The sequence below is a fragment of the Pseudobutyrivibrio sp. AR14 genome, from assembly GCF_900101325.1.
GTDB lineage: Bacteria > Bacillota > Clostridia > Lachnospirales > Lachnospiraceae > Pseudobutyrivibrio.
Map to the genome: position 1 here is coordinate 1 of NZ_FMUY01000006.1, position 57,671 is coordinate 57,671.

The window sequence follows — 57,671 nt, forward strand, 5'->3', positions numbered from 1 at the left end:
GAGGTTTGTTTCCTCAAATTATATTCAGCTTTATTCTCTTATCAATAGCTCATCAAACTTGAAGTTGTTTAACTCCCCGATTCTATCTTTTTCATAGTGTCTTCTAAAATTACCTCTCTCAATTCTGTAAGCCAAGAGGAAAACGCTACTGTATCGAATGCGTAGGTCTTGTTGAGTTCAAACTCATTTTCAGACCAAGTATCAAGTGGCGATTCATTATGCTGAATCAAGGCTTCTAGTTTATCTAGTGATTTATAAAGCTTAGCTTCCTTAGTTTCTTGTGCATCCATTTCTTTATAAAGTGCCGCTATGTCTTCAGATAATTCTGCAGGAAGCGTTTTTACCCACTGATTTAATAATGAATCTTCAACTTCTCTATCAGAGTCAGTCTTAACAAAAGTTGGAATATCGCCTGTAAAGCACTCGCCAAGATCATGTATAAGGCACATATCAACTACCTTATCTATATCTATATCTTTAAATTCGTGTCTTAACAAAAAAGCCATAAGCGAAATACGCCAACTATGTTCAGCTACGCTTTCTGTCCTGCGTTTTGTTGTTGTGCAATGTCTTGGGGTATCTTTTAGCCTTTCCGCAACATGCAATATTTCCAAATACTCTCTAGCATCCATAGTTATCCTCCCATTCGTTGCGCCTGTCCTACAAACGTCGCTTTTTCTTTCTGCTCTAGCAATAATTTTACTTCATGCCTCTTATATCCTGCAATTAATTTCCAAAACAAACCTATTTTTTTATCTTTTCATCTTTACATCCAAGATGCTGTTTGATATATTTTTCATTGCGTCAGTTCCTGGCGCAGTTATTACGCTCGTAATGACTACTTCTTCCAACTAACAACTGTAAATCAAAACACATCTACGAAAGGAATCATAATGTTTACTTTTGATGACTTAAAATCAATGGAGCTTACTGGCTTTGCCCCATTTAGTCCAACCAACAAATTCCGTGGAAAGATAGTCTATTTCCCTGAAAAAGAATACTTTACAATCCTAAACCGTACCGGAAAAAACATAGAAGTTATGTCAAATAATACAGGCCATTGCTGGAATCTTATATATGAAAAAGACTGCTATACTATCATGCACAAACATGAGCTAAGCGACCCTTATCACTATCAGACTTGCATCGGCTCTCTTTATGATGTTGTTCTTTATATTGTGGGACATGATGAATACCAGATGAGAAACCGCCATAATGTCAGTGTGGAAGAAGAAAAAAGAAGCGGCTCCTATTTCTGGAAGCTCATTGATATTTACGGTCTTACAGCATAAAAGCTCCGGGATTTCTCCCGAAGCCTTGTCTTTAATATGCTCCTCTATCTATTGAGGTATGAAAGAGTGTAAGCAGAGTCCTTTGACTTGTCAGCTTTTTCTTTGTCCTGTTCCCTGCAAAATCCTCTGTGATCAGAATATAATAATCCACCATATCATCCGTAAGATTGATGTCATAGTACACATCAAAATATGAATGTGTGTCAGGGTAGTCAAATCTATGATAAGTCGTGTCGGAATAGATTACTTCTTCATCCGTGCCCGTGACCTTATACAGGATGACGCTCTTTATACCGCTGCTCATGTTTGCGCCATGTTCACTTCTTACAATCTCATCATCTATGTGCTGATCAATGATATTATCCTGGCAGTAACCGGAAATAACTTTTCCTTCCTTTGTCACAAAGGTAATCTCCGTTCCGTCAATCCCCGGAGGCGTGATGTCATATCTTGTCGTAACATAAACATCTGTCACATGCCCCACATTATCAACAGCCTCTATCTTCCAGATATGCTCGCCTTCACACTTTTCTTCAAGTGTATAAGCTGTAGAACTTCCACCACTTCTGACTGCATGCCCGGTATCATCATAAATCGTAAGACTCCTTACTCCTGATCCTACTGTACTGGTTCCATACAAATAGTCGGTTGACCTTACAGATATCACAGGCGCAATGTTCGTCCAATCTGTTTCCGTATTCTCAGTACCTATAATCACAGGATTAGAGTGATCAAGATGAACTCTGCCTGTGCTTGACTGAATGGAATGCCCCTGTGTATCCGTAGATATAGCATAGAAGTAGTAAATTCCTTCATCTGTCTGTGTGAAACTATCATTCGTCCATCCATGAGCACCGCCATGACCGTAACTACCCACGGTAGTTGTTGCTCCGGTAATGCAATTTACCCTGTACAGCGTGATACTTGAATTTCCTTCTCCTTCATCATAGCCGCTTACATTTACAGTTACATTTCCTGCAGTCCAGTCGGTTGTAGATACTGACAAGAACAATCCCTTCGACTGTGAATAACCACAAATCGGGCAGTTCCTGCTATAATTTCCATCCCCATGAGAATGCCAGCTCGACATCGAGTGATTCTCATACTGGGTAAGACCACATCTTCTACATGTTCTCATATGCTGCCTTGAATTAACACATGTCCAAGGTCCCCAGTCATGTCCAAGTGGCGGCGTTGTAAAGATTCTCTCTCCCGGGCAGATAGAGCATTTATAAACTACTCTTCCACCTGACGTACACGTAGCCGATGTTGATTCATACAGATACCAACTGTGACCGGAACATCCATCTCCATCGTTATACCAGCAGGTCATGCCGACATAGCAGCTATTGATACCATAATCCCTGCATCCACAATCAGCGTTATGACAGCTTCCTGCATATACAGGAATGGCTGGAATTCCTATAAACATCAGGCATACACTTAAGGCAGCTATCACTTTCCTTATAATCTTCATAAGCTCCTCCCTTACTTACAGCAATCTCCCGTGCAGTCCTCTGTGCATCCACCTACTCCACCGCAGGAAGGACATGTTCCATCACTTTCACTGCAACATCCGGCGTTATCACTACAATCTTCACAAGAAGTTTCACATTCTGAGCCGGAACAACATCCGCACCCTCCAGACTCACCTTCTTTGTAGTATGAGAATCCAAGATAAGCGGTCTTTGTGTAAGTAATGTCCCCTTTTATATACTGCACAATAGCAGTAAACATCGTAGGGTACTTGGTGCCATCCTCCAGCTCAGATAGGCTGTAATAGCATGTGGATTGAATCAATCTGTCATAATCCATATCACCAAGCATGGAATAGAGAATGCTGCAATCTCCATTAAATTCATAACTTTCCTCTTTCATGAGCTCATACTTTTCTTCGTCATAGGAAGCATCTGTCATGTCATAGTCAAAGCCCGATGATTTCCTTGCAAGTTCAAAAAACTCTGCCATATCAGTACATCCTTGATAGCTAAAACCAAAGGCATCTGCAAAACTAACCTTTTCTATCTTAGAATCATCAAACCCGTCTTCTGTAATGCACTGCGTATAATCTGCCGTTGAGTCGGAAAGAGCCGAGAGATTTACATCTGACATATAGTAGGTGGTATATTTAAGCTCCTGGTTTCCTTTCCCATCGTCTGCAACCTCCGTTAAGATTTTTTCAACCTGAACACAAGTGTTTTCACCGACTGCCTTATCTGCTGAAATCTTCTCATAGCCATTACCTGCGCTTACTACCTTGCTTTCATTATCAGCTTCCTTGGTTTCCTCATCATCCACCATTTTCCCAGAAGTTTCTTCTACTGCTGTTTCTACCTTTGGGGAAGAATCATAAAGTCCCTTCTTTTCCATCACATGTCTTAAGATCAGTGCTGCTATAATCGTGATTGCAAACACTACAATAAGCATTTTTATAATTCCGGAATCTATCTTCATATCGCATATCCTCCAATTCGTATCATTGTTTGATTTAGTTTCTGTTCTATTGCTTCAAAATAAGTTCTTTCTTCCTCTATCCAGGCATTCCTTACATCGCTTGTAATAGCCGAAATTGACATGGCTCCTGTCTTTCCTGTAAAGAAATAGGTTCTTACCCCTTCCTTTTCAATGCCAATTCTCTTAAGTGGCACATCTTTTCCGAGGTAATCAGTGACTGCAATTTCAAGATTGTCCGATGAAAACAAGGCTTCATCGGAAAGTCTTCCAGCTTCATCCAAGACTTCAACCACTATCTTTGCTCCCTTAAAATCAACGGGATTCTCTGGAATAGAAGTCTCTACTTCAACTGTCTCAACCATGCCATGAAAGTATCGAATGCTTTCTGAAAGCTCCAAAAGCTTCTCTCTTGCCTCATCACATACAACATGATTTTCAAGAATCAACTTCAAATCTCCGACATAGTTAAGGCTTTTCCCTGCTATTATGTTTCTTATAATGTCTTCCTTTTCATCTGATACAGTAAGGTCATAGCCTTTCATGTAACCGACATAGCTGTCAGCAATGGCAAGAGCTCTGTAGTAATCGCTTCTTTCCTTCTCTTCAAGGTCAAACATCATAAGCACCAGCCGGTTATAGTAATCTTTGAAATGCAGATACTCCTGTACAGAAAGATTCTTACCTATATGCTTTTCAAAGCACACGCAGATATAGTTGAAATAGAGCTGCATCGCCTTTTTCTCACTGTCTTCAAATGGCTTTAGGATATATTCCCCGGAAAGAAGGTCTGTTGTTAGAAACTGGATAAAGTCCTTACTTACATTCATAAGTTCTAAAAGGCTCTGATCCCTGTTGTCATACACCCCTGCTGTAGCATTCCTCGTATATCCGAAATAAACATTTCCCTTACGAAGAAATATTGAAAACTCCGGGATATCCTTACATACATGGCTCTCTGTATACTTAAGAGCTCCATCATAAAAAGGGATCTCTTCACATCTTGAATCTGACATTTTTCCCTCTTCCTCTTTTAAGAAGGATTTGACTTCCCTTTTATGCCGGATATTTTCAAAAAATCCTGCAAACTTCTCGACTATTTCTGAAAAAACATGTCTCTTTGGCTTAAGAGGTTTTGCCTCTTCTTCCACAGAAGGAATAACCTCTTCTTTTGCCTTTATCAGACTCTCAGGCTCTTTTTCGATCTTCTTTTCTGCCCGTTTTATCTCATCCTCAAAAGCTTTCAGATACTTCTCTGACTTATCAAGCGTCTTTTGGATCACCTCTTTCTGATAATCCTCTGCTGTAAGGGCATTTACTTTTGACAAATGGATGATGTTTACAACCTTGGTCTTCTGAGCATGAAATTCCTTTATAAGCTCTCTTATTGATACCTGATCAAAATCAGTCTTTCCTGCTTCACATAGGGTCTTGATCTTTACAAAAGAAACTGCTGCGTTTGAAAGTTCAGTTACGCCCGGCGAACCCTCCTTTGAAAATAAGTGCGTATACACGGACAGCTCCCTTTGAAGCTCTGTATCTTCCATACGCCTCTGAACAATAAGAAGTGTCTGGGCTCCTTTAATCTCAAATCTTTCGCCGGGGATAGCATTTAGAATCCCAGCCATATCAGGAAGCTGCTTTTTTATGATTTCTATCTCATCATTCATAAAATGCTCACCTCCCTACTGATTCCATAAAGAATGACCATAATAAGAACCATTGCGAACCCTGGAGCAACCGCTATATCAGAGTGCCTGTCAAGCTTTCTCTTTTTGATAGCTGCCTCTATAAGCCCCGCTATAAGAGCAATCCCCTGAACACCCACAAGTAATATGCAGACAACAAAGCCAAACTGCAGCATGTTCTTAAGTTCAAAGGTGCTTAAAATGACGCCCGTAAAAAGGAGCCACATATCACTGTCTCCATCTCCCCACATGCCACTGATTTTGTAGGCCGTAAATAGCGCAATAGTCGCACTCCACGCCGTTATCACAAATATGGGGTTATCCTTATAGAGAATTACTGAATGAGCTGCCCATGCTCCTGCTAAAAAAAGCACCGGAAAACTGTAAATCATCCGTTCCTTCAAATCCTGGGCTGCCAGGAATACGAGAACGGGAATAGTTGCAAGTGCAAGTGAAAAGTATGTCATGCGTCCTCCTTCCTGAAGATCTCGTTAAACTGTAGTCTCTTTGTTTTTTCATCAAAGCCGCTTACTTCAAGGATTTCATCTATCGAAAAGTGGCTCATATGGATAAGCACAAAGGGCGTGCAGGTAAGCATCTCACAAAGCGTCTCCATAGGATAATCCGAAATATACCTTGCACACTGAGCCAGCCTTATCACACTACTTGCCGCATCATTGGCATGAATCGTTCCAAAAAATCTTGCGCCTGTGCTCATGGCTGTGGTGAATACATATAATGCCTCACCGCCTTTGATCTCTCCGATGATGAAATTATCAATGTCCTGTAATAGACCAAGCCGAAGCTCGTCTTCCAATGAAAAATCTGTTACTGTGTCTTTTTTCCGAACCGTCATCGTATGCTCAAACTGAATCTGAGGATGTACATTGGAATACAGCTCATCCGACTCCTGCGATACAAGCACTGACTCCCCAAATGGGATGCAGTCAATCATGTTGTTAAGGAGTGTGGATTTACCGGATCCGCCTCTGCCTGATATCAAAAATCCGTAGCCTGCACATATTCTGTCCTTCAAATACGCAATCATTTCTTCATCAAGCATTCCGTTCTCAATCAGGTACTCCCAGGAAAGCTTTGTCTTTGGCATCTTTCGGATATGAATATTGTTCTTCTCTGTGGAAGTGATACAGGATAGCTGTACATCAATACGAAGATAGAAATCCTTTACCCCTTTTCTGTCCGTGCAGTGTGAAAGAGCATATTCCTCACTCTTTCCAAGTCTGTGAATACGAAGGATCCTTGAAAACCAATCTTTATAATCTGTCTGGTCAAAGAACTGGCACTTTGCCACATATCTTCTTCCATTTGCCTTTACTACGATATGGTCATAATCAAGTACCTTGATATCAGATACTTCCTTTGCTTCTACAAGCGGAGTTAGGACATAATACCCAAACACACACTGCCGGAACATTTCTAAGAGCTTCCTTTCCTCTTCCTCGGAAATCCCCCTGAGGCGCTCCCTAATAAAGTCCTTTGCTCTGTCCATGAGCATTATGAAATCCTGCTCCGTTCCCGTAATGCACTTTGTTACAAGCGCAGGGTTAAGATCACAGATATTTGCCTTTAGCTGCATAAACTTCGCATTCAATTCCCTATCAGAAAAGAGCGAAAAAACAGGGTAGAAATCAGATTCAAGTTTGAGCGGAGCCTTCGATTTAGGTTCATACCTAAGCTCGCTCATAAAATCCTCCTTTCTACCCTTTATGTGGGACACACCTTGGTCTAATCCGAAACCTGGCGTCTTACTTTTTTCGCTTTTTCTTCCTGCTGCTTTTCTACAAAACTCTCTGCATCCTCCCTCTTATCAAATGAATGGCATTTATATAATCCGTACTCTGCCTTTAGTTCTGATATGCTCCGGTTAAAGTCTTTTATAGACATGTCCTTTGAAGAAATCTCAGATAACTGTTTCCCTGATTTATCAAATACGGTAACAATAGCCTTTTCAGTACGTTTCCCTTCAATAATGTCTGGTGTGATAACAACTCTTATGTATGCCCCATCAGCTCCATCCGCAGCTATGAACCTTATACTGCTTTCAAATACACCCATCTGCATGGCTCTTGTTCTTGCTTTGGAAAAGCCTATTGCATCATAAAGAGATGTATACTCTGAAATACCCTGTTTGAGCTCATTTTCCTTGAATCTCAAAATAGTTTTATATTCATCAGAAAGCTCCTTTGACTGTGCCGTGGCATACAGTATCTGATTCTCCTGATCTTCAATATAGGCAGATACTTCAAGAATGCTCTTTCCATATCCGTTCTCTAATCTTTCACAGAGCTTTTTATATTCCATGTAGGAAGATAAATACTCATCGCAGGCAGCAAACTCATATAGGTACGCTTTTCTTGCATACTTTTTTATCTCCTTGTAGAGTCTTATGATTGGCTGATAGGTCTTTAGGTTCTCCCTGACAGCCTTCTTTTCTGCTGCTATTTCCTTCTGACGGGCTACAATATTATCCAAGGCATCCTGAGCATTACCGGTATTTGGCGCATATACCCTTATAAGCTCATATACACCCGCCGTGCGCCTAAACTCATCAGAAAGCCTTTGAAGCTGCCAGTTTGACTCCTGCCTTTCTCTCCAAGGATTCCTGCCAAGTTTTAAAGCCCTAATGCATTCCTTTTTTTCATCCTCTGACATATCCTTAAACTTCTTTAGCGGAGATGTCTTTACAAAGACTGATGCAGGATCCTTCTTTCTTCCTACATGCTCTCCGACTTCGCTTCGTATCAATTCCTCTCGCTTATTAAGGATTCTGTCTCTGATTGCCTCAACCGTATACAAGGAGCCAAGCCGATAGCTTCTAATACCTCTTGTCATCCCCTCTGCCTTAAGACTTAGATATTTTCCACAATTAACCACGATTCCCTGTTTTTTTAAGTCTTTTAAAAACTCCTCGAAATCCTCAGACCGCTCTATCGCTTCATCAACAGATTGCCTAAGCTTAACTATCCTCTCTCCAAAAGAAACCTTATCCTCCTGCTTTTCCTTTACCCAAGCTTCATTTGGCGTAAAACCATACTTCGCAGCAAGCCTGTTAAGAGCCGGATCAAACACCTTACTCATAAAAGACTTATCCATATGAATCTTCTTACCACCAAGCCCAACAGTATTTAAAATGAAATGGATATGAAGGTTTTCTGTATTGGTATGCACTGCATATACCGCCTGATTATTTGGAAATATCTCCTCTAAAAGGTCATTTAGAAGCATCATAAGTTTCCCAGCATTCTTCTTATCCGACTCTGCTGCGTCAAGAGATATAATGCCGTGTAGTGCTACCCGGCCTCCAAGCTTTCCATGAAACTCCTTTACCTGCATCATTTCATTCGTAGCATTCTTGATGTCTGAGATATTGCGGCATCCGACATAAAGCCCCTCCAATGTCTTTACATCATTTGTGACATAGGTAAGCTCCCTTCCTATCTGAGCCTGGCTTCCTCCCAAAGTTTCATCACATTTTTCGCTATTTGTTATGTAGTCAATGGAATCTGAAATCTGTGCTCCGGCGCCTCTTCCCTTTGAGCCATCCTTTATATTCCAGATTTTTGCAACAATACCTTTTGCCATAAATACCTCCAAAAAAACAGGGCTACCTATTATGGCAGCCCCGCTTACATCTTAAAGTTCCTCGTACTTGGAAAGCACCTGCATGTTGATATCCTCTCGAAGAGCCTTTGTCATAGGAAAACATACATCCTTGTACTCCCCATCTGAGTTCTTCCATGAAGGATATGCCACAAAAAGGTCTCCGCTTTTTGCTCTCATAACCTTGATACCGGATACAACAAACATCCCTTCAAAGGTGATGGAACCACTGGCAAGGAACTTATCATCACCATCCCTCTTTTTAAGCCTCACTTCGGAAATCTGCATAACAAGGATCCTCCTTATCGTCCACGTCCCTTATGGGGCTTAGCTGCATCTTCCGCCTGAGTCTGCTCCTGACCTTTGGACTCATCCTGATTGTGGCTTTTGTCCTGAGCCTCCTGGGCAACTTCCTCCTGCTTACGATGAAACTCTTTCATAATGGCATCGGTGATCTCATGATAGAACTCTTTGCTAAGAGGGAAAGCAATGTCTTCATACTCACCGTTTGCACGTTCTCTGGAGGGAAAGGCAACAAAATTTCTGCCCTTCTTATCCTCCATGACTCTCATACCACGGACAGCAAATGCATTATCAAGCGAAAAGCTTCCGATGGCTTTTACACCGCCTGCATTATCAAGCAGGTTCATTCTGATATCTGTAATCTCCATACCCTTACTCCTTATCTGTGGTGGCGAGGTCTCGAAACCTCTGTGTTTACTGCATCATAGGTCTGCTTGTCTTCAGAAACCTTTGAGATATCCTGGCTTAAGCCCTCTACGTCTGCTAAAGACAGGGTCTTTGTCTTAGCATCGTACTTATAAACGTGATCAGAAAGCTGCTCTTCCTGAGAAACCTGAGTCGCGTTTACTTCTCTTACCATCTGTGCAAGTTCCTCGGGTGTACCGAAGTTTGCAGAAATGGCGATTGTCTCATGGATCGATGAAGGTAAGATGTACAAATCTGTACCAAGCTTTTCAGAAAGCTTTTCAAGTGCATCTGAGTAGATAATACTTGCAGCACCGTTTACCTTCTGCTCGTTACTGATGACATACATCATCTTATCTTCCGCAACCATAGGCATCATGTCTTCCGGCATACCACCCATCATCTCGGCAAGCACACTTCCCATGTCCTGAACCTTTGCAGGCATGATAGTTTTACTGTTCTCCATTGCACATGCATGGAGTTCATCCAGCGAAATATCCCACTGCTTCATATGTTCATCCTTGATGGTAATAGTTCCGATACCATCTGAGCCGCCACCAAGATATACCTTATAAATGATGGCCAGATCCTCTGTCAGCTTATGAGGTGTGTTCTGGAGCATCTCGGCGTTTTTCTCGGCATTTACGATTGCAACTACAACATGAGACTTAATAAACTCTACATCCTTAAACTTCTCAGCAATGCTGCTAAAGTCTTCGGAAGGATTCATGTGCTCAAGCTCAAGCTGCGCTACCCTTTCCATGACTACATCAATATCCATGCCCTGTTCCTTATAGTTCTCATAGAACTGATCCAGATAGATATTAGGGCATACAGGGTTTTCGCCTGTGCGGATCGTGATGCCGTGGAGCTGCTTTCCGTTATTCTTGTTTACGGTCTGCAAGTTTACCTCTGCATCCGCAAACTCGGAAGGCAGAAAATCTTTGATGTTGTCCTTCACATACTGCTGAAATGACTCGAAATCAAGCATTGTCCTTTTCCTCCTTCTCCTTGATTTTTTCTGCAACTGCCTTTACAGTCGCCTTTACCTGCTCGTTTTTTGTGAAGTTCTTTTCTACCTCCACATGAGCATTTCCAAAAGAATAATCCATATCGCTACCTCCTTATCTTTGTGTGCTGGATTTTTTCCTTTCATCCTATTTGTGGGACATGTATCTTCCTAATCCGAAATGCAAAACAAATATTTTTATCTTTTTTTGTGTGGTGTCGGTATATACGGCTCTTTTTCCTCTGATACCATAGGAAGAGATTCCCTTTCTTTTCTCATCTCCTTAATCTTTTCCTCTATGGAAGAAGAGAGCTTATCCGCTGTCTGTTTGATCACATCCAGGCTTTCCTTAAGTTCGGAGACTTCCTTATCCTTACTCCAACCGGATATATACCCAAAGGAATAGTCAGATGTATCGAGCCCTATCATCTGCGTTACCCAATACGCTACCGATTCCGCCTGAACCTCTTTGGTCTGCCTGTCCCACTTATCCTCTTTACTACCGTGTCCAAGGGTTGCATGCGCAATCTCATGAACCATCGTCTTTAGCATCTGAAGCTGCGGCAGACGTTCATCAATCACAATCTTTCCTGCAGTCGGAGAATAATATCCGTTGGCACCGCCGTTTATTGTTTCAAATGACACCGGAACCGGGCTGATACTTATAAGAACACTTTTCATTTCCTCAAAAGAATCAACTGTTTCATTTAGTTCCGATGCAAGAGTAGGCAACGGATCTCCGCTTGTCTGTGAAACGTCGAAAACATACACCGGCCTGAAGGTCTGATACTCTCTTGTTACCTTCTCTGTCTTTTGGTTCCCGTTCTCATCGACAACAGCCTTGTTATTCTCATCGAAGACCTCTTCTACAACCTCAGTCTTACCTTTGATGGGAGCCAAGATCATAATCCCGTGCTCCCCTTTATTGACTGTCCTGTTAAATTCGGTCTGCCATTTTCTGAAACCGCAAACGAGACTTGCCTCCGGTAGCTGACTTGCAATAAGTATGCAGTTGTTGATGGAATACCTCGGAAACTTTGACATTGCCGAGATATATTCCTGATACTTTTCAGAAGTAAAGATTGCCCTGACACCATCCTCTAACTTCTTTTGGATGGTGCTCATCTTCTCTTCACGAGTTTGTCTTTCTGCCATATGATCACTTCCTTACCGGATAAATCTTGTTTTGCTCAATCATTTGGTCAACAAGCTCGCATAGGTTTTCATCAAAGTATTCAGAGACAGATAGGATCACGCTGATAACCGCAAGATACTCACTGCTCTTTTCATCATGTGGGTGACTTAAGTAATCTCTTGAATACCTGTCATAAAGATGATCAAGCAAATCTATCCCGTTGATGCGAGCACATCTTATGTATGTTTTTTGCCCTTCTGAGAACCTGATTCCATTTTCTTCTGCCGCTTTGATCTTCTTTTCAAACTTGTACATTAAATACCTCCCTTCTTAAGCGCCTTTGATTGTTCTCATAAGGTTAGTGGGACATGCATAGCCCTAATCCGAAACATAAATAAAAAAATCCCTGACATCTCTGCCAGGGAAAATATCACCTATGCCGTCTTGGCCTCATGGTCACATGCTCTTCTGCAACACTCGGTGTGTTCATATCCAGTTTGTTATAATCACTTTCAAGTTTTATCGCTTTCATGGGAAGGATACCCTTCTCTCTAAAGCTGAAATATTCACTATTATCGCCTCCAACAATAATATGATCTACAAGTGGAATCCCTAAGATCTCACAAACTGTGACCATCCTGTCTGTGAGCATTGTATCTTCCTTACTTGGATTAAGATTAGAACTTGGATGGTTATGCATCATTACAATATTTACCGCGTTTGAGAGAATCGCTGTTTTCATGATCTCCCTTGGGTGAGCTATTGCCTGATCTATTGCACCCATGCTACAAACACTACAGTTAATAGGAATCCCGTCCGTTCTAAGGTTAATTACGCAGATAACCTCTCTATCCATCTGACACAGATACTCTCCCAATGCTTTAACCGCATCCTCCGGGGAACGAATCGGTGTTTTACTCATAAGAGGTTTATCTTTAACCAGCCTTACTGATGCCATATCAAGCTGGTTCTTATACACTTCCTTCACTGTCGCCATCATCCACCTCCAGCTTGATATTAATAATGAAGTCTTTCTCCTGAGCATTTACAAGCTCAACGACATCATCCATCGTATATTCTTTATCCTCTATTTCCATCCGAAACCTCCTTATGAAATCTCCCTGAAAACATCTCTTTTAAATCCGAAAGTTTTTGCATGATAAGAAGCCTGTCTGTATCAGAAAGATCATCTTTCATTGCAATAACCTTTAGATCTCTTTCTATGCTTTCAAGTGCATGTATCATTTCTCTGTACTGTAATACTGGTGGTCTGATATCACGCCTGCCATTAAGCAGGCACTTAAGATACTGGGATCTTGTCATGCCTGCTTTGTCACATGCTTTATCAAACTGTTTTACTTCCTCTTCCGTCAAACTCATAAAAAGCCTCATCATATCCCTCCCTTAAAAAGGTAATTCCTCATTGTCCATTGGCGGCATCTCAAATCCATCATCGGGAATATCAATATCGCCATAAGAACCGGGAGCAATATCTTCAACAAAATCCGGCTTCTTAGGTACTTCCTCTTCTACATCGTCAGGGAAAGGATCATCTTCCTCTTCTTCCTTATAAGAATACTTACTTATAGGAAGACCTACTGCTTTACGGAGTTCATTGATCTCATCAATGGGTACAAGCTGAAACTTTGTCTTTCGTCCGTTATAGTCTGCTGTAATATACCACTTTCCCTCGATAAGTTCACGAGCCAGATTGAGCTTCATCCTATACTCACTTGCATCTGCGAACTGGCTTAAGAATGCCACTGTATTTTCATATGTTGAGCAGGTATCCGGATCTTCCAATATATAAATGAGGAAATCTGCATTGATACAATGAGCCCCGGCATATGTCAAAAGCCTCTCAATATGCGTGTTATGATACTCAGAGTTCATGGCATACATCATGAGCTTTTCCTGATTGGTAAGCCTGTCTGACTTGATAATGTTATTTAAGGAAATGAATCTGTTACGAAGAATCTTATCCCTCTCTTTCTGACGCTCACTCTTACCATCCCCATGCGCCGGGAATAACTGCCCTACTCTTGATTCCACCTTCTTGATCTCAGCATTATCCCTGACTCTCTTTGAAAAGAACCTCTTTGTTCCCACAGTCTTCATTGTTCGAAGTGCATGATTTTTCTCTGTCAGCTCATGTCCCGGCTCAAATCCTGCATCTTCGGTATCTGTCGGTATCTCTTCATAGAAAGAATCGAGCTCTCCGCCATACCTTGCAACACAAGCATCTACATCCAATAACTCGTCAGGATCCACAAGGAAACATTCGTCTGATGGATGCACCTTTGGACCCACAGATATGCTGCTTGCCACAAGTACTTTTCTTTCCAGTTCTGTCTTTAAGGATCCCCCAGCCCTCTTTGAGAGCTCTGCCTTAAGCTTGCTAATATAATCTTCCTGCTGCGTTATCTTTTGTGAGTACTCCTGTAGCTCAGATGTCAAATCAGCAATCTGCCTTTTCAGCATCTCAATCTCTTCTTCCAGTTCCTGTTCAGAATCCTGCCCATAGCCCTTTGGAATAAGATTTTCTGTCAATGTTTGAAGATCCTCTGCCAAAGTCTGGTAGTCATATGACAGCTCATCTCCGTTTATTGAGATATATGCAGGCTGTCCTGTCAGGTACTCCGTTCTTCTCTGAAATGTTCCACCAGTAGCCCCTTTCTTTTTTAAGGCTGCTTTCATTTCTTCTACAGAGCTAATCCCAAGAGCCGCCACTTCATAAACATCTGAGTACTCTGCTATTTTTTTAAGCACTGCGTAATCCATCCAAAAACCTCCTTTCGTGCTTTCTACCTATATGTGGGACATACTGAAAGCAAATCCGAAACAATCCTTATAAAAATCTGTACGCTCCCGTACTACGCACCCGTATAATCTCCCTGCTTTAAAACGGCATAAAATACGCACTCGTAACAGGCTCAAAGCCGCACAAATACTGGGTTGTACGCATCCGTACAGTCTTAAAAAACAGGCCTTATAAAATTGTAAAAATGAATTTTGGGAAATTACGGTGCCGTACCACCTTGAAGCCCTGAAAAATAGGGCATGTACGACCCCGGACAGAAATAATGAAAAACAAGAAAAAAAGAATAACAGGATACGCCTAAAGTTGCAGGTTAACTTTACGCAAACCGTCTGCCTATGGCATCCAGAATAGGGAGCACCCTATAACCCCAGCGACCTAAAAATCAGTCAAAAAGAAAGAGCGACGTCATTTCGGCGTCACCCTTTATCTTTCATGACGTCGTTTTGACGTCATTTTAAATCTTCTTCTGTTTTTATAATTGTTTCAAATTCATTTTCAAGATTACACCTGAAGTTGCCTTGTCCTTTCAATAATGTTCCATCTTGCAAATGCTTGAAAAACGCCGAATAGCCATCTGGTGATAAGAAATGGAAAATGTATCTTTGTTCTTTAACTTTTTTGTTTAATTCTTCAAAATGCTTTAATGCATATTTGTATTTGGCGACATTTTCCTCACATACATCTCCATCTTCCTTAATCTCGACCACTAATACGAACACAGTATTATCCTTGATTACTTTTATAAAAAAGTCTGGGTTAAATTTGCCTTGCTTATATTTACGTGTTTTAGAATCCGGCATACCATATCTAAAACTATAATCAATCTCATAAAATCCCATATCCCTAGATTTGATCCATGATTCCATCAGGGCTGCATTTTCTTCACGACATAATTGTTCGACAAACTTTCTTTCAGGTTCTGATGAAGTAATTACTATATCTGATGGCGTTTTAAACAGATAAGGATTGATTTCTTTTACTGCAGATCTTGGTAAAGTTTCATCCTCAATAATCTCTTTTAAAATATCTTTTTCGTCACCAGACTTTTCATTTTCCCAATTTTGTGAATAGAAAACTGTAGAGTTATGTCTTAGAGCGGCGATACTAATCGTAATATTTCCCATATCTTTTGTATATAAAGTATATGAATCAACATAGTCGCCTTTTGTGATAACTGTCTTGTTACTCTTTCTAAGTATTGGAGTGAACGCTGTTAATATACGTCTTACATTTGCTTCTGTAACATCGTCTGTATTATTACCTCTCTGTTCCATTGATTTTTTTATAAGACTGTAGATTTCTTTCCTTGGCGGCAACTTCTCCTTAGTGTATTCTTCCTCGCCAAGTTTAAGAACTCTGCCTTCCCAATCCCTTTGTTCAAATTCATCAAACAGTTTATCTAGCACTTCATCTATAGATAAAGTTTTTATTCTAAGAGCATATTCCTTAATTCTCGGCCGTTCTCCAGCTTTAACTGATTCATATTCTGTGCTCTTAACGACGTCTAACGATTGAGATTCTAAGGCTATTCCTTCCTTTTTCAACCTACTAAAATCAAATGTTTTTCCATCAGCAGAAACTTCTATTTCCTCTGTCTTAGCCTGATATTGAATGTTCTCCAAATCAAAATGATACTTATTTCTATCACCTTCATTTAGTACTCTACTTGTAACACGAGTCTCAATCTCAAGAACTTCCTCGATAAGCTTCTTAATCTTGTTGCTCCATGATTTGTGATTGAATACAACTACTTTGGGCTGTGGTGTTTTATACTGTTCAGGAATTCTTAATCCTCTACCTAAAACCTGTGCCACTAAAAGTTTAGAGTCGAAAGCTCGTTCTTCCATAGGCACTATTTGGAATACATTCTTAACATCCCAGCCTTCGGTCAGCATAGAAACAGATACTATCCACTCAACAGGATTTTCCCTTTGATCTACTGTTTTAAGCAAAGGTAAATAGACACGATGTTTCGGTGAGGATGTAACGATTAAAACCTTACCTTCTGCACTTTTCGTGTCAATTTTCTCTTTTTCTACAATAAACTCTATAAACTGTTTTCTTAGGGTTTCAGCCGCCTTAATATCTCTGGTAACAAGAATTGTTAGTGGTTTAATTTCCGGATAAGTTATCTCATTATCCTTATGATTTGCGTATATTTTCTCAAATTTTTCTTCAATATTCGAACTATCATCTTCTTTTACATAATCTATGTTCTTAACTATTCCATCATCAATTGCTGCGCGAAGCGAATATCTATATATTACATCTGAAAAATACTCGTCCTCGACATATGCCGTTCCAGTAAAGCCAAGCATATATTTAAAACCATAGTCATCCGAATCTAAAAAATCTTTCCATTTTTTTACATCAGCATCTTCTTTTCCGGGCTTGTTAAAAATATGATGTGCCTCATCATTTAATACAAGCACTCTTTCTCCTGACTTACTAAAACTGTCTTTAATAGAGGAGCCTGTTGTTTCATAAACCGCGTGGATATTCTCTATACATATATCTCCTCCTACCACACTTGTATTGGCATCTATCACTCTTGGATTCTTATGTACTGCGCTTGCTGGTATATATTTACGAAGTTTTGAATTTCCACATAACTCTACAAATTTTTCCGTGAGGCCATTTTCTATTGTCAATGAAGGACATAAAACAAGCACTCTATCCACAATTCCAAGTCCTAACATAATTGTGGCAATTCCATAAATAACATAGGACTTTCCTGTACCTGTCGCTAAATCTATAGTTCCATATAATTTATCAGGCAGCTGTAATATATCTTTCAGTTCTTCAAAAGACTTATACTTGTCCTGAAGGACTATACTTTTTTCGTAATTCTCTTTAGCAAGCTCTGTCAAAGACGAATACTTTCCTGCCGCCAGATAGATTACTGCTTTCTTAATGGCTTCCTTTTGATAATTTCTTTGTCCACATAGCGCATCGAGAAATTCTTCCCATTCTCCCAACGATAATTTGAAGGGATCATAGGAATCAGAAATTTTTAATATAAGATCCTCTTGCTTATAGACTTTCTTCTCCAATACTGCCATATTTACACCTCAAATACTTCCTTAAACTCGTTTCCAAAGATATCTATATATACTAGCATAATCTTTTTACCAACATCGGCTTTGTCAAAGCTAATTTTCACCTTTCCTTTTTCGACATCCAAATCTTCATGAAAAAACACATCCGTAATGGAAAACGCATTCCCATCATAATTATTATCTATAAATATTGCAGACAAAGTATCAAATTTTTCGAGATTCTTTTCATCCTTAGTTCTTCCACTCATAGGTTCTTTACAATCAAAATCATTTATTGTAATTGAAACAGTCTTGCTATTCTTCTTTATAACAGTATCTATTACAGGAGGATGATTGAAAGAAAACCCTATAGACTCATCTACTTCATTTATATTATCTTTTGACCGTGGCTGTCTGACTTTGGCAAAAGGTTTTTGATGCAATTCCTCAATATACTGATATGGAATCTTTAAGAAATAAAATCTAGTTCCATCAATTTCCTCATAATCCGTCAAAAAATCCACTCTGCGTTGTGGACTAATAATAAATATTCTGCTTCCACTATATCTAGATCCTATTGCTGAACTGATTACATTCAAATAGTTTTCATCTATATTGGAATCCTTGTATTTCTCGTAAGGAAAAATAATAGTAGGATAACCATCTTTTAATCCATCAAACGCAATACCTCCTACATTTTGTTCCTTTAACTCCACATCAAACAATTCCGAAACAAATTTCTTATAATTCTCCCACTTCAAATCAAGGGTGGTACTTAATTCATACATTCCCAGACTACAAGTGACAAACGGTTCGCTCTTCTTATTATATTTCTTGTTTCTTTTAGAACATAAGTCTTTTGCCTGACCTATTTGGAGCATTCTTCTTTGAATCGTGTAAAACGAGAGCTTACCAATATCACAGGTAATCCATCTTCTATTTAATCTCTCTGCAACCGCCGCAACTGTTCCTGAACCTGCAAAGCAATCCATTATCAAATCACCTTCATCAGAAGCTGCAAGAAGAATTCTTCTTATTAATTCTTCTGGTTTTTGCGTAGGATAATCTATGAACTCCGAACTCCTCTTCTTTGTTGTAGAACTTTGTCCTATATCCCATACATCATCAGCTTTTTTTTCAGAAAATGTTTCATATATTAATTTTCCGTTTTCGTCCCTAGCAGATACGAGTTTTTTCTCTTCCGCAGACCAGACACGTTTATCTCTCTTGGTTGCCTTCGGTAAAGGGATCATTACTTTATTTGATGTGTAATTGGTTGTTTTTGAGTACCAGAAAATAACATCATGATTATTCGCAAAGCCATTTACATTTCCCTGAAAATTATCTGGATAATGCCATACTATCTCATTAACCAAATTTTTTTCACCAAAAACCTCATCCAATATCACTTTAATATAATGAGCCTTCTTCCAATCCAAATGAACAAATAGCGAACCATCATCCGCCATGACTTCCTTAATCATGATTAAGCGTTTTCTAATATACTCAATAAATTCGGATCCCTTTTTCTTGTCGCTATAAGCCTTTGCGCCTTCTGAACTCTTAAAATCTTCGGTCGTCGCAAAAGGAGGGTCTATGTACACAAGTTTGATTTTACCTTTAACCTTATCCTTTATAAGCGTGTCATCATTCTTATATATAGTCTTCAAAAACTGAAGATTATCACCAAAAACAAGAAGATTTTTCCATTCACCATATTTTCCGTTCTCATTCCCAAATATTTTTTCAACTTCTAATGGTACAGGAAATGAGCCGTCTTCATTAGCTAAGATATCTTCTCTTCTCATTTTTCCGGCATATGATAATTCATACTCTTGCTTCTGTATGGGAAAAATCTTATTTTTAAAATCTTCTGGTATATCATTACCGTTTTCCAACAAATCGATCACATATTTTCTTTCAAGTTCGTTCAAATTCATCTTTGCTTCCTCCAATATATCTAACATAACGGTCTTATTTTTTTATGTATAAAGTGACGCCGTCTACAGTCGTCTTTTTATATCCCTGTGCTTTTGCCTGCTGTATAGTAGGAATCCTTGTGTCTTCTTTGCTACCAAGAGTCACATCTGTAAATAGCGACAGTTCAATAAGTACAAGAATTATGATTGCTACCATTCTTAGGATTATCCTTACAACTGGATTTCCAATGTGTGCAAGCAGACTCCATACGGTAAAGCAATTCATAAACCCTGCGGCTCCTGCCGGAATTATTACTATCTTTGGAATAAATTCCAAAATTCCAAAGATGACAATAAATGCAATCTGCACCGGTATCCTTATCCCACCTTCAATATGCAGTTTGTCTACAATAGCTATACTGTATATAAATGCTGCAAAGAGGTTAAATATAGCTATTCCTATTGTTCCCGCGTTTAATGGTTTCGATCTCATATACTCCCTTAAAAGATTCCGAACATTCCTTTTTTCTTGTCTTTATCCCTATCCGGACCTTTGTCCTTACTCTTTTTCTTCTTATCGTTCTTTTCTTCTTCGTCCAGCATTTCCATCATGAAAAAAATCGTCAATTACATCATCCTCGTCATCAAATATTCCCATAGCTTACCTCCAGTTAGGTACACTGACCCATGATTTTACATGTGTTTTATGTTTCTACTGTAATGGTAGCAGATAGGGTGACCTAAAAAACGGACTCATAACGTCTCATTTAGTCTTTTAAGCACATAATCTGCAAATTCCTTTGTGAGCTGGAACGGACTTCCATATCTGATGGCATTCAAATTATCCTTCCCTCGCATGGTCACATGATCTTCTTCATGCAGACGGTGTATTATAAAATCCTCCGGCAATTCTAATGTTTTTATTTCTTCCTGCCACCATTTCTTACTAAAATCCGGTGTCAGACAACGAAGCATATATTTATATGTCCATTTATCCCATGTATCTTCTGTATATTCCTCAGGTATATCTTCGAGTACCATATAAATTCCCACTACTAAGCCATGCTCTTTGGCATGAATCACCATAACATCACCTTTATGATATGTGGCTTTTTTGAATCCAAGCTTCACATCATCCACAAATGGCTTCTTAGGATGAGGCTTTCCATCTCTCCCGATTGTCTTGAGAAAGTACCTTGTTTCCTTTGTCTTTTCAGACCGCACAAACTTTGCAGATTTAAATGACGGTTTTTCTTGCTTTGGATGCTTCTTCTTAAACTCCTGTGCCTTCCCATAAAGGTAAGACAGATATGCCGCTGAAAGTGTATGTGCAACATTGTTTCTCACATTATTAAGCATTTCATTTTGGAGAGTTTCATCCTCTATTAAAATGCCGTACTCAATATTCTTAGTAAGTCCCTTTGTTGTAAAATTTGCTGAGGCGGTGACAAATCCTGTTGCCTTTTCTCCCTTATAAAAGAGATAAACTTTCCCGTGTAACCCGTCGTCATAAAACATACTAAGAGAAATGCTTTCCTTCTCGCAGTACTTCTGGAGCCTTGATAAAGCCTCTATGATTTCTACGCCCATGTCAAAGCCATCTATGTTTGTGTACACATAAAGATTCTTTATGGTTGGCATTTCCTCAATGATCTTCTCTATATCAGGAGCCAAGAAAGGTGATACCAGATAAAATGTATCTGACTTTTCAGCCAACGCTAAAAGTTCCTCTTTATGATTAAAGCCACCATTCCATGTAATTTCCACATTCATACCATCACATCCTTAAATCGGAAAGCTTTTCTCTGCTCCTATTTCAAAATGACATCTTACAATGCCGAGATCTACCTGGCTAAATATGCCGCCCTTATCCACGAAATCCACACTTTCATCCTCATTTAGTCGGATTGTAAACTTCTGCTGGTTGATAGCGGTAGGTGCTAAAAGTGCCATATCAACGCCTTTATTAAACCAATAGGGCCTATCACCCTTTGCTTCAATTACCTGCTCAGGACTCTTTGACTTATGGGGCTTACCCTTATCTTTCCCATATCCTACGGCAATGCTGATTACAAGCTTTTCGCCATCTCCAACCTCAGCACCGATATTTTTCTGGTTAAAAGTTCCTGCCCAACAGGTATTAAGTCCAAGCTCCTGTATGAAAAGCACAAGCTTTTCTCCATAGTACCCAACTCTCTGCTCCAAAGTTTCATCATCGATTCCTACACAGGCAATAACACTCGGCGCAGATCCTAGCCCTGCAACTTTATTAAAGAGCTTATTATAGGTCTTCCCGGCATCCACCATAAATTGCAAATGAAGATTCCCTTCCTTGTTAAGCTCTTCAATCTTAGCTCTGATCTTTTCGACCTTATCAGCTTCAATCTTTTTTGCTTCATAATTTCTTACGGAATGTCTTTCTTTGATTGCATCTATCTCACTCATTGGTTCTCTCCTATGGCAAATGGACGTATATTGTCCTCATTTTTTATCGTAATATCCGTACTGATACTGGTCTTTATGCTTACTTCATCTATGATCTCCTGCCCCAGTACCCTTACTACAGATATATACAGGGAGATTAAAGGAAGCTCGATAGCCTTTAATGTCTCGAAGATACCTGCATCATCTGTCACAAAACTTACCTTGCTTCCGGGCGTAAACTTCGGCTGGTTCATGATGATGCTCTGGATCTCATCCTTTGTGATATCCGCTTTTGTTACAGGCACAAAGAACCACTTATTTACTTCATTTCTTTCTATGATGATCTCAAAAGGCTCGTTATTCTGATATCCCTTGGATTCAATCCGCCAGTCATAGTTACTGTTCGCCATTCCAAGAAATACCGGATGAAAGAAATCTTTTCTTGCCACGCCTACAGGCCTGTCATCCTTATATTTCTCTGCATTATAGCCTGCAGCGTTCAGCAGCTCTTCATATGAAACTGCCCTGGTTGCAAGTGCAATCTTCTTTAAGGTGCTGATAGTCGGTGCATCCTCATTCTTTGCATTTGCATACCGGTTCATATAGGCATAAGAAAGCCCGCACTCTTCACAAAAGGTTGCCTGGCTCCTATCTCCTCTTGCCTTTATGATCACTTCCCTGAACATCTCTTTATTAAAAGGATAGTCTGTTAACTCTTTTCTACGCATTAAGCATTCCTCTTAAAATAGCACAATAGTACAGATTGTATTTTACTATAAAGCACAGTCGTTTTCAAGAAAAATGTGCTTTATGTTGATTTATTATATTAATTATCATTTAACATAATATGCTCTATTTCATTCTAAAGCATATTTTCCTATTGACATATACTGCTCTATATGCTTTATTATTGTTTAGAGCATATTTTATGTGTTTCAAGTTATGCTCTCTTATGATTTAGAATTTTTTACACAAAAATTGTATTTCCCGTTACGGATTACGTGTTTTATGTCCCACATATCTGATGAAAGGAGAAATCAGGACACATGAAATATATATATGGTCAGGCCAAAAAAGGCAGAAAAACATACTTCTATGTAAAAGATTCCGAAACGGGACAGATTGAGCCACAATGCACCAGATACTTAAAGCACAAGGTCATGCAAAACAGAGCTCACAACACAATCCTTCGCATTGCAAGGATCCTTCCGTATTACATGGATTTTCTCTATGACAGAGACCTGACATTAAGTTCCGTGGCTTCTATGAAGTTCGCAGAACAGTCAGAGCACTTTTACGACTTTTTAATGTATGTAAAAAGTGGCTCTCACACAGGTTCCTACAAAGAGGTAAAAAACAATACCGCCAACTCATATTTGCAGGCAGTATTCGGACTATACAACTTCCTGCACAGAAATGGCGAGGTTCCATTTTTATCAGTGCTTGATGACAGAAACTTTTCATATGTAACACCTGTGGGCACAACAGTAAGTTCTTCTTTTCTTACCTATGATGGGTACCTTAAGAAAAATGAACATAATGCCCGGATTGCCACAAAAGAAGATGTTCAAAAGATACTTGCCGCCTGCAACAACAATAGGGATAAACTCCTTCTTATGCTCTTAGAGGAAACGGGACTTCGTATCGGTGAGGCACTTGGAATCAGATATACGGAGGACATTGATTATGAGAAAAAGCGCATATTTGTAAGATACCGTGATGCGAACCAAAACCGTGCCTACGCAAAAAATGCAGAAGAACGTTACATGAAAATATCAGATGCCCTGTTCTCGCTATTAAATGTTTATCTATCGGAGAATGCGGATCTTTTTGAAAAAACAGATTATCTCTTTATTGTCCTGCATGGAAAAACGAGGGGTACACCCCTAACGGCAAATACCTTTTATTCATCACTTGAAACCATCGGCAGACGCTGCGGCTTGCATGTAACAAACCATATGCTCCGCCACTATTTTGCGGATGAAAGGCGCAAAGCAAACTGGGCGATTGTTGAAATCTCCAAGGCTTTAGGACACAAAAACATTGCAACCACAGAAAACTACTTACATGTATCACCACGCGAAATCGAAGATGCTCAGGATCTTTACCTAAAAAAGGCTACTGAAGGCGTTAATATCTCCGATTTCCTATAGCGACAAGTTTATCCTTTTTCTCTGCCTTGTAAAGCCACCTGCCAAAATATCTTACTGACTTGACAAGGCTCCTAAAAAGGACTTTTAGCACCTAAGAGGAAAATGGATAAAACCCTTAAGGTTTAAGAAAGGAATGACTATGGCTCTACTTAAGTTAGTCGAAAGCGAAAGTTCATTATATGAGGAAATTACCCTCTCGCCTTCTGTTTTAGGCAAAAGGGTTGACTTCTTATACTCATTTTTGTCATCGCTTGGCTTTTCATCCCTTTCAGAAATCTCTGTTAATACCCTAAAAGCCTTTATTACCACTGTCCGTCATGAATTTGCTTTCTCACCAAAACAGTATTCAGCATACAAAGGAGACCTTGAGACCGTCTATTTTGCTTACATGAAAGAAAATGGACATCCGCTTACCGTATCATCCTTTGCTGAAACAGCCCGTGGCAGAAAATGTCTTACCTTTCTTATGGTGTCCGGCATAGAAAGCTTTTCTGAAATCACAGCAGATACAAGGGCTTTATATGATGATTACCTTGCTCTTTCTGTTCCGGCAAAGCACTCGGAATACTTAAAAGCCTTAGATCAGATGGTTTTATCAGAAATAAAAAAGATCACCATCCAAAGAACACCGCCCTATGAAAATAGGCTCCTCTTTCTTGGATACTTCCCGGATCCCTACATTGCAGAGAGGCTTTACTACACAGCGCGCAAGGAATTTCTTTACTTTGACTTTTCACTGCCTGCATCTGTGACTGTAAAAAAACAAATTTACAAAGTCCTGCTTTTTGACCTGTCACAGATTAAGGATCGAAAAAACCATTACATGATCCAGCACTTCATAACGCCCCTTTACTATCTCTATAAGTACTGCGTTAGTGCCGGTATTCAGGACTTAAAACATATAACAGACAAGGAAGTATCTGATTTTCATGCTTTCCTTGAAAAAAACATGGATGCGATATCTAAAAATGCTCCACAGGTTTTATACAGGGCCAGACGATTTTTATTTCTTTCAGATAGTAAGCCAGACTTTACAGCAACACTCTGGTTCCTTGAAAGATTCTCATTATCTGAAAGAGCAAACCCTACACGAGGAATTGAGTGCTTTAACTTTGGAGACGTTTCCTATGAGCACAGAGAAATCCTGCAGCACTACATGAAATATCTGCTTGTACTATCGCCCAAGTACTCTATGCAGTCATTACTTGAAAAATACTACGGAGCTAAGGAATTTACCAAATACCTTGAAGAAAAGCACAGTTCCCTATCCGAACTATCATATTCAGATATTGAAGGCTTCATAGAATACAAAGACTCTCAGGACCTTAGACCGGAAACCTATAACAGGACGCTCACCATGCTTTCCTTTTTTCTGACCACACTTTCCGTCAGAGAAAAGCTTTTGATCCCATCGTTTCCTTTTGACTACTTCTATAAAAAGGCAAGATATCTACATCATGACAGGACTGTTGAAGAAGAAACGATTGATCAGATTTTTACAGTTCTTTCCGACTTCCCCGAAACCCTTGGTCTTATGTACTTAACCCTCTATTCCACAGGGCTTCGTATCAATGAGGTCTGCTCACTTAGAAAAGATGCCCTCTTTTCTGATAATGGAGCCTTTTGGCTTAAGATTTACCAATATAAATTGCGCTCTGACAAACAGATCCCGATACCGGAAGAAGTATCAAGGCTCCTTCGTAGGCACATAAAGGAAGATGATTCCGAATCAGAATATATCTTCCCTTCCTGCAAAGACAAGACTAAGCCTTACCAGGCAGCCACTTTTGTGAAGCAGATGAAAGCACAGCTCCTTCTATATGAAGAAACAAAGGACATAGATTTTAAGTCCCATGACTATCGCCACACCATAGCTACAGACCTTCATATGTCCGGAGCTCCCCTTGGAACCACAAGAGCTTACCTTGGACACACTAGGGATGACATGACAAAGCAGTACATTGACCACCTGCCGGGTCGCATCGACCTTTTACAGGAGGAATATTTTAAGGAGAACCATATCGAATGAAACTGTATTTTAAGGATCTGCCCTGTTACAGGAATTTAACACCGGATCAAAGAAAGCATAGTCTTTACGCACCAAAGCATGCCTTTGATTTATCAAGGCTCCCACCTACAGATATAAGAAATGACTTTGCCGCCTTTATATATGACAGGGCAGAAAAGATATCCTATCTCTCACTGCGTAGCGAGCAAACAAACTTCCATAATTTTGCTGACTTTATTACTGATACCTTTCCGGAAATAGAGCACCTTACAGACATTCCTCTTAAGGACATAGAAAGGCGGCTCCGTGTATATCTTCTCATGAACGAAGAAAGACTTTCCTATGAAAAGTACCGGTCCGAGCTTGGAAAAACCTATAGGGCAGATAACCCAATGTTTTACTACCTAAGAGCAGCATATAATTACTTTCTTCCAAAGGAAAATGAAGGCTTTTCACTTGAAAATGATATCTGGAAGTTAGAATCGCTTCCTTTCCCTGTACGGGACTCCCCTATCAAGGAAAGAAAACAGATAAACTTCTCAAAGATCAGGCAAGAGGACATAAAAAAGGAAATCAAAGAAGCCGCTCTATATCACTTAAAAAGACGCTCTGTAAGCTATGTATCTGTGGAAATCATGGCAGTGAATTTTCTCTCTGAATTTTTACAAAAATCTTTCCCGGAGATCATATCCTTAAAGGACTTTAGCCGGGAACTTTTAGAGGAATACCTGTCATACCTCTACCTTGAATCAAAACGTAAAAAGGACTACAGGACAGAACTGTCTGCCCTAAAAAGCATCTTTATCGTGGTTGGAAAGCTATACTCCTATGACAACCTAAAAGGAATTTTCCTAAAAAGCGACTTTTCTAAGCACAAAAGAACCATATACAAAAGCTACTCTGATGCAGAGCTGCAAAGACTGCACGCTGGCTATAAGCTCCTTGATAAGCAGACTGCAAGGCTCCTGCTAATCCATGAGCTTTTAGGGCTTCGTATATCCGATACCATGACGCTAAAAAAGGAAAATGTCTTCTTTGGAGAAAAGCCACACGTAAAGATATGCCAGCCCAAAACCGGAAATACCTATGAAAAGACTATCAATGAAGAACTATGCTCGCTCCTTAAAGCCAGCATAGAGGAAACTGCAAGTATATACGGCGATTGTGATTATATCTTTGTCTCGGACAGAGATTCCACAAAGCCCATGACATACGCTTCTCTTTCCTACCGCTTTAGAACTATGGTACAGACCCTTGACCTGCTTGATGATAATGGAAAGCCCTTTACAGTAGGAACGCATCTTTTAAGGCATACATACGGAAAGCACCTTTGTGACCTCTTTGCTGATGATGCGACAATAGCAGCTCTTCTTGGGCACAAGTCCATAAGCAGTGTGGCATATTACAGGCAGATGAGTCCTAAGACCTTAGCCGAAAGCACAAAGCCGGTAATTGATGCACGTAACGAAAAGATAAAGAAATTTAAGAAAGGATGGATGGAATAATGAACAACTACGACAACATGCTTCTTGCAAATAAGAAGCTATCAGAGGAAAAGAAGATCCTCGCAATTGACACTATAAGACGCATGGTAAAAGCAAACGAACACATATCAATCGTTGAACTTACCAAGCTTACTGGACTTTCAAGATCATTTTTCTATAAAAACGAACAGGTAAATGATGAACTTATGAAAGCCCTTAAGTCTCAGGAAGGAAAAATCTTATCCTCCCGCAGGGACAAGACCTTAAATGAAGCCCTTAAAGAGACTGTGAAAATGCAAAAAGACGAGATTGATCGTCTGCGCAGAGAAAAAAGCCAGCTTACCTTCGCTCTTAAAAGGCTTCAAGACGAGAAACAAAACGATGTTGATTTTGCACTTATTGAAAAACTTTAATTTACAAGGAGGATTTTAAACTATGGCAGCATATGTAATCGGAGTAGATGTAGGATACGGAAATACCAAAACATCACACAATTGTTTTTCTTCAGGAGTAAAGAAGCTCCCCGGAAAACCTCCCCTTGCTACAAGGGTAATTGAGACCACTGATGGCTTTTATGCCATCGGGAACGGCAAAGTATCCGTCCAGAAATCAAAGACTGAGGATGAAAACATGAGAGTTCTCACAATGGCAGCTATCGCTGAGGAACTTAAAAAGACCGGCACCACTGTTGCAGATGTACATCTTGGTGTGGGCGTCCCCCTTACCCGTATGGGCGCAGAGAAAAAAGACTTTGTGGATTACTACACTAAAAACCGCCGCCTCATCTTCAAATATGAGGATGTACAGTACTCAGTAACACTGCTTTCTGTAGATGTATTCCCTCAAGGCTATGCCGGGATTGTCTCTTTCATGAAAGACTTTCACAAATCAGCCCTTGTCATTGATATCGGTTCTTGGACAGTGGATATCCTGCCTTTGACAGAATTTATCCCTGATCAGACAAGATGTAAGAGCCTTCCTCTTGGAACCATCACCTGCATGAATGACATCAACGAAGCTCTTCGTCAGAACCTCGGGCAGGAAGCAGACGAAACCACCATCAAAGAAGTCATGATCTACGGAACAAGCGATATCCCTAAAGACTACCTTGATATCATTAAGACAGGTCTTACATCCTATGCTACAAACCTCATGGATCAGATCAGAGCCTTAAACTTTAACTCTGACCTTACCCAGTTTATCTTCATCGGAGGCGGCGCAACCATCATGAAGCACTTCCTCTCCGAAGCTGATAAAAAAAATGCCCTCATACTTGATGATGTATCTATCAATGCCAAAGGATATGAGGAGCTTATCCGCCACAAGATGGGAGGCAGGTAATGAACGTCAAAAGGAAGACCGTTCGTTTTCAGGACAATCTTTCAGATCTTGCTGTATACGATGCGATTACAGACTATAAGAAATACGGCTACCGTTCCGAAAGCCATATGGTAATTGAAGCTGTACGCCGCCTTATAAGTGAAGACCTTGCATCAAATGATGCTGAAAAGTTGGCAGACCTTATAGCAGAAAGGCTTTCCGGAAAGCTTACGATATCTTCCCAAAACGCAGATACCTCTCCAAAAGAGGATACAAAAAAAGAGGAAGCCGCATTTGATGCTGCTCTCTCATTTCTTGATAGTTTCTAAAAAGCATGAGCCAGGAGAACAAGTCTCTTGGCTCATTTACATTACTGGTTATTCAATTTCTCAGCAAGCTTCTTTCTCTGCCTTCTTTCGTGTTCAAGTCTTTCCTGGATTTCATCCATTCTCTTAAAGATGTCCGCGATTGCTTCTGTCTCATCTTTAGGATGTTCCACAGATGCATTCTTGTTTCTGGCAGCTATGTCTTTTGCAAAGAGCTTTCCAAATGCCCATCTTACAAATGGCTGGATAAAAAATATCTGTGAAAAGAATGCAAACGGAAAGTTATGACATATAAGCTCTATCCAGTTAGCAAGAAGCGTAAAAATATTAAATCCGTTATAGTATGGATAATACAAAAATGCAGCAATAAAGCTCATTGCCGGGCACATGATAAGAACAGTACATGAAATGATAGCTGTTTCAAAAATCATTGGATGGTTATTCTTCGGATCAAACATCCTACAAGCCATCTTAAAATGCTCATGTACGGTAAAGAAGCAAGCAACCGAAAACAATAGATAGACCGCCAGCACTACACTATTCCGAACCAAAGACCAAAAGATAAGCATTTTGAGAAAATCTAAACTTTTGGATTTTCCTACAATGCCGACTACGGCGGAATCCCTCCCACTCCTTATATATTTCTTTCTGTATACATTGAATTTGTATTTAGTAAAATGCAGACAACACCACGGATCGGCTTTTGGCTGGACAATTCCAACCAAACACCGCAGCAGACAGTAGAAACCATTCTGAACGTTAGGAAGCCGGTATGATTGTTACATATAAGGGGAAGAAAAATTTCTTTTAGATACTTGTTTTCCTAAAACTGATGTGATATAATAATTCAATTCCAGAAAAGGAGTAAAAAATATGCGGCAAGGTATTCTTAAATAAAACTATAATCAAATAGTGGGAACAAAGGATTATGATAGTCCCTTTTGTAGGGGCTTAGTTTTTTGTACCCAATTTAAGAATACTTTTGCCTTATCAATTTTGACATATCCCCAAAAACAGCACTCACAAACAGGTGTATGCTGTATATGTGTATGTCCGCAAATTATCATCCCCAGTGGTAAAAGTATTTTACTGCTGGGGATTTTTATGCCCTTCGGGGCAGTAAAGGGAGGACAATCACATGAAAATAATCAATATTGGAATTCTTGCCCATGTAGACGCTGGAAAGACGACCTTGACGGAGAGCCTGCTATATGCCAGCGGAGCCATTTCAGAACCGGGGAGCGTCGAAAAAGGGACAACGAGGACGGACACCATGTTTTTGGAGCGGCAGCGTGGGATTACCATTCAAGCGGCAGTCACTTCCTTCCAGTGGCACAGATGTAAAGTCAACATTGTGGATACGCCCGGCCACATGGATTTTTTGGCGGAGGTGTACCGCTCTTTGGCTGTTTTAGATGGGGCCATCTTGGTGATCTCCGCTAAAGATGGCGTGCAGGCCCAGACCCGTATTCTGTTCCATGCCCTGCGGAAAATGAACATTCCCACCGTTATCTTTATCAACAAGATCGACCAGGCTGGCGTTGATTTGCAGAGCGTGGTTCAGTCTGTTCGGGATAAGCTCTCCGCCGATATTATCATCAAGCAGACGGTGTCGCTGTCCCCGGAAATAGTCCTGGAGGAAAATACCGACATAGAAGCATGGGATGCGGTCATCGAAAATAACGATAAATTATTGGAAAAGTATATCGCAGGAGAACCAATCAGCCGGGAAAAACTTGTGCGGGAGGAACAGCGGCGGGTTCAAGACGCCTCCCTGTTCCCGGTCTATTATGGCAGCGCCAAAAAGGGCCTTGGCATTCAACCGTTGATGGATGCGGTGACAGGGCTGTTCCAACCGATTGGGGAACAGGGGAGCGCCGCCCTATGCGGCAGCGTTTTCAAGGTGGAGTATACAGATTGCGGCCAGCGGCGTGTCTATCTACGGCTATACAGCGGAACGCTGCGCCTGCGGGATACGGTGGCCCTGGCCGGGAGAGAAAAGCTGAAAATCACAGAGATGCGTATTCCATCCAAAGGGGAAATTGTTCGGACAGACACCGCTTATCCGGGTGAAATTGTTATCCTTCCCAGCGACAGCGTGAGGTTAAACGATGTATTAGGGGACCCAACCCGGCTCCCTCGTAAAAGGTGGCGTGAGGACCCCCTCCCCATGCTGCGGACGTCGATTGCGCCGAAAACGGCAGCGCAAAGAGAACGGCTGCTGGACGCTCTTACGCAACTTGCGGATACTGACCCGCTTTTGCGCTGCGAGGTGGATTCCATCACCCATGAGATCATTCTTTCTTTTTTGGGCCGGGTGCAGTTGGAGGTTGTTTCCGCTTTGCTGTCGGAAAAATACAAGCTTGAAACAGTGGTAAAGGAACCCACCGTCATTTATATGGAGCGGCCGCTCAAAGCAGCCAGCCACACCATCCATATCGAGGTGCCGCCCAACCCGTTTTGGGCATCCATCGGACTGTCTGTTACACCACTCCCGCTTGGCTCCGGTGTACAATACGAGAGCCGGGTTTCGCTGGGATACTTGAACCAGAGTTTTCAAAACGCTGTCAGGGATGGTATCCGTTACGGGCTGGAGCAGGGCTTGTTCGGCTGGAACGTAACGGACTGTAAGATTTGCTTTGAATACGGGCTTTATTACAGTCCGGTCAGCACGCCGGCGGACTTCCGCTCATTGGCCCCGATTGTATTGGAACAGGCATTGAAGGAATCAGGGACGCAACTGCTGGAACCTTATCTCTCCTTCACCCTCTATGCGCCCCGGGAATATCTTTCCAGGGCTTATCATGATGCACCGAAATACTGTGCCACCATCGAAACGGTCCAGGTAAAAAAGGATGAAGTTGTCTTTACTGGCGAGATTCCCGCCCGCTGTATACAGGCATACCGTACTGATCTGGCCTTTTACACCAACGGGCAGAGCGTATGCCTTACAGAACTGAAAGGGTATCAGGCCGCTGTCGGCAAGCCAGTCATCCAGCCCCGCCGTCCAAACAGCCTCCTGGACAAGGTGCGCTATATGTTTCAGAAGATAATGTAACGTCTTGCGCAATGCAAGCGTTCATTGCTGGCTATTGCGAAATATCATTGATAAAATCAGTATCAGAGAGGAGAAACTATTTTGAACCAGGAACAGACGAATATTACAACAGGAAAGCAAATACGTCATCTGCGAACACAATTGGGAATGACACAGGAAGAACTAGCCGGGGAATTGAATGTTACCCGGCAGGCACTATCGAATTGGGAGAGAGGAGTTTCCCAAAGTTAAAGATACCACATCAATCCCACGCGGACTTTTGCTCAACCGATACAGCCGGAGGGCTGGATAACAAGAAAAGGCGGTATGCGCCCCGTGGAGGGGTAGCGTACCGCCTTTTCTTGTGGGGGTTTCCAAAGGGGGCAACGCCCCCATTTGGCACACGACTTTGCGAAGCAAAGTGTAGTGTGTTATACGCTCTGCCGGCGTTGCCGTGAAAATGCCGTTGCCGCCGGGGAGGGCAAGGGCATTTGAAGCGGCAGGAAAACAGGGCTGTGCTTGCGTGGCGTGGAGCCGCAAGCGCAGGTCTGGACTCATCAGCAGACAGGGCGTATATGAAAGCCCCAGTTCCTCGTCCTACGCTCCAACTTGTGGACAAAGTGTCCCGAAGTTGTGGCCACACTCCCGGAAAAGTAGCAGGACAACGGGCAACCGTCAAGGCTGAAATGAACGGGTTTACACCCGGCCTTGACCTCCGCCCGCTGTCCCGCTGGATGGGTGGACAAGGCGGCCAATCCCTCAAAGTGCTTGGCCGCTCTCTTTCTGATTTTGAGGTATTCAGTTTTTCAAAATTGAATAATCAAAATAAATTTTTTCGATTGAAAAAATTTTATTTGTTATCATCTTCAATGCCATATTTTTTCTTTTGCCGAATCACATAATTACTGATTTTTTCATCATATAGTGGATACTGGTAATCCAACTGGCATGCCACTTCTGACGAAACCTCCCGGAACAATGCCATACATTGTTCAAAGGATTCCCACATATGGGGATAGGAATCCATATTATAAGTGGACATAAGTCGTTCCCACAATTCCTCTGGGACATATTGCTTCATAAATTTATAGTTTTTTCCCAAACTGAAATGAAATCCCTGTTTGATACCAATCAGCCAGGAAATCATGCGAAGCAATTCTTTTCGTACTATATCATTCATATGGTCAATAGCAAAAAGAATTTCTTTGCGGCATAAGCCCTTTACTACATATGTTGTAGTATTCCAAAATTCATTACAGCAATCGTCAAACATTCTTTGAGTAGGCTTCTGCAAGTGGTAGTCTATATCCGTTGGTATTGGCGGCTTTACGATACGGTTGTCTTTATCCAACAGTAACTTTACCAGTTTATCCCATGTAAAATACTCGTCTATCAGTTCCAGCGGCAGCAAAGTTAAATCTATCTTAACATCATCAGTAAACAGCATTAAATATGAAAATCCCTTTTCTACAGCTGGAAATAATTCCATATCTTCCGGCTTTTGCAGAATCAACCTTTCACCAAATATATCTAGCCATTTATCATCACTTGTGAAGCTGTCCATATCCGTAACAAAAAAAGTAATATCAAAATCCTGAAAATCATCAGGCGGAATATTTGTATTTGTTCTAGATCCTTCCAAAGTAACCATGCGAATGCGTTTGTCTGTTTTTGCAAAATTCAAAACAATATCATAAACTTCCTTTTCTGATCTCATTTTTATCTCCTCCAATTATTGAAATAGGTGTGAAGCCATTTTAGGGCTTTCCCGCCTTGATTACCCTTTAGCAAAGACGGGCGGGACTGTCAACGGCGGCGCATGAAATGCGCCGTTCATCTTGACCGTTGACTGGCTCGGCTGGCTTTGCTATCTTCCTGACAAATGGGAATGTCTAAGATAGTAAAGACGTCCCACATGCAACTCTTTCTTTTATTGCGGAAACCGTATCTTTAATTGTGAATGTAGTTGTGTCTATGACATTTGATTCATATACTCCCAAACCGGAAAATTGCTCCCACATTGTTTCCACTAATTCAATATTTGTTTTTCTATCTAATTTTGAGCGTTCCACAGCTCGCTTCATAGTTTCTTTTTTACTCGCTCTTAATACAATATAGTGTACCTCGTAATCTTCTTGGGCAAGAGCTTTCCATGGCTCCAAAAACCATGGCCCGACAATCCCATCTACAATTACATCATATCCGCCACGAGCATATCGCTTTGCAGCTTCTAAAAAGGCTTCAATGACAACCAGATTTTGCTCGTTGGATTCTGGCAAATGTGGTGGTATTGCGCCTTTGCTTAAGTAATGAAAAAAGTCATCGGTGTGCATATGCACTGATTTATCCATATCTGATTCCTTTGCGACAATTGACGCAGTTGTTGTTTTTCCTGTCCCCGGTGAGCCTGTAATCACAATAATTCTTCCTTGATTCATCTGTATTTTCCCTCACAATTCAAATTTATCACTTTGTTCCTGCCTGCTCAATCATCTTCTTCGCAAACTGCTGGAACATTTCAACAGTTTCTTTATCCATCGGTGTAAGCTGTCCGATCTGTCCAGCTATCATCGCCGTTACATCGTCAATGGAAAGTGGTTTTTGTTTCTGTTCCGCCAGTGCGTCCCGCATGGCTTGGAACATAGCGGCGGTCACAGCTTCTCCCGGCTGTTCCCCGTTGTCAATGTCTTTCTTAATGTCCCGCAGGATAGCCAGGAACACATTTTTGATTTTTTCAATCTCCGCTTCATGTTCCCCTATCTTTTGGGCGTTCAAAAGCTGTAAATCCTGCTTCGCTTCTGCCCGGTGTTCCGGGTGTTCTTTCATCAGGTCGGACAGGGAAGCCGTTGCCATCTCGATAAGCTGGTTTCTTGCTGTTATGCCCTTTGCCGCCGTATCCTGAAAATAAATCCGTATCAAATCTATCAGCTTAGGAAAATTCCTGTGTTCCAACAGGCGGTTGAGGATTTGCACATCAACAGCACCCGTCACAAGCCCCCTCACGGCTCCCTCGGACAAGCCTAATTCAGAAATATCGTAGCTTTTACGAACGCTCACGGTAGACAAGCCCAGTATGTAGTCTGTCGATACCTTAAATTCCTTTGCCACACCTATGAGAATATCACTGCTGACCGTTCTTGTTTCGCCGCTGACAATGCGGCTCAACTGGGAAGCGGAAACGCCTATCTTCTCCGCAAGTTCCTTTTGTGTGATGTGGTTCCCGTTGCATAAATCGGAAATCCGCTGTCCGGGCGTTCCGGGTAAAGCCATAGATACGCACCTCCTCCGCATACTTCCATTATACAGAATGATTGCAAAAATGCAATTTCCAAAGTGTAAACTTCATCAAAATGCAATTCTCGCAATATTCCGGGAATTGCATTTTTTTCGTGTAGACTTAGGGTAGTTCATCGATGGACGGCACCTTGAAAACAGAATGACCGTCCGAAAAGGAATACCCCGGCTGGGGAAGCACCGCAAGGAGTCGGACTTCGGGACAAAATGTCCCGAAGTTGCGAGGAGCGTGCCAACGCCGGAACACGCCGCAGGAATGGGGCAGGAAACCTTTTCGGGGAGAACGGCAACGGAAAGCAAAATGGAGGGAACGCATGAGAGATAACCCCTATAAAGACTTGCCGCCGCTGGAACGCAGGCCGGACGGTTCCCTTTACCGCATGACCCCGGCGCAGAGAAAACAGGCGGCCAGCCTGATACGCCGGGAGTGCTGTTGCTGTGAGGACGGCAACTGCATTGTCCTTGACGATGGGGACACCTGCACCTGTCCGCAGACGATTTCTTTCTCGGTCTGCTGTAAGTGGTTCCGCTGGGCGGTCTTGCCGCTGGACGGGACGCTGGAAGCGGAGATTTTCCGGGATAAGGACTTGAAACGCTGTGAGGTCTGCGGCGGTGTGTTCGTCCCCAAATCCAACCGGGCAAAATACTGCCCCGGCTGTGCCGCCAGAGTTCACAGGCGGCAGAAAACAGAAAGTGAACGGAAAAGGAGGTCTGCTGTGGACAGTTAGGAGCGAAAAAAGCCTTGATTTATCAGGCTTCGCAAGCCCCAAACCGGGGCTGGTGGTATAAAGTATCGCCCGCCCCGGAAAACGGGCTTCTAACCGTCCACAAAACGCACTATGACAAATACCATCTATATCCATCAGCCGGAAAAGGCGTTCAGCTTCACCCGGCTCCCGAATTTCCTCTTTGAAGCCCCCACATTCAAGCCCTTGTCCAACGAGGCAAAGGTTCTGTACGCCTTTATCCTGCGCCGGACAGAGTTATCCCGCAAGAATGGGTGGGCGGATGATTGCGGACGGATTTATCTGTACTATCCCATCTGCGAGGTGGTTGACCTGCTCCACTGTGGGCGGCAGAAAGCGGTAAACACCCTGCGGGAACTGCAATACGCCGGGCTGGTGGAGATCCAGAAGCAGGGCTGTGGAAAACCCAACCGCATTTTCCCAAAATCCTATGAAGCGGTTCCAAACACCGACTTCAAGAAATCCGGTTCTGGTACGCCGGAGGGCTGAAAACCGTACTTATGAAGTGAGGAAATCACTCCCCGGAAGTACGAAAACCGGACGGTATATAGAAATACAAAGATTAAAAAGATTTATTTATATTCTATCCATTCCAATCCTATCCGAGCTAATTTCTGCGGGATTTTCCCTGTGGAAAACCCCGGATAGGAAAGGAATGGGGAAAGGAGCAGAATGGCACAACACGCAATTTTGCGGTTTGAGAAGCACAAGGGCAACCCGGCAAGGCCGCTGGAAGCCCATCACGAAAGACAGAAAGAACAATACGCCAGCAACCCCGACATTGACACAAGCCGGAGCAAGTACAACTTTCATATCGTCAAGCCAGAGGGCAGGTACTATCATTTCATTCAAAACCGCATTGAACAGGCCGGGTGCCGAACCCGCAAGGACAGCACACGGTTTGTCGATACGCTGGTAACTGCCAGCCCGGAGTTTTTCAAGGGGAAATCCCCAAAGGAGATACAGGCGTTTTTCCAGAGGGCGGCGGACTTCCTCATTGGCCGGGTAGGACGGGAAAATATCGTGTCGGCGGTGGTACACATGGACGAGAAAACGCCCCACCTGCATTTGACCTTTGTTCCGCTGACAAAGGACAACCGCCTGTGTGCAAAGGAGATTATCGGCAACCGGGCAAACCTGACGAAGTGGCAGGACGATTTTCACGCCTATATGGTGGAGAAATATCCTGACTTGGAGCGTGGGGAGAGCGCCAGCAGGACAGGCCGGAAGCATATCCCCACCCGGCTTTTCAAACAGGCGGTTTCCCTCTCCCGGCAGGCAAGAGCCATTGAAGCCACACTGGACGGCATTAACCCGCTGAACGCCGGAAAGAAAAAAGAGGAAGCCCTCTCCATGCTGAAAAAGTGGTTCCCGCAGATGGAGAATTTCTCCGGGCAGTTGAAAAAGTACAAGGTCACAATCAATGACCTGCTGGCGGAGAATGAGAAGTTGGAAGCAAGGGCAAAGGCCAGCGAAAAAGGAAAGATGAAAGATACGATGGAACGGGCAAAGCTGAAAAGCGAACTGGACAATTTACAGCGGCTGGTTGACCGTATCCCGCCGGATATACTGGCGGAACTGAAACGTCAGCAGCGGCACACGGTAAAGGAAAGGTGATAGATATAAGCAGAAATTTTCGCCGCCTCTGTGCGGCATTGTACCTTGAAAACTGAATATGGAGGACACTGGATGGCAAAAAGTGAAAGCGATATTTTTACACCCCGAACAGGGCAGGTTATACAAGCAGAGAACGGCACGCAGTATTTTGTATGTGGGAACAACCGTATAAAAATCTCCGAACACTTCGCCGCAGGCGGGAAGCCCCTCGGTGATCTGATTGTAGATGTGGTGCGGCATACCGCAGAAAAAGCCGCTTCAACCTGATAGCCCATCATTGATAACACGCCCACGCTTATGATATAATTGCCATAGAGCAAAAGTATTGTAAGCGTGGGTTGTTTCTTTAGAAGGAGGATTTTTACGGTGAAACAACCTTACAATACTACGATTTACAACACGGCGCTTTATATGAGATTGAGCCGGGACGATGAACTGCAAGGAGAAAGCGGGAGTATTCAGACACAACGCATGATGCTCCGGCAATATGCCGCCGAGCATGGCCTGAATGTCATAGATGAATATATCGACGATGGATGGTCTGGAACGAACTTCCAGCGGCCCGGATTTCAAGCCATGCTTGCAGACATTGAAGCCGGGAAAGTCGGCACCGTCATAGTCAAGGACATGAGCAGGCTGGGGCGTAATTACTTGCAGGTGGGATTTTACACGGAAATGCTGTTCCCTCAAAAGGGCGTGCGTTTTATCGCTGTCAATGACAACGTGGACAGCGCAAACGGCGGCATGGACAATGATTTTACCCCTCTGCGGAACTTATTTAACGAATGGCTGGTGAGAGATACGAGCAAGAAAATCAAGGCAGTAAAGAAAGCAAAAGGCATGAGCGGCAAGCCTGTAACCAGCAAGCCAGTCTATGGCTATCTCATGGACAAGGACGAGAACTATATCGTTGACGAGGAAGCCGCCCCGGTTGTCCGGCAGATTTACCAGCTTTGCCTTGCGGGAAATGGCCCGACCAAGATTGCCCGTATGCTGACGGAGCAGCAAATCCCCACGCCGGGGACGCTGGAATACCGCAGGACGGGCAGCACCCGACGCTACCACCCCGGCTATGAGTGCAAGTGGGCGACAAACACCGTCGTCCATCTGCTGGAAAACCGGGAGTACACTGGCTGTCTGGTAAACTTCAAGACGGAGAAGCCCTCTTACAAGGTCAAGCACAGCGTTGAGAACCCCATCGAGAAGCAGGCTATCTTCCCAAATCACCATGAGCCGATTATCGACACGGAAACATGGGAGCGTGTGCAGGAGTTACGCAAGCAGCGAAAACGCCCGAACCGCTATGATGAAGTGGGGCTGTTCTCTGGTATGCTGTTCTGCGCCGACTGCGGCCATGTGCTGTATCAGCAGCGGTATCAGAACAAGAACCGCAAGCAGGACTGTTATATCTGCGGCAGCTACAAGAAGCGTACCCGTGACTGTACGGCACACTTTATCCGCACCGACCTTTTGACGGCGGGCGTGCTTTCCAATCTCCGGCAAGTGACGGAATACGCCGCCAGGCATGAGAGCCGCTTTGTAAAGCTGCTCATCCAGCAGAACGAAATCGGCGGCAAGAGAAAGACCGCCGCAGCCACGAAGCAGCTTGAACAGGCCCAGACACGCATTGCCGAAGTGAACCGCATTATCAAGCGGCTGTATGAGGACAATGTAAGCGGCAAAATCAGCGACGAGCGTTTCATGGAGCTGTCGGCGGACTATGAGCAGGAGCAGCGGGAACTGAAAGACCGGGCTGCCGCTTTGCAGGAGGAACTTTCCAAGTCGCAGGCCGCCACCGTCAACGCCGAGAAATTCATGGGGATTGTGAGAAAGCACCTTGCTTTTGAAGAATTGACCCCCACCCTCTTGCGGGAAATGATTGAGAAAATCGTCGTGCATGAGTGCAGCTATGACGAGAACGGCACCCGCAGGCAGGACATTGAGATTTATTACAGCTTTGTCGGCAAGATAGACTTGCCGGAAGCCTAACGCCTGACCTATCCGACACAGCCCTAAGTGCCGGATAGGAACGGCAAAATTTTTTACACTTCTATTACTTCTTTATCGCACATTAGCAAAGACATAGGGCTTCCCACAAGACACTCCAGGGCATATGCAAAGCAGAACTCCACAATTACAACGGCCCATATAGGAAGCATTCTTCCAAACATATACACGCCGCCCTGTGCTCTGATAGCACCAAGCACACTATCTGCCCCTGTTATCTCCATAAGTAGTTTCCCGTTTACAACGTATAAGCTGTAAAACACATACCCATGTACAGTAATTATTACTGTAAGTAGGGCGAAGATCATTCTTTGAAATTGATTTCTCGGCATTAGTTATCCTCCCTTTGGCATAAAAAAACATGTAGCCATAGCATTATCCAAAAACGGCTTAATATGTTCTAACATACGTACCGTGATCAGATTTACGTGCTATGCACTACATGTGTCGTTTATGCTTCTTCTGTTTAATTTTCAGATTTTAAAATACCACAATTTTCTCTATATTTTCAAATGTTTTTTCCCTTTGAACACGATGCTAATAAAAAATATGCGCCAGGAGAACAATGCCTCTTGGCGCAGTTACATTACTTTCCGCAATATACTTTTATAGCTTCAAAAACAAACTCCGCAGTTCCTTCACCGCCCATCTTATTGATGTTATCCGTAAATTCACCGCCTCCGGCATACATCTTTCCAAGGCCCACAAGAATCTCATTTGAACACTTATAAAAATGCTCGGTTATAAAGCCTTGAAGTTTCTTTACCTGATCCTGTACCTCTACAATGGCAGGATCCTTATCCTTCATGGTGCCGAACTCCTCAAAGATCTTCATGAAATCAGCCATCATATGCTCTTCATCACTCTTTGATCTGTTCTTATTCTTTTCTTCAAATTCCTTATACTCAGGTGTCTTGCCCCACTGCTCTTTTGCTCTTTTAGCATATTCATCAAGCTTGCTGGAATCAAATGCTGTAAAATCCAAATGTCTCACTCCTCTCAGTTTTAGTCCTTTACACATGTCGATCAGGTTCTCGATATGCTCTTTCTTAAGTTCCAAGAGCCCTATCTGCTGATCCAGTGCTTTTCTCTTGTCAAAATCAGATCTGGTTATAATATCCTTTATATCTTTTAGCGGAAACTCCAGCTCCCGAAACAGTAAAATCTGCTGCAATTTTTCCAGAGCTGCATCGTCATACAGTCTGTACCCGGACTCTGTATACTCTGCCGGCTTCAAAAGTCCTATTTTGTCATAATACTGCAAGGTGCGTATACTCACTCCTGTCAGCTTACTTACTTCATTTACTGTCATCATGGCTCTCATCTCCTTCACGTGTAACTATACCATAAACTATTACGTAACGTAGGAGTCAACACATTTTTTTTAGAGCCCCCTAAAAAAAATGAGCCAGGGCAATTTGCCTTGGCTCACACATGTCTCTTCCCACGACAGCATAGGCTGTAATCAATGTTAATCAGCTACTTCTTTATTCTTCTTCCACAAATTGGACAATAGTTGACTTTAATAAAAGACTCTCGTTGTTCCGAAGTCCTTGGGTTAAGCACTACAATTCCAAGTTTCTTTGTATCTGGGTCAATCAAAACCCATATATATTCATCCCCACCAAATCCAAGCTCAATCTTAGCTGTCAATAAACTTCCTTCATAGTAATCCTCATGATTATCACAATATTTGCACATAAGCGTCTCTCCTATCACCTATGCCGCCTTAATTGTATTATTGCATCTTACCTGTCCATTAAACCTCGCCTATTAAAGGGCCATCATGAGCTCTCTATTTGATACCTTTGTAATTCTGTTCCTAAGCTTCAATTTCTTCTTCTGATACCTATCGTGACTCATAATCTCTGATACCGCTGGAGCTATATCCTGATCCTTATAGCAGAAATGTACATGATATAATCTTCCATCATGGCTATGATACAATACCAACCCAGGATACCCTTCCTTATCAAATTTCTTTATAATCCAATAGTGCCCTGAATCTATACTTATCACCTCGGCACTATCTATATTCCAATTTCTTATCTTAAAATATCCGCATGTCAAAAGGAACTCATCAAATTCTGTAAACATTATTTTTACCTTTTCTAAAAAACTAGACCTATCATTACATAATACTTTTCTCATATACATCTAAAATTTCCACATAAAATGCGGCTTTTATCGGCTATACAGATTCCCACCAGAATCAAAATCATCTCTACTGTTCCGATTCCATCCTCTTCTTCAATAAAATTCCAAATTCTATTCTTAATTTTCATTAAATAAAAGTTCTTCATTTCTTTCCTCTCCTTTAGATATTTATCTGCAATACAGCAGGCACCACTAAAAATACAATTACAATAAAAAGCATTCCTGCCATGGGAATCAAAAGTTTAGTAGATGCTTCCTCACCTGCTCGTATAGCCCTTTGTTTTCTTAGTTCAAAAGCATTTTGCTGCTCCTTTTCAAGACAATCTATCAAATCTTTTGAGCCTTTTCTGAGATTCTGGCTGAGAAGCATTGAAAGCTTTCGATAGTTTTTGCTTTCGCATTTCATTCCCAGTTCTTCAATGGCCTGTATCTCGCTTAATCCATCAGACATTCTTCTGTAGGTAATTACCATTTGTTCAAATCCTGGACGCATTTCAGTTTTTCCAGCCCTGACATTGTTTGTATACTTCAGTACAATTCTCTCTAACGCCTTCCTGAAACTCATACCTGCGCCCATCAAAATTGATAACTCGCTAACTATCATTGGGTAGTCCATATCCATATCCGCAATACTCTTTTCTTTTTCCTTCTTAGCATCGCGTTTTTTGCCAATTGATAAAGCACCTACACATACAAAGCCAAGAATTATCAACTGTAGTCCTCGATAATCCATCTTTCTACTCCACTTTATATCCATGGTTTCCACCTTGGTTGGAAGTATAAGATTATCGTCTTCCATAGTCTTTTGATCTTGATTTTTTACTGCTTTTTCGATTGCGCTTAACTGGCCTTCTAATGTATCCATTCCCTTTGGTACAACCACTACACAAAAACTGTATATTTGCTCCCTGTCTTGGCAATACATTATGGCTGTGAGAGTCACAAGCTGACCTTCCTCCGGAATCTTTTCTTTGTCTAAAATCCCTTCTGCTGAAATATATCCGTAGACATCAAAATTCCACTCTACTTCCACAAGACCATTTGCATATGTATCTCTCAGATTCAAATTATCTGATACTCTATCAGCGGATTTATTCTTGCCTAAATATGTTTTGTCAATTTCCTTTACTGCATCACTAAATGCCTTTTCTATGTCTTTTTCATTAAGTCCCTTGGCTGATACCTCTAAGGTGACTTCTTGGTTTTGATTAAGAAACTCTACCTCTAGACGCTCATTCACCTTTGACCCTCCAGATTCATTTCTTGGAATTATCCCTGCAAAATCTTTTTTGGCGCTTTTGTAGTCATAGATCAAAATCAAAACTCCAACAATCACAACAATTGTCAAAATGATTTTTGTGTTAATTGGCTGTGATTGATTATTAGACTTTGATATCAATTATTTTTCCTCCCATAACTATCAGTGCCCCATAAATAAATAGGCAAATTGTCATTAAGATAACTCCTAGCAAATTGCCATATAATGGCGCAATAAATCCTCTTGAAGTTAATGATATATACGCCAATATTCCCATTGGCATTACGCTCATAACTTTTAGTTCTAAACGCTTTTCAGTGGTTATGGTTTGTATCTCTTCTTTTACTGCCAGATTTTCTTCTATCTTAATTGCAGTATCCCTTATATTTTTTCCATAATCTCCACCGCTTCTTTTTGCAAAGGATATAATTTCTGCCAGGCTTACAGCTTCCTCCAGCTCAATGCTTTCCGCTAATTCTGAAAAAGCTTTTTCTACTTGTATATTCATTGCAATCTTTTGATTCATAACATGAATTGGATTAATGATTGCTGAATTTTTTGGATATAAACGTAATAGTTCTTTTTCTGATTGCTTTAACGCTTTTTCCAATGAATAACCTGTCTGCAAAGCTGTAACAATAAGCATCATGTACTCTTTAAATTCAACTGATACCCTAGCTTTTTCTTCCATTTCATATTTTTCCTGACAGAGTTTTAGCCAAAATGGAACCACCACTACACCTACTATTAGTCCAAAAATAGATTTATAAAAAAGGAAAGCTATAACTATAGTGATAAGAAACCCTTGGCCTATTCCAGTGATAGACCTCTTGCTGATAGCTTGTCTGTGTGAATCAGTTTTCCCACTTTTTCCCATTCACCAACAATCCTCCCTTCCTTTTCTCCATTTTCTTTAAACCTGTACAGTGTATTTAATCTAATCTCGTTATTCTCAATTCCTTCTACTTCTGATATCTCAAGCAGCTTTCGGCTCTTATCTCTAAGTCGCCCCAGCTGAACAATAATATCGATACCTGATGCAATTTGCTGTCTGATTGCAGGCAGAGGGATTTCGGCACCCATAAGAACCATGGTCTCCAATCTAGACAACATGTCTTTGCAGGAATTACTATGTCCGGTAGAACAGCTTCCATCGTGGCCAGTGTTAAATGCTTGTAGCATCTCAAGGGCCTCTGCACCTCTGCACTCTCCAACAATGATTCTGTCTGGGCGCATTCTAAGTGATGACTTAAGCAAGTCTCTAATGCTTATCTCATTTTTCCCTTCCAGATTTGCGTTACGGGCTTCAAGTCTTACTATATTCTCAACCTTTTTTAGTTGAAGCTCAGCAGAATCTTCAATAGTAATCACTCGCTCATCAGACGGAATGAATTCTCCTAATGCGTTGAGGAATGAGGTCTTACCACTGCCAGTGCCACCCGACACAAAAATATTGTATTTAGCCTTAACAAGCTTTTCTAAAAACTCAATTTGTTCCCTTGATATTGATCCAAACTCCTGAAGCTTTGCCATAGTCATCTGCTCCTTAGGAAACTTTCTGATTGAAATAATCGGATAATCTACGGCGGCTGGCTTTAACACAATATTTACTCGGGAGCCATCACTTAATCTTGTATCCACTATTGGATTAGATTCATTTACTATCTTGTTGCTGTTTGCAACTATATTTTGAATAATGTCATTTAGCTTTTCTTCAGATGAAAACTTCTCCTTCGAATGGATAACCTTACCCTTTTTTTCTATAAAAATATTATCCGGGCCATTTATCATAATTTCTGTTATCTCTTCATCCATCAGTAAATCTTCTAGTACATCCAGTTTTCTCAAGGAATTAAAGACATGATTTTCAATATACTGTCTTTCCTTAAGAGAAAGGGGTGTAGTTTTTGATTTTAGGATTATTTTTTCCTGTATTATTCGAAGAATTTCTTCATCACTTACGTCATAAGACAAATCAATTTCATCCATTGTTTGTCTTCGTATTTCTTCTTCTAAACTATCCACACATTTTAATTTCATTTTTTCCATTAGCATTCATCATCTTTTTCACAAACACTCCCAAATTGCCCTGCAGCAATTCCTCTATGTGATATGCACCATCAGACAAATTTCCTGCAGACATAGGCAAAATTACTTCTTCTATATCCACATTAGTCTCAAGTCTTTCCAAATAATCAAAGAATTGCTCCTGGGCTCTTTTGAAATAATCTCCCGATTTTCCTAGCACATATAGCTTGTTAAAGCTGTCAATATATTTGGAAAATCCATTTATTGTCCTTCCAAATAAAACTATAATCTGGTCATAGTTTTCTTTAAGAAGTGCATTGAAAAAATCTCTCCAAGTGTCCTCATCAATTTCACTTATCTCATTTGGATTAGTAAAAGGCTCAACATAGTCAAATCCCATAAAACTCTGTACATATTTAGATAAATCAAAAGCATTTGAATTAGTATTAATTTCGTATAGAAGATCCATCAGATTAAAGCTATTGTTACTTCCTATTAGGGAAGTCAAAATAGAAATCTCCTCAAGATCTATGAATAAAACCTTTCCATAGGTTCTATATGATTGACACAGTGCCATTGCAAATGGCAGCTGCAGTTCATGAGTAACAGGCGAGTAAATAGCTGTTACATTAGATTTTTCATTAGATTTTTTAATACTAGCTTTTGCATCTCTCAAACCAGGAATTCTATTAAATATCTTTTCTACTGATTGATATTTAAAAATATAGTTGTCCTGCTCTAATTCTTGATTCTCACATAGGAAATATTTTTCCTTTAAGAGCCCCTTAGGTCTAAAGCTCATTATCTCTTTAAATTCTTCAGACATAATTGCGATATCATAATCGTTTTCATCTGAATAAAAACTCTCTGGGGTTGTAAATATATGTACCCCGACTTTTGAGCGCTCCATAAGAAAAGAAGCGAATTTGAGAATGTAATCTGTGCATGAATCGCACAGTGCTATCTCCAAATTTTTCATATTAACCTCCATCTATCCCTGTTTGTATTGCAGTAAAAAAAATGCAGCCGCAATATAGTAAGAATAGTGAAGTTTTCTTTTTACTATATGCCCATTTTTTATACAAAGTCCTATCGCTATGACTCCAGCAATCATCACCGAGTATATAAATGTAGTAACTAGATCCGCTGCCCCCACCATCGTAGACATAACAGAAAATAGTTTCACATCACCCGCACCTAATCCCCTTACTACAGTCAGCAGAGAAAGTAGAAGGATTGGCCAAATTGCTTTTGTAATAAAAATGGCAACTCCCATTATCTTATAGCTATGTAAATTTAGGAGTAACCCTCCTATATAGCCAAGTATAATAAGCTCATTTGGAATCTTGTAATCCCTGGCGTCAAATAAACAACCAGTGGTAAGAATGCTCCAAATCAGGAATGTGCTGATTTTTCTCACCTCCATTTCGGGGAGAATTATAAATTCCACCTGGGAAAAATTACAGAGCATTTCTCGCTATATTTATTTTTGTTATTTTTGACTATTTGAAATTTTGTTAGTTATGCATAAAGAAAGACTCCCGAACGAGTCGGGAGTCATGAAATATCAATATTACTTTATGCCCAAAAGCCTCTACTAGCTTGGTTGCCCATCAAACTTTCGTTTAATGTTCCTTTTCCATAGGTAATACCTGCTATAACCTTTTGTGTATTGCCCATTAGTGGCTTGGATTTGTCCTGCTCTGCTAGCTGTTCAAACGCATCGCCCAGTTCATCCATCACCTTTTTAGCTTCTTTCAATCCGTCTGAGTTAGCTTTATAAATGGATTTTGCTACATTTCGCTGTACGTAATCGTAGAGCGCGTACAGATTTCCGCTTACCTTGTATTCAAAATTTAAATCTTTCTGGAGGTGACTAACAACCTCGGCACATTTTTTTGTTGCCTCAATTGCACTGTCTACATTCCCAGCCTTAAAATCGTCAATGGCATCTTTTTCATATTCTTCATAAATGTCATAAAGAATTGAAATCAAGCCACATCCATTGCTCGAAGCAATTTTTAAGGTAAAAGCTGAAATCTTATCTCTGTTCATTCACTATCACTCCTAATAAAACTAGCTCTTTGTCTTCGCCCTACCGGGCTTTTGACGCTATAAAAGCTTACTGAAGAAGCTGTAAAGCTAATTGTGGAAGCTCATTTGCCTGTGCCAGTGCAGATACACCTGCCTGCTCAAGTACATTTAGCTTAGTGTATTCCACCATTGTTATAGCCATATCGGCATCTTCAATTCTTGAAATCGCTGAGGTCATATTTTCCGCAGTGGCATCAAGAGATTTTGTTGTATGATCAAGACGATTCTCGTATGCACCAAGCTGTGAGCGAACTGCTGTTACATAGCTAAGCGCGTCTCCGAGAGCGTCCATCGCATCCTCTGGTCCTTTTGCTCTAGTCACATCCACATCGTCTATGTACATAAACTGTGTTGTTACTGCTGCAATTCTGACCTTCATCTGCTGGCCCTCATTAGCACCAACCTGAAGTGCCATTGAACCGATGTCAGTAACATTTAATGTGACATTTCCTGTGTATCCATCATCTGCAAAGAACGACATTTCAAAGCCCTTTGTATCTGTGATGATTACACGTCTACCTTCAGTCTTGTATGTTGCCTGCTTACCAAATTCTGTGTCGATAAGCTTTCCTGTGTCATCTACATCACCCTTTTTAAAGAGTGTCATCTTGGCATCAGTTCCTGTTCCCAAGAACTTTGGAATAGTATTTCCACCCTCATCCTTTGCCAAAACATTCTCATCAAATCCAAGAGCCTTCGCAAATTCCACGCTGGAAAAATCGATTTCTAATTCTGCATTATCACCATATTTATATGATGAAATTGAAAGTCCATCTGGATCGTCAAAATCAGAAATAACTGCTCCGCCCTTTTCACATGCCATTCTCAACTGTCCATATACCATTTCACCAGATGAGCCCTGTGCAAACTCCATTGGGTATCCATTTATAGCAATTGAGCCTGATAATCCAAGACCATTTTTAGTACCAGTACTTGTTGTAACTGTTGTTGCACCAGAATAGTCTCTAGTCACTGTTTCCCAAGTTGTCTGGTCAATGAAATCCTTGTAATTAAATGCTGTAAGCCCTGGAACATTAACAGTTGTTGTAGTCTCGATTTTCTTAAAAGTATTATCGAAGTTTTCCACAACTGTTCCTGCTGTTGTAGCATTTATTGTAGTCTTTGCTCTAAGAGCTGCCTGTGTAATCTTAAGCTGATAGATACCAGATGGAACATCATTTGATGTGGCAATTCTAGTAACATCATTTCCGTATGTTCTACAATCTAGTGATCCATCTAAAAGAGTTATTGTATTAAATTCTGTTGTCGCTGCGACTCTATCGATTTCATCTAGAAGAGATTCTATTTCTTTTTGAATAGCCTCTCGCTCAGAATCAGAGTTAGTTCCATTTGCTGCCTGAACAGATAATTCTCTCATTCTCTGAATCATATCTGTTACTTCGTTTAAAGCACCTTCAGCTGTCTGGAGAACCGAAATACCATCGGAACCATTTGTCGAAGCCTGATTTAAACCATCTATCTGAGCCTGCATTTTGCCCGCAATAGCAATACCAGATGGGTCATCTGATGCGTGGTTAATACTAAAACCAGAGCTTAATTTTTCCATTACGTCTGAAAGGGAACTCTCAGTACCAAGAAGTTGATTATTGGTAATCACCGCTGACATGTTATTGTTAATTCGCATATGCTGCCTCCTAATAGCCGTAAAACAAGTCTAGCATCCGTGCGGTGTTTTTTTGAAATTGTATAGGTCTTCCATGTCCTTACACAAATATTATCGGAGGGATACATCCAAACTTAACCAAGCTTTTGTATGTTTTCCGATTAAAATTTTTTGTCCATTAAAATGGCTACATAAACATCTCACTCATTACTTTAATGTAGCCTCTGGCAATGCCATAAAGGGCTTCTGTCTGGATTTCATTGTCACGTTTTTCCTCAACCTGGAAGTTGCCAAGCTGCCAATTATACACGTCTGTTACGCTGACTCCCTCTACTCTTGTAAATGAAAAACTAAATGAAAATCCTGTCTCCTGCTGCATTGTATTTGCAATCATAGGAGCCTGAGTTGCAAACATTTCTCTAGTCTGTGCACTCTCGCATTCTACGTTTGCTTTTACCTCTCCTGCCTCATATCTAAATGTGGTAGAGATTGTTCCTGTTGACTGAAGATAAAGAGCCATCTTAATAAGTCCAGACTCTCCACTTCCTCTGACAATTCGCAGGTTCATATTGCCAGCTTCATCAGCCACCATAATAGGAATATGATATGTCTCTCCACTGTTTGCCATCTCTCTGATAGCCTTTGACTGCTGCACAACCAGCTTCATGGAATCCATATCGATAGTGCGTACATCTTCCATTTCTATCATTTTCTTCATGACATTTTCTGCAAGTGTGCCAAGGGCCTCCTCAGCCTCTGCCATCTCCTCAGGAGTATGGCAAGCATCAGAAAATCTCTGGTATGCCAAATCAATCAAATCCTGAATATCCATATCCTGCTGCTTAGCTGCTCTGCCATACAAATCTTTAATGACTGTGTTGCTATCCTGCATCAAAGCCTGAACTGCAGAAATCATATTTGCAGAATTTGGTATATTAAACTGCTCTAAAATATTTTCTACATTAGCGCTGCTTGACATAGCTTGCTTAAGCTGGCTTGTAATGTACTCATTGTACTGGACTTCAGCCTGAGCCTCAGCTTCTGAAGTAGTCTGCTCCATAGCTGTTGCAAACTCATCAGGATTCATATCAAGAATTTCTTCCTGACCTACCTGATGCATCTTAGCAGGAGTCATAGCCTCCTTTGCATCACGACATCTATTAGTAAGGAATACCTTTTCTATCTGCTCTGTGATAGATAAATCCTTTACAACCATTTCATCTAAGGAACCGAATTTATCATTGATCTCATAATCGCGTCCTGTATGCTTACTAGAGCGTACTGCTGTCATAAGATTTCTGAGTGTAACCTCTGTTCCCTGACTAATAAGAGCGCCAATTGCTGCCCCATCAGATTTTTCTACTTGATGGAGAAGTCGGTATACTCCTACAAATGCATCTCGCTCTTCTTCAGTAATATCACCACTGTGCTGTGCCTTCCAAAGGAATCTTGCAAATCCCTCTTCGTCTGATGTGCTTCCAGTTTCTGCCTTAATATTTTCTGCAGTTTCCTTCAGCTCATTCATAGTCATATCAAGAGGATTATTGCCTCGCTTTATCATCTCAGCTACTACTGCTGGAGTCATGCTCTTAAATGTTCTAGCTGCCAGCTCTGTAGATGCCTTCATTGATGTAACAGACTCAGCTGTAATTTCCATTTCATTATATGCAAGTACTCTAACAGCCTTTTGGCTTGCTTCTGACACTTCAATATTAAGGTCATCTAAAATGTCATCAACATTTCTAAATGCCTTGTTAATGTTGTCACCAAGGTCTGCTCTTACCTCTGTTCCAACTGCCTCATAAGTCATCTCCATGCGTGAGTACTCTGCTGTAACAGACACGCTGACCTGATGTACATAGGAGAATGTTTCCATTCCAATATTTGAGAATCTTCCAAAGACTGCTGCAGGGGCAGACTGAATCTCTGCCATGTTATTCATTACTTCTTTGAAAAGATTTACATTGGAATTTGTTGCTTCCTTATTCTCTGCCTTCATAAGTATTTGAAGCAGATTTGTCTCCTGAAGTTTTAATTTATCAAGTAAATCAGACAGGTCATTAGTATTTACACTTATACCATTTTTCATCATGGTAAAAGTAGCCTCTACTGTCATTGTAAGCTGAATCTCTGTTAGCTGTCTTTGAGCAGTAATAGTAGGAAGCTGATTTACATCCATTCCCATTACTTCTTCAAAAGTTTTCTTTGCCTGATCCATGAGAGAATAGCCAGGAATAAGATATGCATCCTGTGGCTCTTTTCCCTCTGCAATTATGTCAGATATCGCATTTACGATATTTGCTTCCTCTGGCTTTTCATACTCGCTAAGCTGTGCCATGTATTCAAGATGCTCCTTTGTAACAGGAACATCTTGCTTCATCATGGTCGCCACCATCTCTTTCAATTCAGCTGGTGACATTGGTCTTTGCGCAGACTCTGATTGTTCACTTTCAATCTCTTCTATAAGTGAATCTAACTTATCGCCTAGTTTTTCAAGAAGACCAATAATGTCCTCTTCTGTTTCTTCTGCAACTGGATTAGCAGGTGCTGAATATGTTGCATTATATATATTAGTAATTGTTGGCTCTAATTCATTCTTTACAAGATACGCCTGAGCTTCAACTGGAAGTGTATCTCCAAGACCATTTGTCATCTCTACTGCCTGAGAAATTGAACCTGACATTGCCTCAATCTCAGCCTTTGAAAGACCACCCATTTTAGAGATATCTGCCCCAGCCTTAGCTAGATTCATCTTTATCTCATCCACTACAGTAACTAGTGTCTCTGGCTCCATGTCCATAGGGTCATGTCCATCTTCTCTAGTTTTAGCCGTTGCCTCTTCATCCCAAGTGCGCTCTACATTTTTTACTGCATTAACTGTAGACATGCCAAGAGCTGATGCCTCGTTCATATCCTTTACGAACTCCTCATCAGTCATCTTTCCCTTATTATCATAAAATGCATTATCTACACTAAGAGCTCTAAGCTCCTTATTATTATTATTTGCTTTGTTATCGTCCTTGATACCGCTGGTTCCCACGGCCAATAATTGGTCGCCTGTACCTTCTGTTTTGATGTAATCCTTTACCTTGAGTCCTTCTATTTGCATATAGTTCCTCCAGGGTATTTAAATCATCAGATAATTCCTCTGACAACATATATGTCGGACGTTTTTCTAAAATATTTACTGGGGCATTTCTATTTATACAAAGTCTTCACCACTGAGTCTGGTACTTCAAAGTGCTGGTAGTCTTTTGAACTCTTCCAGCTTCCTCCCCATTCAAAGCCATGGGCTATAAAAAGCTTGTATACCAAATCATCTTCATCTATTTTGTAATCAAAGTCCTTGCTTCGATCCACATAGTCTGCTGCATTGGCGGGCTCTATGCTAAGCTTGCCATTAACTGTTTTAACATATGGATTGTAAAGTGTGTTTATATCCATTGCCAGACCGTAGCCATGTTTTGAAATCTTAGTAGTATAGCTTATGTATCTAAAATTAAAGCTAGAAGAATTATTATCTGCCATAGATGCCTCATCATCAGCATCGTACTCATCCACCAGCTTAACCTTTTCTATAGGATACTTTGCCTCGTATAGATCCTCAAATATCTCAAGCAAATCATCTGCTATATACTTATTGCAAATAATCTCTCCATCATGAGTTTTCCCATCAAATCCTACATGCAAAACATGTAAATACCTCAAATCTGACAAAGGAACTGTACAGTTATCCTTGTAGGACTTTCCTTTTATTCTTGTAAAAATCTCGCTTTCCTCTGTAAATTCTACTGCGTAAAAATTAGCCTTATCCTTAACGTCTGCAGTATTCATGATTGTCTCTCCTTTTTTTGCTACTGGAAGTACTTGAGTAGTCTGGTCCGATAGCTCCACTTTATCTCTTTTGGCGGCGTCTTTGCGCTCTGTGAGCTCTTCAGAAATTTCAGCCTTTGCATATACATCCGAACCTCTAAGCATGTTGACCCTAAAACTAATTCCTACAAGAATAGCAATAAGTATCACCACGCCAACTGTTCTACTGTATTTCCAATTCAAAATTCTATTTTTTATGACATCAATCTTTTGCCTCAACATAATTTATTGCCTTTATTTCGTCCTTAAAATAATAATTTAGCTCTCTTACAAAACCATAAACAAGGTACCTACCCCAATCAATACGCATCCTATTAATGACTTAATTGTAAATTGCTCATGTAAAAAAATAAATGCCAAAATCAGAGTGATTACCACACTTAGCTTATCAATAGGCACTACCTTTGATGCCTCTCCTGTCTGTAATGCTCTGTAGTAACATAGCCAAGAAGCTCCTGTTGCAAGTCCAGATAATATCAAAAATATCCAGCTCTTACGGCTGATGGAACCAAGTCCGCTTTGTACATTGGTCATAAAAACTATTCCCCAAGCCATAATAACTACCACTACTGTACGTATTGCAGTTGCCAAATTAGAGTTAACACCTTCAATTCCTACTTTCGCAAGTATTGATGTAAGTGCCGCAAATACTGCAGATAAAAAAGCAAATAATAACCACATAAGAACCCCTCCTTCTTAAAAAGTATTTATTCCCACGGCAAAATCTCCTGTGATAAAACCAGAAATCACCTCAATAGTACCCCAAAGAAAACCCTTATCATGCAAAAAAGGAACCTTTATCTCATTCAAGTAAAAGTTCCCTAAGATAGACTATAGTTCTGTTCTGCCATCAAGTGCTCTAAGCAGTGTAACCTCATCTATATATTCAAGATTGCCTCCAACTGGAACGCCGGATGCAATTCTGCTGACCTTGATTCCTGTTGGCTTTATAAGCTTGCTAATGTAAGCAGCTGTAGTCTCACCCTCAAGTGATGAATTAGTAGCTACGATAACTTCCTGCACATCGTTTTGCTGCAAGCGAACCATCAGCTCCTTGAGCTTGATATCACCAGGTCCTATACCTGCCATAGGCGAAATAGCTCCGTGAAGCACATGATAAACTCCGTCAAACTTGCCTGTCTTTTCGTAGGCTGCCAAATCTCTCGTATCCTCTACTACCATAATCACATTTTTATTGCGCTTTGGATTGGAGCAAATAGGACACAGTTCATCGTCAGTAAGAGTGAAACATTCCTTACAATAACGCACATTTTTGCGGGCCTGAACAATGGCATTGGCAAGGTCATTGACCTTGTCCTCATCCATACCTAATATATGGAAAGCCAGCCTCTGGGCTGACTTACTTCCAATGCTAGGCAGGTCACTTAGTTCTGCTATTAAATTACTAATTTCCCTGCTATAGTATTCCATCTAGATTAAAATCCTAAACCACCTGTAAACTTAGACATGCTAGCCTGGCTTACCTCATCAACCTTACGAAGTGCCTCATTGGCTGCTGCCATAACAAGATCCTCAAGCATCTCAACATCATCTGGATCAACTGCTTCTGGATCAATTTTAATCTTTGTGATTTCTTTCTTACCAGAAACTGTAACCTCAACAACTCCGCCGCCAGCTGTACCTGTCATCTCAGCCTCTTCAAGCTGTGCCTGAGCCTCTTCCATCTGACGCTGCATACGCTGTGCCTGCTTCATAAGCTGACTCATATTACCTGGCATTCCACCACCTGGAAATCCGCCTCTACCTTTTCCCATTTTTGTTACCTCCGTAAATATAAAATCTAACAATCAAATAATTGCTATTCTTCTTGTTCTATTTCAATGCCTACATTTGCAAAGAAATCTCTAACGTCTGTCTTGGTGTTCTGGGAGCTAATTCCACTTGAATTAATCTCAACCTTAACCACTACTTTCTTTTGAATCATAGATTCAATTGCCTGTTCTATCTCATCAATCACCTCAGGTCTGTTTACGAAATCTCCTGCGATTCGCTCCGAGCCCTGTGGCTGATCGAATATCAGAAGAAGCTCTCCGCTCTCATTGACTGTGACGGTGCTCACTTCCTTAAGATACATCTTGATATTAGGTGGCATCTTGCCAAGTACTGAACTCCAGCGAGCTGATACTTGCTTGACCTCCTCAGGAACAGCAGCTGGAAGTGGCTCCTTTTTCACTGGCGCCGCTGCTACACTGGGTGTAGCTCCCGCATCTCCTACAGGGGCTGCCATAACAACTGGCACACCTGATTCCACCTTCTTTTCTAAGTTGGCCATTCTATTAAGAAGTGCCGACATATCCTGCTCCATCTCAGGCTTGCAAAGCTTGATAAGAGCAATCTCTATTAAAACTCTCTTTTGGCTTGCGAATTTAATGTCGTTAGAAAGTACAGACAGGACTTGAATGTATCTCATTAACGCTTCTGTGTCAACCATCTGGGCTTCCTCTTTAAGAAGTGCCAGATTCTCGGAAGACATCTCAAGGGCATCTTCCATATCATCTGAACTCTTGAGCAACATAAGATTTCGCAAATACCAAGTGAAGTCATTTACAAATTTATTCAGGTCTCGACCCTGATTAATGATATCCTCGAGAATGCTAATAGCACCTGTTATCTGACCATTAACAATGCTACGTATCAGACGAGAAAATACCTCGGTATCAATGGCCCCAAGGACCTTCAGTACATTATCGTAAGTAAGGGTCTGACCCATGTAAAATGCAATACACTGCTCCATAAGACTAAGGGCATCACGCATGGAACCGTCTCCGGCCTTGGCAATATAGCGGATTGCCTTGTCCTCTACCTCTATGCCCTCCTGATTCATCAAATCAGTAAGACGAGCAGCGATAATATCAATTGAAATACGATGGAAATCATATCTCTGGCAGCGGCTTCGTATTGTAATCTGAAGCCTGTCTACCTCAGTAGTTGCAAGAATGAAAACTACATAAGAAGGAGGCTCTTCCAAAGTCTTAAGCAGCGCATTCTCTGCTGCATCAGTAAGCATATGAGCCTCATCAATAATATATACTTTGTATTTACCTTCTGTTGGCTGGTACTGAACCTCTTCACGAATAGTACGAATGTCGTCTACACCGTTGTTAGAAGCAGCATCCATCTCAATAACATTCATGGATGTACCATCAGTGATAGCCTTGCACATAGCGCATTCCATACATGGAGAACCGTCCTCGTTAGGATTCTCGCAATTGATGGCGCGAGCTAGGATTTTGGCTACTGTGGTCTTACCAGTACCTCGTGTACCTGTAAATAGGTATGCATGTCCTATACGGTCATTTTTTATTTGGTTTTGAAGTGTTTTAACAATGTGGTCCTGACCCTTAACATCGTCAAATGTCTGTGGTCTGAACTTTCGATATAATGCCATATAGGACATAACAATTACCTACCCTAAATTATTCTAAAATTAGTCACCGAAGCTAATGCCTATTCTCTTAGCTTCCTGAATCATCTGGCAATCTGGCTCAACCATCTTGAGCTTGCCAGCTACCTTTTCAAGAGGAACTCTCTTAGTCTTGCCATCAACCATAGCAATCATGTTGCCGTAATCACCATCCATGATAGCCTGAGCTGCTGCAGAACCAAGTCGAGTACAAAGAACTCTATCATATGGATCTGGGCTACCGCCTCGCTGCATGTGACCAGGAACTGTAACTCTGGCCTCAATGCCTGTCTCCTTCTGAATTCTATCTGCGATTTCATAGGAAACTGATGGGAACTTTGAGGTCTCAAGCTTTTTCTTATATTCCTTCTTAGAGAGCTTGGCGTCTTCCTTGGAAATAGCACCCTCGGCAACTGCCAAAATGGTAAATCCCTTGCCCTCTTCTGCACGACGATTGATAGCCTTAATTACCTTTTTAATATCATAAGGAATCTCTGGAAGGAGGATAATGTCTGCACCTGATGCAACACCTGCATAAAGTGTGAGCCAGCCTACCTTGTGTCCCATAACCTCTACAATAAATACGCGGCTATGAGAAGACGCTGTTGTATGAATACAATCGATAGTGTTACAAGCGATATCAATGGCACTCTGGAATCCAAATGTAAAATCTGTACCGTAGATATCATTGTCGATTGTCTTTGGCAGATGAATGATGTTAAGGCCCTCTTCTCTAAGGAGATTGGCTGTCTTTTGTGTGCCATTACCTCCAAGGATAACAAGACACTGAAGATTCAACTTGTAGTAGTTGGACTTCATAGCCTCTACCTTATCAAGACCATTTTCATCTGGCTCTCTCATGAGCTTAAATGGCTGACGGCTAGAACCAAGAATTGTACCACCTCTTGTAAGGATTCCTGAAAAATCCTGATTAGTAAGGAGTCTGTAATCCCCGTAAATAAGACCCTTGTAGCCGTTGAAGAATCCGTAAACTTCCAAATCCTTAACATTTGCAGCTAAGCCCTTAACTACTCCACGCATAGCTGCGTTAAGAGCCTGACAATCACCACCACTAGTAAGCATTCCGATTCTAAACATAGTCTCTTCTCCTTCCT

61 protein-coding genes are annotated in these 57,671 nt (G+C 41.2%); 15 read left to right on the plus strand and 46 right to left on the minus strand.

Annotated elements, in window-relative coordinates; genetic code table 11:
- Positions 1-68: 68 nt before the first annotated feature.
- On the minus strand, positions 69-632 hold the full coding sequence (locus tag BLP50_RS06555; RefSeq protein ID WP_028247322.1) for an HD domain-containing protein: 564 nt from the start codon (positions 630-632) through the stop codon (positions 69-71).
- Positions 633-893: 261 nt separating this feature from the next.
- Between BLP50_RS06555 and BLP50_RS06560 the strand changes: the two genes are divergently transcribed.
- The gene (locus BLP50_RS06560; protein ID WP_090152865.1) at positions 894-1,292 is read left to right on the plus strand and encodes a hypothetical protein; all 399 of its coding nucleotides are present in this window, start codon (positions 894-896) and stop codon (positions 1,290-1,292) included.
- Between the two features lie 31 nt (positions 1,293-1,323).
- On the opposite strand, the gene BLP50_RS06565 is transcribed toward BLP50_RS06560, so the two are convergent.
- From BLP50_RS06565 to BLP50_RS06660, 22 genes are all read right to left on the minus strand, one after another.
- Positions 1,324-2,769, minus strand: a complete 1,446-nt coding sequence (locus BLP50_RS06565; RefSeq protein WP_143001128.1) for a hypothetical protein — start codon at positions 2,767-2,769, stop codon at positions 1,324-1,326.
- Between the two features lie 11 nt (positions 2,770-2,780).
- On the minus strand, positions 2,781-3,746 hold the full coding sequence (locus BLP50_RS06570; protein ID WP_090152871.1) for a hypothetical protein: 966 nt from the start codon (positions 3,744-3,746) through the stop codon (positions 2,781-2,783).
- Entirely contained in the window at positions 3,743-5,413 is a 1,671-nt protein-coding gene (locus tag BLP50_RS06575; RefSeq protein WP_090152875.1) for a hypothetical protein, read from the minus strand. The genes BLP50_RS06570 and BLP50_RS06575 overlap by 4 nt, the downstream gene beginning before the upstream one ends.
- Complete coding sequence (locus BLP50_RS06580; RefSeq protein ID WP_090152878.1) at positions 5,410-5,898, minus strand: hypothetical protein; 489 nt, start codon at positions 5,896-5,898, stop codon at positions 5,410-5,412. Before BLP50_RS06580 ends, BLP50_RS06575 begins: the two co-directional genes overlap by 4 nt.
- Positions 5,895-7,136 carry an ATPase, T2SS/T4P/T4SS family gene (locus BLP50_RS06585; RefSeq protein WP_090152883.1) on the minus strand — a complete coding sequence of 414 codons (1,242 nt, stop codon included), beginning with the start codon at positions 7,134-7,136 and terminating at the stop codon, positions 5,895-5,897. The genes BLP50_RS06580 and BLP50_RS06585 overlap by 4 nt, the downstream gene beginning before the upstream one ends.
- A gap of 41 nt (positions 7,137-7,177) precedes the next feature.
- Positions 7,178-9,034, minus strand: a complete 1,857-nt coding sequence (locus tag BLP50_RS06590) for a relaxase/mobilization nuclease domain-containing protein (protein ID WP_090152885.1) — start codon at positions 9,032-9,034, stop codon at positions 7,178-7,180.
- A 51-nt stretch (positions 9,035-9,085) separates the two neighbouring features.
- The gene (locus tag BLP50_RS06595; protein WP_028247300.1) at positions 9,086-9,340 is read right to left on the minus strand and encodes a SpoVG family protein; all 255 of its coding nucleotides are present in this window, start codon (positions 9,338-9,340) and stop codon (positions 9,086-9,088) included.
- A gap of 14 nt (positions 9,341-9,354) precedes the next feature.
- Entirely contained in the window at positions 9,355-9,723 is a 369-nt protein-coding gene (locus BLP50_RS06600; protein ID WP_090152889.1) for a SpoVG family protein, read from the minus strand.
- An 11-nt stretch (positions 9,724-9,734) separates the two neighbouring features.
- The gene (locus tag BLP50_RS06605; RefSeq protein ID WP_090152891.1) at positions 9,735-10,751 is read right to left on the minus strand and encodes a DUF5688 family protein; all 1,017 of its coding nucleotides are present in this window, start codon (positions 10,749-10,751) and stop codon (positions 9,735-9,737) included.
- Positions 10,744-10,872 (minus strand): hypothetical protein, encoded by a 129-nt coding sequence (locus BLP50_RS14545; protein ID WP_267287588.1) that lies wholly within the window; start codon positions 10,870-10,872, stop codon positions 10,744-10,746. The genes BLP50_RS06605 and BLP50_RS14545 overlap by 8 nt, the downstream gene beginning before the upstream one ends.
- A gap of 95 nt (positions 10,873-10,967) precedes the next feature.
- A complete protein-coding gene (locus tag BLP50_RS06610; protein ID WP_090152894.1) occupies positions 10,968-11,924 on the minus strand; it encodes an ArdC-like ssDNA-binding domain-containing protein in 957 nt (318 codons plus the stop codon).
- A 4-nt stretch (positions 11,925-11,928) separates the two neighbouring features.
- A complete protein-coding gene (locus BLP50_RS06615; RefSeq protein WP_090152896.1) occupies positions 11,929-12,219 on the minus strand; it encodes a hypothetical protein in 291 nt (96 codons plus the stop codon).
- A 115-nt stretch (positions 12,220-12,334) separates the two neighbouring features.
- Positions 12,335-12,901, minus strand: coding sequence for a JAB domain-containing protein (locus BLP50_RS06620; RefSeq protein ID WP_242869231.1), 567 nt, complete (start codon positions 12,899-12,901; stop codon positions 12,335-12,337).
- Positions 12,876-13,001 (minus strand): hypothetical protein, encoded by a 126-nt coding sequence (locus BLP50_RS14550; protein WP_267287589.1) that lies wholly within the window; start codon positions 12,999-13,001, stop codon positions 12,876-12,878. The genes BLP50_RS06620 and BLP50_RS14550 overlap by 26 nt, the downstream gene beginning before the upstream one ends.
- The gene (locus BLP50_RS06625) at positions 12,985-13,284 is read right to left on the minus strand and encodes a hypothetical protein (RefSeq protein WP_158342060.1); all 300 of its coding nucleotides are present in this window, start codon (positions 13,282-13,284) and stop codon (positions 12,985-12,987) included. The genes BLP50_RS14550 and BLP50_RS06625 overlap by 17 nt, the downstream gene beginning before the upstream one ends.
- A gap of 24 nt (positions 13,285-13,308) precedes the next feature.
- On the minus strand, positions 13,309-14,685 hold the full coding sequence (locus BLP50_RS06630; protein WP_090152907.1) for a hypothetical protein: 1,377 nt from the start codon (positions 14,683-14,685) through the stop codon (positions 13,309-13,311).
- Positions 14,686-15,174: 489 nt separating this feature from the next.
- Positions 15,175-17,787: a DEAD/DEAH box helicase gene (locus tag BLP50_RS06635; protein ID WP_090152910.1), complete on the minus strand. Its 2,613-nt coding sequence runs from the start codon at positions 17,785-17,787 to the stop codon at positions 15,175-15,177.
- A 2-nt stretch (positions 17,788-17,789) separates the two neighbouring features.
- Positions 17,790-19,703, minus strand: coding sequence for a DNA methyltransferase (locus tag BLP50_RS06640; protein ID WP_176753709.1), 1,914 nt, complete (start codon positions 19,701-19,703; stop codon positions 17,790-17,792).
- A gap of 34 nt (positions 19,704-19,737) precedes the next feature.
- Entirely contained in the window at positions 19,738-20,175 is a 438-nt protein-coding gene (locus BLP50_RS06645; protein WP_090152915.1) for a hypothetical protein, read from the minus strand.
- 260 nt (positions 20,176-20,435) lie between these two features.
- Positions 20,436-21,455, minus strand: a complete 1,020-nt coding sequence (locus BLP50_RS06650) for a restriction endonuclease PLD domain-containing protein (RefSeq protein ID WP_090152917.1) — start codon at positions 21,453-21,455, stop codon at positions 20,436-20,438.
- Positions 21,456-21,467: 12 nt separating this feature from the next.
- Complete coding sequence (locus tag BLP50_RS06655) at positions 21,468-22,127, minus strand: nitroreductase family protein (protein WP_090152920.1); 660 nt, start codon at positions 22,125-22,127, stop codon at positions 21,468-21,470.
- A complete protein-coding gene (locus BLP50_RS06660; protein ID WP_028247284.1) occupies positions 22,124-22,834 on the minus strand; it encodes a helix-turn-helix domain-containing protein in 711 nt (236 codons plus the stop codon). The genes BLP50_RS06655 and BLP50_RS06660 overlap by 4 nt, the downstream gene beginning before the upstream one ends.
- Before the next feature lie 318 nt (positions 22,835-23,152).
- Here BLP50_RS06660 and BLP50_RS06665 point away from each other — a divergent pair, with 318 nt between their 5' ends.
- The 6 genes from BLP50_RS06665 to BLP50_RS06690 all read left to right on the plus strand — a co-directional run bounded on the left by BLP50_RS06665 (position 23,153) and on the right by BLP50_RS06690 (position 29,400).
- On the plus strand, positions 23,153-24,259 hold the full coding sequence (locus BLP50_RS06665; RefSeq protein WP_090152922.1) for a tyrosine-type recombinase/integrase: 1,107 nt from the start codon (positions 23,153-23,155) through the stop codon (positions 24,257-24,259).
- Positions 24,260-24,398: 139 nt separating this feature from the next.
- The gene (locus BLP50_RS06670) at positions 24,399-26,288 is read left to right on the plus strand and encodes a tyrosine-type recombinase/integrase (RefSeq protein ID WP_176753710.1); all 1,890 of its coding nucleotides are present in this window, start codon (positions 24,399-24,401) and stop codon (positions 26,286-26,288) included.
- On the plus strand, positions 26,285-27,772 hold the full coding sequence (locus BLP50_RS06675; RefSeq protein WP_090152928.1) for a tyrosine-type recombinase/integrase: 1,488 nt from the start codon (positions 26,285-26,287) through the stop codon (positions 27,770-27,772). Before BLP50_RS06670 ends, BLP50_RS06675 begins: the two co-directional genes overlap by 4 nt.
- Positions 27,772-28,164, plus strand: a complete 393-nt coding sequence (locus tag BLP50_RS06680; protein ID WP_090152931.1) for a DUF6262 family protein — start codon at positions 27,772-27,774, stop codon at positions 28,162-28,164. The genes BLP50_RS06675 and BLP50_RS06680 overlap by 1 nt, the downstream gene beginning before the upstream one ends.
- 22 nt (positions 28,165-28,186) lie before the next feature.
- A complete protein-coding gene (locus BLP50_RS06685) occupies positions 28,187-29,092 on the plus strand; it encodes a ParM/StbA family protein (protein WP_090152935.1) in 906 nt (301 codons plus the stop codon).
- Entirely contained in the window at positions 29,092-29,400 is a 309-nt protein-coding gene (locus BLP50_RS06690; protein WP_090152939.1) for a hypothetical protein, read from the plus strand. Before BLP50_RS06685 ends, BLP50_RS06690 begins: the two co-directional genes overlap by 1 nt.
- A gap of 41 nt (positions 29,401-29,441) precedes the next feature.
- Here BLP50_RS06690 and BLP50_RS06695 read toward each other — a convergent pair whose 3' ends face one another.
- Complete coding sequence (locus BLP50_RS06695; RefSeq protein ID WP_242869232.1) at positions 29,442-29,867, minus strand: hypothetical protein; 426 nt, start codon at positions 29,865-29,867, stop codon at positions 29,442-29,444.
- A 668-nt stretch (positions 29,868-30,535) separates the two neighbouring features.
- On the opposite strand from BLP50_RS06695, the gene tet(W) reads away from it, so the two are divergent.
- The 3 genes from tet(W) to BLP50_RS06720 all read left to right on the plus strand — a co-directional run bounded on the left by tet(W) (position 30,536) and on the right by BLP50_RS06720 (position 33,336).
- Positions 30,536-32,455 (plus strand): tetracycline resistance ribosomal protection protein Tet(W), encoded by a 1,920-nt coding sequence (tet(W), locus tag BLP50_RS06705; protein WP_090152943.1) that lies wholly within the window; start codon positions 30,536-30,538, stop codon positions 32,453-32,455.
- Between the two features lie 147 nt (positions 32,456-32,602).
- Positions 32,603-32,686 (plus strand): helix-turn-helix domain-containing protein, encoded by an 84-nt coding sequence (locus BLP50_RS14645; RefSeq protein WP_207645739.1) that lies wholly within the window; start codon positions 32,603-32,605, stop codon positions 32,684-32,686.
- A 239-nt stretch (positions 32,687-32,925) separates the two neighbouring features.
- Positions 32,926-33,336, plus strand: coding sequence for a hypothetical protein (locus tag BLP50_RS06720; RefSeq protein WP_002334817.1), 411 nt, complete (start codon positions 32,926-32,928; stop codon positions 33,334-33,336).
- Here the strand turns inward: BLP50_RS06720 and BLP50_RS06725 are convergent.
- From BLP50_RS06725 to BLP50_RS06735, 3 genes are all read right to left on the minus strand, one after another.
- The gene (locus BLP50_RS06725; protein ID WP_001255868.1) at positions 33,285-34,151 is read right to left on the minus strand and encodes an aminoglycoside 6-adenylyltransferase AadE; all 867 of its coding nucleotides are present in this window, start codon (positions 34,149-34,151) and stop codon (positions 33,285-33,287) included. The two genes, BLP50_RS06720 and BLP50_RS06725, sit on opposite strands and share 52 nt — an antisense overlap.
- Positions 34,152-34,326: 175 nt before the next feature.
- Entirely contained in the window at positions 34,327-34,872 is a 546-nt protein-coding gene (locus BLP50_RS06730; protein WP_001071501.1) for a P-loop nucleotide/nucleoside kinase family protein, read from the minus strand.
- 28 nt (positions 34,873-34,900) lie between these two features.
- A complete protein-coding gene (locus BLP50_RS06735) occupies positions 34,901-35,704 on the minus strand; it encodes a helix-turn-helix domain-containing protein (protein WP_002334816.1) in 804 nt (267 codons plus the stop codon).
- Positions 35,705-36,042: 338 nt separating this feature from the next.
- Between BLP50_RS06735 and BLP50_RS06745 the strand changes: the two genes are divergently transcribed.
- The 5 genes from BLP50_RS06745 to BLP50_RS06770 all read left to right on the plus strand — a co-directional run bounded on the left by BLP50_RS06745 (position 36,043) and on the right by BLP50_RS06770 (position 40,080).
- On the plus strand, positions 36,043-36,456 hold the full coding sequence (locus tag BLP50_RS06745) for a cysteine-rich VLP domain-containing protein (RefSeq protein ID WP_002588751.1): 414 nt from the start codon (positions 36,043-36,045) through the stop codon (positions 36,454-36,456).
- Positions 36,457-36,567: 111 nt separating this feature from the next.
- A complete protein-coding gene (locus BLP50_RS06750) occupies positions 36,568-36,963 on the plus strand; it encodes a replication initiator protein A (RefSeq protein ID WP_002588752.1) in 396 nt (131 codons plus the stop codon).
- Positions 36,964-37,146: 183 nt separating this feature from the next.
- A complete protein-coding gene (gene mobV, locus BLP50_RS06760; RefSeq protein WP_002334814.1) occupies positions 37,147-38,091 on the plus strand; it encodes a MobV family relaxase in 945 nt (314 codons plus the stop codon).
- A 72-nt stretch (positions 38,092-38,163) separates the two neighbouring features.
- Positions 38,164-38,358, plus strand: a complete 195-nt coding sequence (locus tag BLP50_RS06765) for a hypothetical protein (protein ID WP_002334813.1) — start codon at positions 38,164-38,166, stop codon at positions 38,356-38,358.
- 144 nt (positions 38,359-38,502) lie between these two features.
- Positions 38,503-40,080, plus strand: coding sequence for a recombinase family protein (locus BLP50_RS06770; protein ID WP_090153363.1), 1,578 nt, complete (start codon positions 38,503-38,505; stop codon positions 40,078-40,080).
- Positions 40,081-40,133: 53 nt separating this feature from the next.
- On the opposite strand, the gene BLP50_RS14505 is transcribed toward BLP50_RS06770, so the two are convergent.
- The 19 genes from BLP50_RS14505 to BLP50_RS06860 all read right to left on the minus strand — a co-directional run bounded on the left by BLP50_RS14505 (position 40,134) and on the right by BLP50_RS06860 (position 57,654).
- The gene (locus BLP50_RS14505) at positions 40,134-40,322 is read right to left on the minus strand and encodes a hypothetical protein (protein WP_242869233.1); all 189 of its coding nucleotides are present in this window, start codon (positions 40,320-40,322) and stop codon (positions 40,134-40,136) included.
- 362 nt (positions 40,323-40,684) lie between these two features.
- Positions 40,685-41,413: a MerR family transcriptional regulator gene (locus BLP50_RS06780; protein WP_090152946.1), complete on the minus strand. Its 729-nt coding sequence runs from the start codon at positions 41,411-41,413 to the stop codon at positions 40,685-40,687.
- Between the two features lie 164 nt (positions 41,414-41,577).
- Positions 41,578-41,799, minus strand: coding sequence for a hypothetical protein (locus BLP50_RS06785; RefSeq protein WP_028247276.1), 222 nt, complete (start codon positions 41,797-41,799; stop codon positions 41,578-41,580).
- A gap of 72 nt (positions 41,800-41,871) precedes the next feature.
- Positions 41,872-42,249, minus strand: coding sequence for a hypothetical protein (locus BLP50_RS06790; RefSeq protein ID WP_176753711.1), 378 nt, complete (start codon positions 42,247-42,249; stop codon positions 41,872-41,874).
- On the minus strand, positions 42,246-42,401 hold the full coding sequence (locus tag BLP50_RS14305; protein WP_176753712.1) for a hypothetical protein: 156 nt from the start codon (positions 42,399-42,401) through the stop codon (positions 42,246-42,248). Before BLP50_RS14305 ends, BLP50_RS06790 begins: the two co-directional genes overlap by 4 nt.
- A gap of 14 nt (positions 42,402-42,415) precedes the next feature.
- A complete protein-coding gene (locus BLP50_RS06795) occupies positions 42,416-43,654 on the minus strand; it encodes a type II secretion system F family protein (RefSeq protein ID WP_090152952.1) in 1,239 nt (412 codons plus the stop codon).
- Positions 43,638-44,390, minus strand: coding sequence for a type II secretion system F family protein (locus BLP50_RS06800; protein WP_090152955.1), 753 nt, complete (start codon positions 44,388-44,390; stop codon positions 43,638-43,640). The genes BLP50_RS06795 and BLP50_RS06800 overlap by 17 nt, the downstream gene beginning before the upstream one ends.
- On the minus strand, positions 44,324-45,553 hold the full coding sequence (locus BLP50_RS06805; protein ID WP_242869234.1) for a TadA family conjugal transfer-associated ATPase: 1,230 nt from the start codon (positions 45,551-45,553) through the stop codon (positions 44,324-44,326). Before BLP50_RS06805 ends, BLP50_RS06800 begins: the two co-directional genes overlap by 67 nt.
- Positions 45,531-46,520, minus strand: a complete 990-nt coding sequence (locus tag BLP50_RS06810; RefSeq protein WP_090152961.1) for a hypothetical protein — start codon at positions 46,518-46,520, stop codon at positions 45,531-45,533. Before BLP50_RS06810 ends, BLP50_RS06805 begins: the two co-directional genes overlap by 23 nt.
- 12 nt (positions 46,521-46,532) lie before the next feature.
- A complete protein-coding gene (locus BLP50_RS06815; protein WP_176753713.1) occupies positions 46,533-46,991 on the minus strand; it encodes an A24 family peptidase in 459 nt (152 codons plus the stop codon).
- 128 nt (positions 46,992-47,119) lie between these two features.
- Entirely contained in the window at positions 47,120-47,596 is a 477-nt protein-coding gene (locus tag BLP50_RS06820) for a flagellar export chaperone FliS (RefSeq protein WP_090152968.1), read from the minus strand.
- A 67-nt stretch (positions 47,597-47,663) separates the two neighbouring features.
- Complete coding sequence (locus BLP50_RS06825) at positions 47,664-49,280, minus strand: flagellin N-terminal helical domain-containing protein (protein ID WP_090152971.1); 1,617 nt, start codon at positions 49,278-49,280, stop codon at positions 47,664-47,666.
- A 166-nt stretch (positions 49,281-49,446) separates the two neighbouring features.
- On the minus strand, positions 49,447-52,368 hold the full coding sequence (locus tag BLP50_RS06830; RefSeq protein ID WP_090152973.1) for a DUF6240 domain-containing protein: 2,922 nt from the start codon (positions 52,366-52,368) through the stop codon (positions 49,447-49,449).
- A gap of 89 nt (positions 52,369-52,457) precedes the next feature.
- Complete coding sequence (locus BLP50_RS06835; RefSeq protein WP_242869235.1) at positions 52,458-53,315, minus strand: M15 family metallopeptidase; 858 nt, start codon at positions 53,313-53,315, stop codon at positions 52,458-52,460.
- Positions 53,316-53,399: 84 nt separating this feature from the next.
- The gene (locus BLP50_RS06840) at positions 53,400-53,813 is read right to left on the minus strand and encodes an EamA family transporter (protein WP_090152977.1); all 414 of its coding nucleotides are present in this window, start codon (positions 53,811-53,813) and stop codon (positions 53,400-53,402) included.
- A 150-nt stretch (positions 53,814-53,963) separates the two neighbouring features.
- A complete protein-coding gene (gene recR / locus BLP50_RS06845; protein WP_090152979.1) occupies positions 53,964-54,563 on the minus strand; it encodes a recombination mediator RecR in 600 nt (199 codons plus the stop codon).
- Positions 54,564-54,568: 5 nt separating this feature from the next.
- Positions 54,569-54,907, minus strand: coding sequence for a YbaB/EbfC family nucleoid-associated protein (locus BLP50_RS06850; protein WP_090152981.1), 339 nt, complete (start codon positions 54,905-54,907; stop codon positions 54,569-54,571).
- Between the two features lie 44 nt (positions 54,908-54,951).
- Positions 54,952-56,550 (minus strand): DNA polymerase III subunit gamma/tau, encoded by a 1,599-nt coding sequence (dnaX, locus tag BLP50_RS06855; RefSeq protein ID WP_090152983.1) that lies wholly within the window; start codon positions 56,548-56,550, stop codon positions 54,952-54,954.
- A 30-nt stretch (positions 56,551-56,580) separates the two neighbouring features.
- On the minus strand, positions 56,581-57,654 hold the full coding sequence (locus BLP50_RS06860) for a 6-phosphofructokinase (RefSeq protein WP_090152986.1): 1,074 nt from the start codon (positions 57,652-57,654) through the stop codon (positions 56,581-56,583).
- Positions 57,655-57,671 lie beyond the last annotated feature (17 nt).

What these genes read in the sequence shown, in the direction of transcription:
- BLP50_RS06555 (WP_028247322.1), bottom strand. Translation starts at nt 632, where the DNA reads ATGGATGCTAGAGAGTATTTGGAAATATTGCATGTTGCGGAAAGGCTA.
- BLP50_RS06560 (WP_090152865.1), top strand. Translation starts at nt 894, where the DNA reads ATGTTTACTTTTGATGACTTAAAATCAATGGAGCTTACTGGCTTTGCC.
- BLP50_RS06565 (WP_143001128.1), bottom strand. Translation starts at nt 2,769, where the DNA reads ATGAAGATTATAAGGAAAGTGATAGCTGCCTTAAGTGTATGCCTGATG.
- BLP50_RS06570 (WP_090152871.1), bottom strand. Translation starts at nt 3,746, where the DNA reads ATGAAGATAGATTCCGGAATTATAAAAATGCTTATTGTAGTGTTTGCA.
- BLP50_RS06575 (WP_090152875.1), bottom strand. Translation starts at nt 5,413, where the DNA reads ATGAATGATGAGATAGAAATCATAAAAAAGCAGCTTCCTGATATGGCT.
- BLP50_RS06580 (WP_090152878.1), bottom strand. Translation starts at nt 5,898, where the DNA reads ATGACATACTTTTCACTTGCACTTGCAACTATTCCCGTTCTCGTATTC.
- BLP50_RS06585 (WP_090152883.1), bottom strand. Translation starts at nt 7,136, where the DNA reads ATGAGCGAGCTTAGGTATGAACCTAAATCGAAGGCTCCGCTCAAACTT.
- BLP50_RS06590 (WP_090152885.1), bottom strand. Translation starts at nt 9,034, where the DNA reads ATGGCAAAAGGTATTGTTGCAAAAATCTGGAATATAAAGGATGGCTCA.
- BLP50_RS06595 (WP_028247300.1), bottom strand. Translation starts at nt 9,340, where the DNA reads ATGCAGATTTCCGAAGTGAGGCTTAAAAAGAGGGATGGTGATGATAAG.
- BLP50_RS06600 (WP_090152889.1), bottom strand. Translation starts at nt 9,723, where the DNA reads ATGGAGATTACAGATATCAGAATGAACCTGCTTGATAATGCAGGCGGT.
- BLP50_RS06605 (WP_090152891.1), bottom strand. Translation starts at nt 10,751, where the DNA reads ATGCTTGATTTCGAGTCATTTCAGCAGTATGTGAAGGACAACATCAAA.
- BLP50_RS14545 (WP_267287588.1), bottom strand. Translation starts at nt 10,872, where the DNA reads ATGGATTATTCTTTTGGAAATGCTCATGTGGAGGTAGAAAAGAACTTC.
- BLP50_RS06610 (WP_090152894.1), bottom strand. Translation starts at nt 11,924, where the DNA reads ATGGCAGAAAGACAAACTCGTGAAGAGAAGATGAGCACCATCCAAAAG.
- BLP50_RS06615 (WP_090152896.1), bottom strand. Translation starts at nt 12,219, where the DNA reads ATGTACAAGTTTGAAAAGAAGATCAAAGCGGCAGAAGAAAATGGAATC.
- BLP50_RS06620 (WP_242869231.1), bottom strand. Translation starts at nt 12,901, where the DNA reads ATGGCGACAGTGAAGGAAGTGTATAAGAACCAGCTTGATATGGCATCA.
- BLP50_RS14550 (WP_267287589.1), bottom strand. Translation starts at nt 13,001, where the DNA reads ATGGAAATAGAGGATAAAGAATATACGATGGATGATGTCGTTGAGCTT.
- BLP50_RS06625 (WP_158342060.1), bottom strand. Translation starts at nt 13,284, where the DNA reads ATGAGTTTGACGGAAGAGGAAGTAAAACAGTTTGATAAAGCATGTGAC.
- BLP50_RS06630 (WP_090152907.1), bottom strand. Translation starts at nt 14,685, where the DNA reads ATGGATTACGCAGTGCTTAAAAAAATAGCAGAGTACTCAGATGTTTAT.
- BLP50_RS06635 (WP_090152910.1), bottom strand. Translation starts at nt 17,787, where the DNA reads ATGGCAGTATTGGAGAAGAAAGTCTATAAGCAAGAGGATCTTATATTA.
- BLP50_RS06640 (WP_176753709.1), bottom strand. Translation starts at nt 19,703, where the DNA reads ATGAATTTGAACGAACTTGAAAGAAAATATGTGATCGATTTGTTGGAA.
- BLP50_RS06645 (WP_090152915.1), bottom strand. Translation starts at nt 20,175, where the DNA reads ATGAGATCGAAACCATTAAACGCGGGAACAATAGGAATAGCTATATTT.
- BLP50_RS06650 (WP_090152917.1), bottom strand. Translation starts at nt 21,455, where the DNA reads ATGAATGTGGAAATTACATGGAATGGTGGCTTTAATCATAAAGAGGAA.
- BLP50_RS06655 (WP_090152920.1), bottom strand. Translation starts at nt 22,127, where the DNA reads ATGAGTGAGATAGATGCAATCAAAGAAAGACATTCCGTAAGAAATTAT.
- BLP50_RS06660 (WP_028247284.1), bottom strand. Translation starts at nt 22,834, where the DNA reads ATGCGTAGAAAAGAGTTAACAGACTATCCTTTTAATAAAGAGATGTTC.
- BLP50_RS06665 (WP_090152922.1), top strand. Translation starts at nt 23,153, where the DNA reads ATGAAATATATATATGGTCAGGCCAAAAAAGGCAGAAAAACATACTTC.
- BLP50_RS06670 (WP_176753710.1), top strand. Translation starts at nt 24,399, where the DNA reads ATGGCTCTACTTAAGTTAGTCGAAAGCGAAAGTTCATTATATGAGGAA.
- BLP50_RS06675 (WP_090152928.1), top strand. Translation starts at nt 26,285, where the DNA reads ATGAAACTGTATTTTAAGGATCTGCCCTGTTACAGGAATTTAACACCG.
- BLP50_RS06680 (WP_090152931.1), top strand. Translation starts at nt 27,772, where the DNA reads ATGAACAACTACGACAACATGCTTCTTGCAAATAAGAAGCTATCAGAG.
- BLP50_RS06685 (WP_090152935.1), top strand. Translation starts at nt 28,187, where the DNA reads ATGGCAGCATATGTAATCGGAGTAGATGTAGGATACGGAAATACCAAA.
- BLP50_RS06690 (WP_090152939.1), top strand. Translation starts at nt 29,092, where the DNA reads ATGAACGTCAAAAGGAAGACCGTTCGTTTTCAGGACAATCTTTCAGAT.
- BLP50_RS06695 (WP_242869232.1), bottom strand. Translation starts at nt 29,867, where the DNA reads ATGGCTTGTAGGATGTTTGATCCGAAGAATAACCATCCAATGATTTTT.
- BLP50_RS14645 (WP_207645739.1), top strand. Translation starts at nt 32,603, where the DNA reads ATGACACAGGAAGAACTAGCCGGGGAATTGAATGTTACCCGGCAGGCA.
- BLP50_RS06725 (WP_001255868.1), bottom strand. Translation starts at nt 34,151, where the DNA reads ATGAGATCAGAAAAGGAAGTTTATGATATTGTTTTGAATTTTGCAAAA.
- BLP50_RS06730 (WP_001071501.1), bottom strand. Translation starts at nt 34,872, where the DNA reads ATGAATCAAGGAAGAATTATTGTGATTACAGGCTCACCGGGGACAGGA.
- BLP50_RS06735 (WP_002334816.1), bottom strand. Translation starts at nt 35,704, where the DNA reads ATGGCTTTACCCGGAACGCCCGGACAGCGGATTTCCGATTTATGCAAC.
- BLP50_RS06745 (WP_002588751.1), top strand. Translation starts at nt 36,043, where the DNA reads ATGAGAGATAACCCCTATAAAGACTTGCCGCCGCTGGAACGCAGGCCG.
- BLP50_RS06750 (WP_002588752.1), top strand. Translation starts at nt 36,568, where the DNA reads ATGACAAATACCATCTATATCCATCAGCCGGAAAAGGCGTTCAGCTTC.
- mobV (WP_002334814.1), top strand. Translation starts at nt 37,147, where the DNA reads ATGGCACAACACGCAATTTTGCGGTTTGAGAAGCACAAGGGCAACCCG.
- BLP50_RS06765 (WP_002334813.1), top strand. Translation starts at nt 38,164, where the DNA reads ATGGCAAAAAGTGAAAGCGATATTTTTACACCCCGAACAGGGCAGGTT.
- BLP50_RS06770 (WP_090153363.1), top strand. Translation starts at nt 38,503, where the DNA reads ATGAGATTGAGCCGGGACGATGAACTGCAAGGAGAAAGCGGGAGTATT.
- BLP50_RS14505 (WP_242869233.1), bottom strand. Translation starts at nt 40,322, where the DNA reads ATGGAGATAACAGGGGCAGATAGTGTGCTTGGTGCTATCAGAGCACAG.
- BLP50_RS06780 (WP_090152946.1), bottom strand. Translation starts at nt 41,413, where the DNA reads ATGATGACAGTAAATGAAGTAAGTAAGCTGACAGGAGTGAGTATACGC.
- BLP50_RS06785 (WP_028247276.1), bottom strand. Translation starts at nt 41,799, where the DNA reads ATGTGCAAATATTGTGATAATCATGAGGATTACTATGAAGGAAGTTTA.
- BLP50_RS06790 (WP_176753711.1), bottom strand. Translation starts at nt 42,249, where the DNA reads ATGAGAAAAGTATTATGTAATGATAGGTCTAGTTTTTTAGAAAAGGTA.
- BLP50_RS14305 (WP_176753712.1), bottom strand. Translation starts at nt 42,401, where the DNA reads ATGAAGAACTTTTATTTAATGAAAATTAAGAATAGAATTTGGAATTTT.
- BLP50_RS06800 (WP_090152955.1), bottom strand. Translation starts at nt 44,390, where the DNA reads ATGGGAAAAAGTGGGAAAACTGATTCACACAGACAAGCTATCAGCAAG.
- BLP50_RS06805 (WP_242869234.1), bottom strand. Translation starts at nt 45,553, where the DNA reads ATGAAATTAAAATGTGTGGATAGTTTAGAAGAAGAAATACGAAGACAA.
- BLP50_RS06810 (WP_090152961.1), bottom strand. Translation starts at nt 46,520, where the DNA reads ATGAAAAATTTGGAGATAGCACTGTGCGATTCATGCACAGATTACATT.
- BLP50_RS06820 (WP_090152968.1), bottom strand. Translation starts at nt 47,596, where the DNA reads ATGAACAGAGATAAGATTTCAGCTTTTACCTTAAAAATTGCTTCGAGC.
- BLP50_RS06825 (WP_090152971.1), bottom strand. Translation starts at nt 49,280, where the DNA reads ATGCGAATTAACAATAACATGTCAGCGGTGATTACCAATAATCAACTT.
- BLP50_RS06830 (WP_090152973.1), bottom strand. Translation starts at nt 52,368, where the DNA reads ATGCAAATAGAAGGACTCAAGGTAAAGGATTACATCAAAACAGAAGGT.
- BLP50_RS06840 (WP_090152977.1), bottom strand. Translation starts at nt 53,813, where the DNA reads ATGTGGTTATTATTTGCTTTTTTATCTGCAGTATTTGCGGCACTTACA.
- recR (WP_090152979.1), bottom strand. Translation starts at nt 54,563, where the DNA reads ATGGAATACTATAGCAGGGAAATTAGTAATTTAATAGCAGAACTAAGT.
- BLP50_RS06850 (WP_090152981.1), bottom strand. Translation starts at nt 54,907, where the DNA reads ATGGGAAAAGGTAGAGGCGGATTTCCAGGTGGTGGAATGCCAGGTAAT.
- dnaX (WP_090152983.1), bottom strand. Translation starts at nt 56,550, where the DNA reads ATGTCCTATATGGCATTATATCGAAAGTTCAGACCACAGACATTTGAC.
- BLP50_RS06860 (WP_090152986.1), bottom strand. Translation starts at nt 57,654, where the DNA reads ATGTTTAGAATCGGAATGCTTACTAGTGGTGGTGATTGTCAGGCTCTT.